Genomic DNA, 54403 nt, shown 5'->3' on the forward strand with positions numbered 1-54403 from the left:
TGGGGGGCTGCTGCTGGCCCCTTCCGCCCTTACGGCGGGTCACTTTTTTCCAAGAAAAAAGTGACCCGCCGTTGGGGCGGAAGGGGCCATAAGCGCCACCACAGGAAACGGATAAGCCCCAAAAAGCCCAGCGCATCTACACCGAACACACGCAAAAAACCCGGCCGAAGCCGGGTTTTTTCTACAAGGCAGGCTGAATCAATCAGGCCTTGAAGGTATTGCCTTCGAACTGCTCGGCAACGAACTTCCAGTTGACCAGGTTCCAGAACGCCTCGACATACTTCGGACGTACGTTGCGGTAGTCGATGTAGTAGGCGTGTTCCCAGACGTCGCAGGTCAGCAGCGGGGTGTCGCCGCTGGTCAGCGGGCAGCCGGCGCCGATGGTGCTGGCCAGGGCCAGGGAACCGTCAGCCTTCTTCACCAGCCAGCCCCAGCCGGAGCCGAAGGTGCCGACCGAAGTCTTGGTGAACTCTTCCTTGAACTTGTCGAACGAGCCGAAGGCCGCGTTGATCGCGTCAGCCAGGGCGCCGGTCGGCTGGCCACCGGCGTTAGGTGCCAGGCAGTTCCAGTAGAAGGTGTGGTTCCAGACTTGAGCCGCGTTGTTGAAGATGCCGCCCGAAGAGGTCTTGACGATCTCTTCCAGGGTCTTGCCTTCGAACTCGGTGCCTGGGACCAGGTTGTTCAGGTTCACGACGTAGGTGTTGTGGTGCTTGTCGTGGTGATACTCCAGGGTTTCCTTGGAGATGTGCGGCTGCAGGGCATCGTGGGCGTACGGCAGCGGCGGCAATTCAAAAGCCATGGTGGATCTCCTGATTCAGGTCTAGTTCGCGGTTTGCGCAAGGCCGATCACGGGCGGCCCGGTACACGTCGGCGAGTTTGTACTCTTTGCGACGCAAGCCCTGGATCATATCACCAGCCCCCGCGCATAACCACGCAACAACTATAGGGTCAAAGAAGTTCCAAGCTTGAAGCTGCAAGCCTCAAGCTGAAGCGGATCGCGCTGGATTCACGTGTTGCTTGAAACGTGCCGCTTGCAGCTCACCCAAGGATCAACTGCGCGGCCACCGCGAACATCATCACCGCCACCATCAGGTCGAGCAGGCGCCACGTGGTCGGTCGCGCCAGCCACGGCGCCAGCCAGGCCGCGCCGAGGGCAAGGGTGAAGAACCACACCAGCGAGGCACTCGCGGCGCCGGCCACGTAGGCGCCGGGCACGCTTTGCTGGGCCCCCAGCGAGCCGATCAGCAACACCGTGTCGAGGTACACATGCGGGTTGAGCAGGGTCACCGCCAGGGCGCTGAGCAGCACCGCACGGCGCGACCGCACGCCCTGGCCGTCCTGCTGCTGCAGGCTCTGCCGCGAGCAGGCGCGTTGCAGTGCCTTGGCCCCGTACCAGATGAGGAACGCCGCGCCACCCCAGCGGGCGGCAGCCAGCAGCATCGGGTTGTGCGCCAGCACCGTGGCCAGGCCGAACACCCCCGCCGCCACCAGCAGTGCGTCACACACCACGCAGAGGATGGCCACGGGCACGTGGTGCTCGCGGCGCAGGCTTTGCGCCAGGACAAAGGCGTTTTGCGTGCCGATGGCCATGATCAGGCCAAAGGCGACCAGCAGGCCGTTCAGGTAACTCTGCCACATAGCGGGGACACTCCAAGGGCGCCGACGAGCGCGTCGACGCAGATTGCTGCATTGAATGCTGGCCATTGTGGCGAAACCCGCTGTATAAGAAAAACCAATAAAGCTGATCAGGCATTAGAGAAATCGATGTTCGACTACAAGCTCCTCGCCGCCCTCGCCGCGGTGATCGAACAAGGCGGTTTCGAGCGCGCCGCGCAGGTCCTCGGCCTGTCGCAGTCGGCCATCTCCCAGCGCATCAAGCTGCTCGAGGCGCGGGTCGGCCAGCCGGTGCTGGTGCGTGCCACGCCGCCCAGCCCGACCGAGGTCGGCCGCCAGTTGCTCAACCATGTGCAGCAGGTGCGCCTGCTCGAGCGCGACCTCCATCGCCAGGTCCCGGCACTTGACGAAGAGGGCCTGCCGGAGCGCCTGCGCATTGCCCTCAACGCCGACAGCCTGGCGACCTGGTGGGCCGGCGCCGTCAGCACGTTCTGCGCCGAGCAGCAGGTGCTGCTGGACCTGGTGGTCGAGGACCAGGACGTCGGCCTCAAGCGCATGCGCGCCGGCGAAGTGGCGGCCTGCCTGTGTGGCAGCGAGCGGCCGGTGGCGGGGGCGCGCAGCCTGGCACTGGGCGCGATGCGCTACCGTGCGCTGGCCAGCCCGGCGTTCATGGCGCGCTACTTTCCCCACGGGTTCGAGCCCAGGCGCCTGGCGCGCACGCCGGCGATCGTGTTCGGTCCGGACGACTTCCTGCAGCACCGCTACCTGGCTTCGCTGGGGATCGAAGACGGTTTCCTGCACCACCTGTGCCCGTCTTCCGAGGGCTTCTTGCGCTTGGCCGAGGCCGGGGTGGGCTGGGGCCTGGTGCCCGAGCGCCAGGCCAGCGCGCAGCTGCAGCGCGGTGATCTGGTGGAAATCTGTGCCGATACCCCCATCGATGTGCCGCTGTACTGGCATCATTGGCGCAATGGCGGGCAACTGCTCGCCCAACTGACCGAGCACCTGCGCCAGATGGCGCCGGGCTGGCTGGTGCCGTTGTAGGCGCGAGCGACGTCAACTGCATCTGAAATCTGGCAAGGCGGAGTGTTACATGCGAATTCTGGTCACCGGCGCGAGCGGCTTCATCGGCGGGCGCTTTGCGCGCTTTGCCCTGGAGCAGGGCCTCGACGTCCGGGTCAACGGCCGGCGCGCCGAAGGCGTCGAGCACCTGGTCAAGCGCGGCGCTCAGTTCATCCCCGGTGATCTCGGCGATGCCGAGCTGGCCCGACGCCTGTGCCAGGGGATCGACGCCGTGGTCCATTGCGCCGGCGCGGTGGGCACCTGGGGACGTTACCAGGACTTCCACCAGGGCAATGTGGTGGTCACCGAAAACGTCGTCGAGGGCTGCATCAAGGAGCATGTGCGGCGGCTCGTGCACCTGTCTTCCCCGTCGCTGTACTTCAACGGCCGCTCGCGCCTGGATATCCGTGAAGACCAGATGCCGCGCCGGTTTCATGACCACTACGCGACCACCAAGTACCTCGCCGAGCAGAAAGTCTTCGGCGCCCAGGAATTCGGCCTCGAGGTGCTGGCCCTGCGCCCGCGCTTCGTTACCGGTGCCGGGGATGCGAGCATCTTCCCGCGGTTGCTGCAGATGCAGCGCAAGCGCCGCCTGGCGATCATCGGCAATGGCCTCAACATGGTCGACTTCACCAGCGTGCACAACCTCAACGAGGCCTTGCTCAGCGCGCTGTTCGCCGACGACCAGGCGCTCGGCCAGGCCTACAACATCAGCAACGGCCAGCCGTTGCCGCTGTGGGACGTGGTCAACTACGTGATGCGCCAGATGCACCTGCCGCAGGTAACCCGCTACCGCTCGCCGGCCCTGGCCTACAGCCTGGCGGCGCTCAACGAAGCGGCGTGCATGCTCTGGCCGGGCCGCCCGCAACCGACCTTGTCGCGCCTCGGCGTGCAGGTCATGAGCAAGGACTTCACCCTCGACATCAGCCGCGCCCGGCAGTACCTCGACTACCGCCCGCAGGTCAGCCTGTGGACTGCGCTGGATGAATTCTGCGGCTGGTGGAAGAACGCCCCGGGCAATCACTGAACCTGCCGCCCGGATGATGGTCATCAGTGCGCCGCGCAAGCGGTTTATACTCATGTCTCTTTGCTATTACTGTGGTTGAAAGCACCCATGCGTAACGATCTTCGCGACGATATCGACGACGTGCCCACCTTGCGTGCCGGCACCCGTGACGACGATGAACTGCTCCCCGAACACGTGGCGCGCAGCCGCCAGAAAGCCGCCCGCCCGGCCAGCACCGCGCCGCTGTGGGCGCTGCTGTGTGCCTCGTTCATTGCCTTGGCCGGTCTGGGCTGGTGGAGTTTCCAGCAGATGTCGCTGATGGAGCAGCAGTTGGTGGCCACCCAGGAAGCCTTCGCCCGCATCAGTGAGGAGGCGGCTGGGCGCTTGCAGGCGATCAGCGGCAAGGTCGAGGCCAGTGATGCCAGCGTCAACACCGGCAGTGAGGCGTTGAAGCTGCAGATCCGCCAGTTGCAGGCGAGCCTGGCCGAGCAGGGCAAGCAGCAGCAGGGCGTGGCCGGTCAGGCCGGTGACCTGGGCAAGCGCCTGGAGCAGGTACTGGCCGATACCCGTGAGCAGCAGAAGGCGGTGAGCGAGTTGCAGAGCCAGCTGCAGGCGCAGCTGAAGGCGGTCAACGCTGAGTTGGCAGCGCTCAAGTCCGGGCAACTGGATGGCGGCAAGCTGGACAGCGAGCTGAAGACCCTGAGCAACGAAATCGCCGCGCTGAAGAAGCAGGGCAACCCGAGCGCGGCGATCGAAAGCCTGGAGCAGGACGTACTGGTGCTCAAGAGCCAGGTCGACAACCGCCCGGCGGCTGCGGCGTCGAGTGGTGCTTCGGTACAGGAGTTCGATGCGTTCCGCGGGCAGACCACGCGTAACCTGACCACCTTGCAGAACCAGGTGCAGAACCTGCAGCAGCAGATCAACGCCCGGCCCTGAGCCGTTTGGGGCCGCAACGCGGCCCCAGGCTGTCGGTTACAACCGCGGATAATCGATGTAGCCCACCGGCCCTCGGCCGTAGAACGTCTCTGGTCGGGCTTCGTTCAACGGCGCATCGGCTGCCAGTCGCGCTGGCAAGTCAGGGTTGGCGATAAAGGGCACGCCAAACGCCACCGCATCCGCCTTGCCGCTGGCCAGCGCCGCATTGGCACTGGCTTTGTCGAAGCGCTCGTTGACGATGTACGGCCCGCCGAACGCCGCTCTGATCTGCGCGCCGATGCTGTCTTCGGCCTGCTTCTCGCGGGCGCAGATAAACGCGATACCGCGCTTGCCCAGCTCCCGCGCCACGTAGGTAAAGGTCACGACGCGGTCGCCATCACCCATGTCATGGGCGTCTGCGCGCGGCGCCAGGTGCACGCCGACGCGGCCCGCGCCCCACACCTCGATCACTGCATCGGTGACTTCCAGCAACAGCCTTGCGCGGTTTTCCAGCGAGCCACCGTAGTGGTCGCTGCGCTGGTTGGTGCTGCTCTGCAGGAACTGGTCGAGCAGATAACCGTTGGCGCCATGAATCTCCACGCCGTCGAAACCGGCCGCCTTGGCGTTCTCCGCGCCGACGCGGTAGGCATCGACGATGTCGGCGATCTCTTCGCTCTCCAGGGCCCGTGGCGTCGGGTAGTCGGCCAGTGGCCGGACCAGGCTGACATGGCCCTTGGCAGCGATGGCGCTGGGCGCCACCGGCAGCTCGCCATTCAGGTAGCTGGGGTGGGAAATGCGCCCGACGTGCCACAGCTGCAGGAAGATCCGCCCACCCGCGGCATGCACCGCTTTGGTCAGGTTGTTCCAGCCGCGGACCTGGTCGTTCGACCAGATGCCTGGGGTGTCCGGGTAGCCGACGCCCATCGGCGTCACCGAGGTCGCTTCGCTGAGGATCAGCCCGGCGCTGGCGCGCTGCACGTAGTACTCGGCCATCAGCGCGTTGGGCACGCGGCCTTCGTCGGCGCGGCAGCGGGTCAGCGGCGCCATGATGATGCGGTTGGGCAGTTGCAGGTCGCCCAGGGTCAGCGGATCGAATAGCGTGGTCATCGGGTAAGCCTCGCGAGGATCAGTGGGAAGCAGGCGCCAGTGCGGCGTCGCCGCCGCGCGGGTTGAAAGCGATCAGGGTGACGATCAGCGCCAGCACCGCCAGCGCGGCGGCGGCCAGCGGCACGCGGGTCAGGCCCAGGCCATGGGCGATGACGCTGCCGCCGACCCAGGCGCCGAGGGCGTTGCCCAGGTTGAAGGCGCCGATGTTCAGGGTCGACACCAGGTTTGGCGCGGCCTTGCCGTAGGTGACCACGTTGACCTGCAGGGCCGGCACGGCGGCAAATGCGGCGGTGGCCCAGAGGAACAGGGTGATCTCTGCCGGGATCAGCGCGCGGCTGGTCCAGCTCAGGGCAGTGGAGACCACGGCCATGGCGACGAACACGCCGATCAGGGTAGCGCCCAGGCGGCGGTCGGCGAGCTTGCCGCCGATGATGTTGCCCAGGGTCAGGCCCAGTCCGATCAGCAGCAGGGTCCAGGTCACGCCGCGGGGCGACACGCCGGTGACATCGCCGAGCAGCGGCGCGACGTAGGTGAACAGGGCGAACATGGAGGCAGAGAACAGCACGGTCATGCCCAGCGACAGCCAGATGCCGACGCCCTTCAGCGCGGCCAGCTCGGCACGCATGTCGACGGCTTGTTCATCACGCTGCAGCGGCAGGAAGCGCACCAGACCGATCAGTGCGATCACGCCGATCGCGGTCACCGCCCAGAAGGTTGAACGCCAGCCGGCGACCTGGCCCAGCGCGGTGCCCAAAGGGACGCCGAGGACGTTGGCCAGGGTCAGGCCGGTGAACATCAGGGCCACCGCCGAGGCGCGGCGGTTGGCCGGTACCAGGCTGGCCGCGACCACCGAGCCGATGCCGAAGAAGGCGCCGTGGCACAGCGCGGTCACCACCCGGGCGAACATCAGCAGGTCGTAGTCGCTGGCCACCGCGCACAGCAGGTTGCCGATGATGAACACGCCCATCAGCGTCACCAGTGCTGCCTTGCGCGGCAGCCGCGCCGTGGCCAGGGCCATGAACGGCGCACCGATCGCCACGCCCAGGGCGTAGCCGGTGACCAGCCAGCCGGCACCGGGGATCGACACGCCGAGGTCCAGCGCCACTTCGGGCAGCAGGCCCATGATGACGAACTCGGTGGTGCCGATGGCAAAGGCGCTGAGCGCCAGGATCAATAACGGAAGGGGCATGGCAGGGTCCTGTTCAGAGCGCTTGGCTCAGTTGCGCGAGAAACGCCTGGATGGTGTCCTCGTTGCGTTTGAAAAAGTGCCACTGGCCGATCTTCTGGCTGCTGATCAGGCCCGCGCGCTGCAGGGTCGCCAGGTGGGCAGAGACGGTCGACTGCGACAAGCCGCAGCGTTGATCGATCTGCCCGGCACAGACACCGTGCTCGATGCTGTGGTGCTGGTCGGGAAACTGCGTCGCCGGGTCTTTCAGCCAGCTGAGGATTTCGCGCCGGACCGGGTGGGACAGGGCTTTGATGATGTCGTCGAGATCGAGAGGCATGAGTAGGCTCGTGATGTGTTGCGCTATATCGCGATGGAGCGAAATATAAATCGGTATTTCGCGATATACAAATATGAAGAGGTTCTTAGCTGAGTGCGAATCGCTATATCGCGTTATAACGATATGGGTAGCGGCAGTGCTAGACTGGCGCCATGAACTACCTCGCACACCTGCACCTGGGCGGCCAGCAGCCGCAGCAACTGCTCGGCAGCCTGTATGGCGATTTCGTCAAAGGCTCGCTGGAGGGGCGCTTTGCGCCGACCCTGGAAGCGGCCATCCGCCTGCACCGTCATATCGACAGCTTTACCGACAGCCACCCGCTGGTGCTGACCGCGCTGGGGCGGTTTCCGCCGGCGCGGCGGCGCTATGCCGGGATCGTCCTGGATGTGTTTTTCGATCATTGCCTGGCGCGGCACTGGCACGACTATGCCGACCAGCCGTTGGCCGAGTTCACCCGCGATTTCTATCGGGTGCTGCTGGCCGAGCCTGAGTTGCCGGGGCGCCTGGCGCACATAGCGCCGTTCATGGCCGCGGACGACTGGCTCGGCGCCTATGGCGATTTCGCCACGCTGGAACAGGTGTTCAAGGGCATCGCCCGACGCCTGTCGCGGCCCGAAGGGATGGCCGGGGTGATGGCTGAGCTGGAGGTGCTGTACGAGCCGTTGCTGGCCGACTTCAGGGCGTTTTATCCGCAGTTGCAGGCGTTTGCCGCTAGTCGCTAAGCAGTACCGGCCTCTTCGCGGGGCAAGCCCGCTCCCACAGGGACCGTGCAAATCTGCAGAACAGCGCCATCCCTGTGGGAGCGGGCTTGCCCCGCGAAGAGGCCGGTACTGCCGCTGAAGATGTCAGGCCGCGCGCGCCTGCCGACGCGGCGCGAACTCGGCTTCTTCGACCCCGAACAAGGCCAGGTGAATCGCCTGTTGCGCCTGCAACGCCAGCGCCGCACGCTCCTTGCCCTGGCTGCTGATCGGCGCCAGCAGGTGAATCCTCACCTCTGCACGTGGCTGGCCAAACAAGCGCAGCAGGTGCGACACCAGGTCATCGTCGCCGATGAACGGCGCCAGCAGATCCGCCTCACCGTCACGTCGATACTCGATGGCCACCGGTTGCACGGGCGTGCCCTGGTCGATCGCACCCGCCAACAGACGGCCATGGAAGGTGCGCACGCTGCGCCCATCGGTGGTCGTGCCCTCGGGGAAAATCAGCAACGGCTGCCCTGCACCCAGCTGATCACTGATCTGCTCGCGCAAGCGCTGCGCATCCCCACCGCCGCGGCGGATGAACAAGGTGCCGGCTTTCTCTGCCAGCCAACCGGCCAGCGGCCACTGGCGCACCTCGGCCTTGGACAGGAACGACAGCGGCGTGAGCATGCCGAGCAGGGGAATGTCGGTCCACGACACATGGTTGCCGACCCACAGCATGGGCCGCTGCGGCAGTGCTCCAATGACTTGCACAGCAAACGGCAGGGCGCCGACCAGGCGCTGCATGAACCAGCGGCTCCAGCGTTGGCGCAGTTCGATCGACGCGTTCAGCCGCAACCGTTCACCCACGGCGATCACGCAGGCCATGGCCGCGCCGAGCAGCAGTACCAGCAGCAGTCGCGACAGGCGGGCGATGACCCGCAGGCGCGGCATCAGACCGCCGCCTTGAAGTGACGGGCATAGCGCGGGCAAAGGTCGTCGCGCTTGAGCAGGATGAACACGTCGGCCACCTGGAAGTCTTCGTCCCAGCACGGCTCGCCACAGATCTTCGCCCCGAGGCGCATGTATGCCTTGAGCAGCGGCGGCATCTCGGCGATGACATTGCCCGCCAGCGGCAGGCTCGGCAGGGGCTTCTTCGGCTCGGCGCGCAGGTGCTCCGTGCACAGGTAGCGCTCGCGCAGGCGCTGCATGATCGCGTGGGCCTGCACCCCGCCGTCCTGCATGGGGATGCTCGCGCAGCCCATCAGGTAGCTGTAGCCGCCTTCGTTGAGCACTTCGGCCAACTCGCCCCAGAGCACGGCGATGGTGCCGCCGTTGCGATAGGCCGGGTCGACGCAGGTGCGGCCCAGCTCGAGGATCGGCCCCTGCAACTGCAGCAGGCCGTGCAGGCGAAACTCTTCTTCGCTGTAGAACCGCCCCAGGCTGCTCGCGGCCTGGTGGTCGAGCAGGCGGGTGGTGGCCACCAGCCGGCCGGTGCTCAGGTCGCGCACGCCGATATGCCGGCAGTGAATGTCGTAGTCGTCCATGTCCAGGCCGTGTTCGGCGCCTTTCAGCTTGGCCTTGAACTCGCCGCTGAACACCTTGAAGCGCAGGGCCTGAGCCTCCTGCAGGGCCGCGGCGCCGACCAGGCGTTCGGCGTGCAGACGGCGTTCAGTGCTGTTGTCGCCAGAGCGAGCGATCCGAGTCATTCCGAGTCTCCATAAGCCAGCCATTGGGGGGTGCGGCCGGTCGGCTTGGTTGTGCAAAATCAGACTAGGTACGGCCGGTGTCACCTCGGTGAATCTTTGGTGATGCTTGCGTGACACCCGCCAACGCGGGGTCGCCAGCCCTGCGCCGCCGCCGGATTGTCATGCGCGTGTGGCAGGCTCGGCCGATCACTGACGAGAGGGCGGTGCATGGGCGCATCGAGGGGATGGCTGGTGCTGTTGTGGATGTTCTGCGTGTGCGCAGGGGCCGAGGACTGGCCCACGCCTGACTGGCAAACCGCGTCCACGCCGATCGACTGGCAGGCTGTCGACGACTATGGCTTCCCCGCTCGCGATGACGCCGGGCGCAGTGGCGTGCGCACCGATGCGCTGTTGATCATTCGCGACGGGCGCATCGTGCATGAGCGCTACAGCCCACCGACCCACGCCAACACTGCCCACCTGACCTGGTCGGTGAGCAAGAGTGTGCTGGCGACCCTGCTCGGCGTGGCCTATGGCGAACGACGCTTTGCCCTGACGGACCCGGCAGCGCGCTTCTACCCGGCATTGAGCGCGCACCCCGAACTGCGCCTGGTCGATCTGCTGCACTGGGCCAGCGGCCTGGCCTGGCAGGAAGACTACGAATACGCGCCGGTGAAATCCTCGGTGGTGGCCATGCTCTATACCCGCGGCCGTCACGACATGGCGGGCTATACCGCGGCGATGAAGGCCGCCCAGCCACCGGGTCGGCACTTCGTCTATTCCAGCGGCGACAGCAACCTGCTCGCGGCCGCGCTGCGTGGGATGCTCGAGCCGGCGCACTACCAAGGTTATCCGTGGCAAGCACTGTTCACCCCGCTGGGGATCGACAGTGCGGTGTGGGAGCAGGACGGCGCCGGCACCTACGTCGGTTCGTCCTACCTCTACCTGAGTGCCCGCGACCTCGCCCGCATCGGCCTGCTGATGCTCAGAGAAGGCCGCTGGCAGGACCGCCAGCTGCTCCCTATCGACTGGGTGGCCTTCAATCGCGCGCCGTTCGAAGCTGCCGAGGCCATCCCTGGTGAGGCCAACCCGGGTGGCCACTGGTGGCTCAACCACCCATTGCCCGGCAAGCCGCCGCCGTGGCCGGATGCGCCGACCGACACCTACGCCGCGCTCGGCCACTGGGGGCAGGCGCTTTATGTGGTGCCGGGGCACAAGCTGGTGGTGGTGCGCTACGCCGATGACCGCGACGCCAGCTTCAGCCATGACCAGTTGCTCAAACGCATCCTGGCCGCGATGGGGGAGGGCTCATGAAGCGCGGGTTGCTGCTGATGGTCGCGGTGCTGCTGGCCTGGGTGTGGCATGAGCGGCAAGCGCTGGGGGACTTTCCCGGGGTCCTCTCGGCCTACTCGGCCAAGGAGTACTGCTCGTGCCGGTTCGTCATGGGCTTCGACGAGGGCTATTGCCGGGGCTACGTCAGGCAATACCTGCCGCTGAGCCGCCTGGACGAGGACAGCGGTCGCCGCCTGGTGTTTGCCGACGGCCTTGGGCGCAGCGCCCAGGCCGCCTGGCAGGGGCCGCGTGTGGGCTGCCGCTTGCTGCCGTGAGGACGGGCGGGTAAGGTTGATGGCTTTGTTTCACGGAATTTCCCATGTTCAATTTTGCCCGCCTGATCCCTGCCTTGTTGCTGGCTTTTTGCCTGCCCGCGCACGCCAACTGGCACCTTGATGGCGAGTCTTCGCGCCTGTCGTTCGTCACCGGCAAGAACGGCGACACCATCGAGGTCCACCGCTTCCTGGTGTTGCATGGCAGCGTCGATCGCAAGGGCGTGGCCGGGCTGAGCATCGAGATGGATTCGGTCAGCAGCGGCATCCCGCTGCGTGACGAGCGCATGCGTGACGCGCTGTTCGAGGTCGGCCAGTTTCCCGATGCGACGATCAAGGCGCAGATCGACCTGCAGCCGATCAACAACCTGGCCAATGGCGCGCAGATCGAACTGCGCCTGCCGCTCACCGTTACCCTGCACGGCCAGTCGCACAGCTACAACGCCTTGCTGATGGCGACCCGCCTCGATGAGCGGCGCTTTCAGGTGGTCACCCTCGAGCCGCTGATCCTGCGCGCCAGCGACTACGGCTTGCTGCCGGGTGTGGAGAGCTTGCGCACGTTCGCCAAGCTCAAGTCGATCAACCCTTCGGTACCGGTCAACGCGGTACTGATCTTCACCGCCCGCTGACATGCCGGGGCCGGTCTTCCCCTGGCGGGATGGCAACCAGTTCGAGCTGCTGATCGACGGCCCCGAATTCTTCCCGCAGATGCTCCTGGCGATCATGCGCGCCGAGCGCCAGGTCGACCTCGAGCTGTACCTGGTCGAGGCAGGTGCCTGCGCCGAAGCGGTGGTCGAGGCGTTGGAGCTGGCGGCGCGGCGCGGCGTGCGGGTGCGCTGTCTGTTCGACGACTACGGCTCGCTGGCCTTCACCGCCGCCCTGCGCGAGCGCCTGCTCAGTGCCGGCGTGTACCTGCGCTGGTACAACCGCCTGGTCTGGCGCCGCGGCGTGCGCAACCTGTACCGCGACCACCGCAAGCTGTTGCTGGTCGACGAGCGCTGGGCGGTGGTCGGCGGCACCGGGGTCACCGACGAGTTCTGGACGCCGCACGCCGAGACCAGCGAGTGGCATGAAGTGATGGTGCGCATGCAAGGGCCGATCGTCAGCGACTGGCAACTGTTGTTCGACCGCCAATGGCACGCCAACAACCGCCGGACCGCCTGGCGTCCACCTGAAGGGTTCGGCCTGCCGCGCCTGCCGAAAGTGCCGGTGCAAGGCCAGGGCATGGGCCGGGTGGCCTATGCCGACGCCCGCCAGCACCGCGATATCCTCCATTCGCTGGTGCGTGCGCTGAACAGCGGCCAGCGCCGGATCTGGCTGGCGACGCCGTACTTCCTGCCGACCTGGAGCGTGCGCCGCTCGCTGCGCCGCGCCGCGGCACGGGGCATCGACGTACGCCTGTTGCTGACCGGCCCGCGCACCGATCACCCGTCGGTGCGCTACGCCGGCCATCGCTACTACCCGCGATTGCTGCGGGCCGGGGTGCGGATCTTCGAGTTCCAGCCGTGCTTCCTGCACCTGAAGATGGTCCTGGTCGATGACTGGGTCAGTGTCGGCTCGTGCAACTTCGACCACTGGAACCTGCGCTTCAACCTCGAGGCCAACATCGAGGCGCTCGACCCGCCGTTGACCGCAGCCGTGGCGGCCAGCTTCGAGCGCGATTTCGGCCTCAGCCAGGAGGTCGATCTCGACCACTGGAACGCCCGTCCGTTGTGGCGTCGGGTCAAGCAGCGGGTGTGGGGCTGGCTGGACCGGCTGGTGGTCAACCTGCTCGACCGACGTGACTGAGGCCCGCGCAGGATTTCACTAATCGCCGAAGCGGACTATCGTGCTGTGACCGTTACGGGACTGACTCAGGAGTGGATGCGATGACGGCGAAGAAGATTCTCATGCTGGTCGGCGACTACGTCGAGGATTACGAGGCGATGGTGCCGTTCCAGGCGCTGAGCATGGTCGGCCATACGGTGCATGCGGTGTGCCCGGAAAAGATCGCCGGGCAGACCGTGCGCACGGCGATTCATGACTTCGAGGGCGAGCAGACCTACAGCGAGAAGCCGGGGCACAACTTTGCCCTGAACTTCGATTTCGTCCAGGTGCGGCCTGAGAGCTATGACGCCTTGCTGATCCCTGGCGGTCGGGCACCGGAGTACCTGCGCCTGAACGAGCAGGTGCTGGCGCTGGTCCAGGCGTTCGACCAGGCCGGCAAGCCGATTGCCGCGGTGTGCCATGGGGCGCAGCTGCTGGCAGCCGCCGGGGTGCTCGAAGGGCGTGAGTGCAGCGCCTACCCGGCGTGTGCGCCTGAGGTGCGGCTGGCGGGTGGGACCTTTATCGACATCGCGGTGGATCAGGCGCATGTCGACGGCAACCTGGTGACGGCGCCCGCGTGGCCGGCGCACCCGGCCTGGCTGGCGGCGTTTCTCAAGGTGCTCGGCACGCGGATCATCTGACCGCGCCAGCCTCATCGCGGGGCAAGTCGCATCGCGATGAGGTCTGCACAATCAGCCAATTTCTACAGGATATGTGCTTTTATTGCCGCCAAGTCCCCGCAACTCGCGACCGCTGGCGTATCATTAGCGCCCTAACGGCAATCCCTTCAGGACCGCTCGCGCATGCTCGCCCTCCTTATCCAGACGCTGAACATCACCGCGCCGGTGTTCGCCATGCTGTTCATGGGCGTATTTCTCAAACGCGTCCGCCTGATCGACGACAACTTCAGCAAGGTCGCCTCGTCGCTGGTGTTCAACGTCTGCATGCCAGCGCTGTTGTTCCTCGGCATCTATCACGCTGACCTCGATTCCGCCATCAAGCCCGGGGTGATTCTGTACTTCGTCGCCATCACCCTGGTCGGCTTCGCCATGGCCTGGGGCCTGGCGATCTGGCGGGCACCGCCGGCAGAGCGGGGCATCTACACCCAGGGCGCGTTCCGCGGCAACAACGGGGTGATCGGCCTGGCCCTGGCGGCCAGCCTTTACGGCGACTACGGCATCTCCCTCGGTGCGGTCCTCGCCGGCCTGGTGATCCTGCTCTACAACTCGCTATCGGCGGTGGTCCTGGCGGTGTACAGCCCAGACCTCAAGTCCGACCCGTGGAGCATCTGCAAGAGCATCTTCAGCAACCCACTGATCATCAGTGTGCTGCTGGCCACGCCGATGGCCTACGCCCAGGTGCCGCTGCCCAACTGGTTGCTGACCTCCGGCGACTACCTGGCGCAGATGACCCTGCCGCTGGCGCTGATCTGCATCGGCGGCACGCTGTCGCTGGCAGCCCTGCGCGACAGCGGCAAGCTGGCGGTGGACGCCAGCCTGGTGAAGATGGTCTGGCTGCCGCTGGTCGGCACCCTCGGCGCCTGGCTGTGCGGCTTCCGGGGCGCCGAACTGGGCATCCTGTTCCTCTACATCGGCAGCCCGACCGCCGCGGCCAGCTACGTCATGGCCCGCGCCGCCAACGGTAATCACCAACTGGCGGCGTCGATCATCGTCATCACCACCCTGATGGCGGCGATCACCACCAACGTCGGAATCTTCATCTTGCAGTGGGGCGGATGGATCTAGATCCTGACTGCAACAACTCCAATAACACTGCCTCCTGAGCAAAGGACATTTCATGCAAGACCAGAATTCGCCCGAGCGGTTACAGCGCGGGCTGAAAAATCGCCATATCCAGTTGATCGCGCTGGGCGGGGCCATCGGCACCGGCCTGTTCCTGGGCATCGCCCAGACTATCCAGATGGCCGGCCCGTCGGTGTTGTTGGGCTATGCCATCGCCGGCCTGATGGCCTTTTTCATCATGCGCCAGCTGGGCGAGATGGTGGTCGACGAGCCGGTCGCCGGCAGCTTCAGCCACTTCGCGCACAAGTACTGGAGCGAGTTTTCCGGCTTTGTCTCGGGCTGGAACTACTGGGTGGTGTACGTGCTGGTGGGCATGGCCGAGCTGACGGCCGTGGGCATCTATGTGCAGTACTGGTGGCCGGACTTCCCCACCTGGGCGACGGCGGCGATCTTCTTCGTCGCGATCAACGCGATCAACCTGACCCAGGTCAAGGTCTACGGTGAGCTGGAGTTCTGGTTCGCCCTGGTCAAGGTGGTGGCCATCGTCAGCATGATCGGCTTCGGTGCCTGGCTGTTGACCAGCGGCCATGGCGGCCCGGATGCCAGCGTCGCCAACCTGTGGCAGTACGGTGGCTTCTTCCCCAATGGGGTGACCGGCCTGATCATGGCGCTGGCGGTGATCATGTTCTCGTTCGGTGGCCTGGAGCTGGTCGGCATTACCGCCGCCGAGGCCGACAACCCGCGGGTGAGCATCCCCAAGGCCACCAACCAGGTGGTCTACCGCATCCTGATCTTCTACATCGGCGCGCTGGCGATCCTGCTGTCGCTGTACCCGTGGCAGAAAGTGGTGCAGGGCGGCAGCCCGTTCGTGATGATCTTCCACGAGCTGGACAGCGACCTGGTGGCGACGATTCTCAACGTCGTGGTGCTGACGGCGGCGCTGTCGGTGTACAACAGCTGCGTGTACGCCAACAGCCGCATGCTGTTCGGCCTGGCCAGCCAGGGTGATGCTCCGCGTCAGTTGCTCAAGGTCAGCCGCCGGGGTGTACCGCTGACGGCGCTGGGTGTGTCGGCCGCGGCGACCGGCCTGTGCGTGCTGATCAACTACCTGATGCCGGGCGAGGCCTTCGGCCTGCTGATGGCGCTGGCGGTGTCGGCCCTGGTGATCAACTGGGCGAGCATCAGCATCACTCACCTGAAGTTCCGCAAGGCCAAGATCGCCGCCGGCGAGACGCCGTTCTACCGCAGCTGGGGGCATCCGTTCACCAACTACCTGTGCCTGGCGTTTATCGTGCTGATCCTGGTGGTGATGTACCTGACCCCGCCGATTCGCATCTCGGTGATGTTGATTCCGGTGTGGATCGGCGTGCTGGGCGTGGCTTTCCGCTTGAAGAAGCAGCGTCAGGCCAAGGGCTGAAACGGGCGCGGCCTGTTCAGTGCTGACGCCGCCAGGCCCGCAGGGTGGTGTACAGCAGGATCAGGCCGAGCACCGGCAGCACGTAGAACAGCATGAGTTTTTCCAGGCGTCCGGCCAGCGGCATGCCGGTGGTGAAGGTCACCACGTGCAGGCCGTACGCCAGGTACAGGCAGAGAAACACCAAGCCTTCGGCGCGCGTCACCCGGTAGCCTGAGTAGAACACCGGCAGGCTCAGGCAGGCGACGCCGAGCATCACCGGCAGGTCGAAGCCCAGCGCATTCGGCGAGATCGACAGCGGCACCGGGGTCACCAGCGCCGTTGCGCCGAGCACCGCCAGCAGGTTGAACAGGTTGCTGCCGATCACCGTGCCCACCGCCACTTCACGCTCCCCGCGCAGGGCCGCGATCAGCGCCGCGGCCAGCTCCGGCAGCGAGGTGCACACAGCCACCACCGTCAGGCCAATCACCCGCTCGGACAAACCCAGGTCAGTGGCCACCTCGACCGCGGCCTCGAGCAACAGGTGCCCGGCCAGGCTCAGCAGCCCCAGGCCGAGCGCAATCTGCAGGATAACCCCGCTCCAGAAACGCCCGCGGCGGATCGGCAGCGGGCTGGGCGCCGGGTAGGTGCGGGCGTAATGGCGTGACTGATGCCAGAGCATGACCAGGTAGCCCAGCAGGCCGAGCAACAGCAGCAGGCCCTCCAGGCGGCCCAGCTGACCATTGGCGGCGAGCAGGTAGACCAGGGCGCTGGCGGCGACCATCAGCGGGATGTCCAGGCGCACCAGTTGCCGCGAGACGCGCAAGGGAATGATCAGTGCCGCCAGGCCGAGTATCACCAGCACGTTGAAGATGTTGCTGCCGATCACGCTGCCGACCGCGACGTCCGGCGCGCCCTGGTAAGCGGCCTGCAGGCTGACGGTCAGTTGCGGTGCGGTACTGCCGAACGCCACCAGGCTCAAGCCGATGATCAGCGGCCGCACGTGCAGCCGGCTGGCCAGGCGCAGGGCGGCGCGCACCAGCAGCTCGGCGCCGATCACCAGCAACACGAGGCCGAAGGCCAGTTGCAGGAGGCTGAAGGTGGGAAGGGTGGCGAGGTCGAAAATGGTCGGAGCTCCGGTTGGATCGGCGGGATCAGTCGCTCAGACCTTGTACCCGGACTCGCGCGGTTCCGCTACGGATCATGCCGATTTTTTCCGCGGCGGCGCGTGACAGGTCGATCAGCCGGCCGCGCGTGTGCGGGCCACGGTCGTTGATGCGCACGACGACGCTGCGTTGGTTGGCCAGGTTGGTGACCAGCACGCGGCTGCCGAACGGCAGGCTGCGGTGGGCGGCGGTGAGGCCGTGCTGGTTGAAGGGTTCGCCGCTGGCGGTGCGTTTGCCGTGATGGCGTGCGCCATAGTAGGACGCGGTGCCGCTGGTGTCATAACCGCGCGAATCGATATCGTGGCTGGCACAGCCGGCCAACAGGGAAAAAAGCGCAAGGGCGCTGAGGGTACGCCGCATTCTGGGTGTTGCTCCTGAGTGAGTCATCGCGGGACACGTCGGATCACCGACCCGGCGTGCCCCGTGATTGGGCTTACCCTTCGAGCTTGGCCTTGAGCAATTGGTTCACTTGCCCCGGGTTGGCCTTGCCTTTGGAGGCCTTCATGGCCTGGCCGACAAAGAAGCCGAACATCTTGCCGCGCTTGGCCTCGTCGGCGGCGCGGTACTGTTCGACCTGGTCGGCGTTGGCCGCCAGCATCTCGTCGAGCATCTTCTCGATCGCGCCGCTGTCGGTGACCTGCTTGAGGCCCTTGCTGTCGATGATGCTGTCAGCGTCGCCTTCACCGGCGGCCATGGCCTCGAACACGGTCTTGGCGATCTTGCCGCTGATGGTGTTGTCGCGGATACGCAACAGCATGCCACCCAGCTGCTCGGCGCTGACCGGCGCCTGGTCGATCTCGACACCCAGCTTGTTGAGCAGGCTACCCAGTTCGACCATGACCCAGTTGGCGGCCAGCTTGGCATCACCACCGATACGCGTCACGGCTTCGAAGTAGTCGGCCTGTTCGCGGCTGGCGGCCAGCACGTTGGCGTCGTAGGCCGACAGACCGTACTGGCTCTGGAAGCGTTCGACCTTCTGCGGCGGCAGCTCCGGCAGGCTGGCGCGGATGGTGTCGAGCAGGCTGCGCTCGATGACCACCGGCAGCAGGTCCGGGTCGGGGAAGTAACGGTAGTCGTTGGCTTCTTCCTTGCTGCGCATGGAGCGCGTTTCGTCCTTGTTCGGGTCGTACAGGCGGGTTTCCTGGACCACCCGGCCGCCGTCTTCGATCAGGTCGATCTGGCGCTGGATCTCGCTGTTGATCGCGCGCTCGATGAAGCGGAACGAGTTGACGTTCTTGATCTCGCAGCGGGTACCGAACTCGACCTGGCCCTTCGGCCGGATCGACACGTTGCAGTCGCAACGCAGCGAACCTTCGGCCATGTTGCCGTCGCAGATGCCCAGGTAGCGCACCAGTGCGTGGATCGCCTTGACGTAGGCCACGGCTTCCTTGGCGCTGCGCATGTCTGGCTCGGAGACGATCTCCAGCAGCGGCGTGCCCGCACGGTTCAGGTCGATGCCGGTGGCACCGTTGAAGTCTTCGTGCAGGCTCTTGCCGGCGTCTTCTTCAAGGTGCGCGCGGGTAATGCCGACGCGCTTGATGGTGCCGTCTTCGAGGGCGATGTCCAGGTGGCCCTTGCCGACGATCGGCAGGTCCATCTGGCTGATCTGGTAACCCTTGGGCAGGTCGGGGTAGAAGTAGTTCTTGCGCGCGAACACGTTGCGCTCGCCGATTTCGGCGTCGATCGCCAGGCCGAACATGCAGGCCATGCGCACGGCTTCCTGGTTGAGCACCGGCAGTACGCCCGGCATGCCCAGGTCAACCAGGCTGGCCTGGGTGTTCGGCTCGGAGCCAAAGGTGGTGGCGCTGCCGGAGAAGATCTTCGACTGGGTGGCGAGCTGGGTATGAATCTCCAGCCCGATAACAACTTCCCATTGCATGTGTGAACTCCTCAGAAGCCGTTAGGGGCGCGGGTGTGCCAGTCGGTCACTTGCTGGTAGCGGTGCGCGACGTTGAGCAGGCGGCCTTCCTGGAAGTACGGCGCCAGCAGTTGCACGCCCACCGGCAGGCCTTCGACGAAGCCGGCCGGCATCGACAGGCCGGGCAGGCCGGCCAGGTTGGCGGTGATGGTGTAGACGTCTTCAAGGTAGGCGGCGACCGGGTCGCTGCTCTTGGCGCCGAGCTTCCAGGCCGGGTTCGGCGTGGTTGGGCCGAGGATCACATCGACCTGCTCGAAGGCAGCCATGAAGTCGTTCTTGATCAGCCGACGGATCTTTTGCGCCTTGAGGTAGTAGGCATCGTAGTAACCGGCCGACAGCGCGTAGGTGCCGACCATGATACGCCGCTGCACCTCGGTGCCGAAGCCTTCACCGCGCGAACGCTTGTACAGGTCGGTGAGGTCTTTCGGGTTTTCGCAGCGATGGCCGAAGCGCACGCCGTCGAAACGCGACAGGTTGGAAGACGCCTCGGCCGGGGCGATCACGTAGTACGCCGGGATCGCGTGCTGCATGTTCGGCAGGCTGATTTCCTTGATCACCGCGCCGAGCTGTTGCAGCTCCTTGACGCTGGCCTGGACCAGGTCGGCGATGCGCGGGTCGAGGCCGGCGCCGAAGTACTCCTTCGGCAGGCCGATGCGCAGGCCTTGCAGCGGCGCATTGAGGTTGGCGCTGTAGTCAGGCACCGGCTCGTCGATGCTGGTCGAGTCTTTGTTGTCGAAGCCGGCCATGCCTTGCAGGAGCAGGGCGCAGTCTTCAGCGGTGCGCGCCATCGGCCCGCCCTGGTCGAGGCTCGAGGCGTAGGCGATCATGCCCCAGCGCGAGACGCGGCCGTACGTCGGCTTGAGGCCGGTGAGGTTGGTCAGCGCCGCCGGCTGGCGGATCGAGCCACCGGTGTCGGTGCCCGTGGCGGCCGGCAGCAGGCGCGCGGCCACGGCCGCGGCAGAACCCCCGGAGGAGCCGCCTGGGACGTGCTCGAGGTTCCACGGGTTCTTCACCGCGCCATAGTGGCTGGATTCGTTGGCCGAACCCATGGCGAACTCGTCCATGTTGGTCTTGCCCAGGGTGACCATGCCGGCGTCGGCCAGCTTGGCGACCACGGTGGCGTCATACGGCGCCTTGAAGCTGTCGAGCATCTTCGAGCCGCAGCTGGTGCGTACGCCGTTGGTGCAGAACAGGTCCTTGTGGGCGATCGGCGCACCGAGCAGCGCACCGGCCTCGCCAGCGGCGCGACGGGCGTCGGCGGCACGGGCCTGGCCCAGGGCCAGATCCTCGGTGACGCTGATGAAGCTGTTCAGTTGCGGGTCGAGTTGCTTGATCCGCGCCAGCAGGGCGCCGGTCAGCTCTTCGGAGGAAAACGACTTGTCGGCGAGTCCGCGGGCGATCTCGGCCAGGGTCAATTGATGCATGGCAGGTGCTATCCCTTACTCGATGACTTTCGGAACCAGGTACAGACCGTTTTCGGTCGACGGGGCGATGGCCTGATAGGTATCGCGCTGATTGCGCTCAGTGACCTGGTCGGGGCGCAGGCGTTGGCTGGCCTCCAGCGGGTGGGCCAGGGGTTCGATACCGTCGGTGTCGACGGCTTGCATCTGGTCGACCAGCCCGAGAATACTGTTCAAGGCGTCGGTGATGCGTGGCAGTTCGCCTTCATTGAGCCCCAGTCGGGCCAGATGGGCGATCTTTTCCACGTCGGAGCGTTGCAGCGCCATTGGGGATCTCCAGAGAAACGGAATCGGATTAGTTCCGTGATGAGGAACATGCCGGCATTTTGGCGGTCATACACCGCGATCATCTGCAGGCTTGCTCGGAAAAACTGCCAATTTAACATATTGGCTCCTTGCCCAAAATCCCTGCCATTGTTAGAGTTTGCCGCACTTTTTTACCCACGCTTTCCCCAGGGTCACTTTCCCATGTTCAAGAAACTGCGTGGCATGTTTTCCAGCGATCTCTCCATCGACCTGGGTACTGCCAACACCCTTATTTACGTGCGTGAGCGCGGTATCGTCCTGAATGAGCCCTCGGTTGTTGCCATCCGTACCCACGGCAACCAGAAAAGCGTCGTCGCCGTCGGTACCGAAGCCAAACGCATGCTGGGCCGTACGCCCGGCAACATTGCTGCCATTCGTCCGATGAAGGATGGCGTGATTGCCGACTTCAGCGTTTGTGAAAAAATGTTGCAGTACTTCATCAACAAGGTCCACGAAAACAGCTTCCTGCAGCCCAGCCCTCGCGTGCTGATCTGCGTGCCGTGCAAATCGACCCAGGTCGAGCGCCGTGCCATCCGTGAATCGGCCCTTGGCGCCGGTGCCCGTGAAGTGTTCCTGATCGAAGAGCCGATGGCCGCTGCGATCGGTGCCGGCCTGCCGGTCGAAGAAGCCCGTGGCTCGATGGTCGTCGATATCGGTGGTGGTACCACTGAAATCGCGCTGATCTCGCTCAACGGTGTGGTCTACGCCGAATCCGTGCGTGTGGGCGGCGACCGCTTCGACGAAGCGATCGTGACCTACGTACGCCGTAACTACGGCAGCCTGATCGGCGAGTCCACCGCCGAGCGCATCAAGCAGGAAATCGGCACCGCCTACCCAGGTGGCGAAGTCCGTGAAGTCGACGTGCGCGGCCGTAACCTGGCCGAGGGCGTGCCACGTGCCTTCACCCTCAACTCCAACGAAGTGCTCGAAGCCCTGCAGGAATCCCTGGCGACCATCGTCCAGGCGGTCAAGAGCGCGCTGGAGCAGTCGCCGCCGGAGCTGGCCTCGGACATCGCCGAGCGTGGCCTGGTACTGACCGGTGGTGGCGCCTTGCTGCGCGACCTCGACAAGCTGCTGGCCCAGGAAACCGGCCTGCCGGTGATCGTCGCCGAAGACCCGCTGACCTGTGTCGCCCGTGGCGGCGGTCGCGCCCTGGAGATGATGGACAAACACGCCATGGACTTGCTTTCCAGCGAGTGATCCATGGCGCTGTCCCGCGTCCGGTAATGATCGCCCGGTTTACAGGTGGCACGCGCAGTGCTACCTGTATGCGCTGGGCTGGCGTCCGTTGGGCGCTGTTTCCGTCAACCCGCAGCAGGCTGGTCGATCGCTCCATGTCCCATGACCACCTGAATCGTCGTCCACGAGGAACGGCCCATTAAACCGCTTTTCTCCAAGGGCCCTTCGCTGGGCGTTCGTCTGCTCGTGCTGGTGGTCCTGTCGGTCGCGCTGATGGTGGTCGACTCGCGCTTTGCCTTGCTCAAGCCGGTGCGCAGCCAGATGGGCCTGGTGCTGATGGAGTCGTATTGGCTCACTGACCTGCCGCAGCGCCTGTGGCAAGGGGTCGCCAGCCAGTTTGGCAGCCGCACCGAGCTTGCCGCCGAGAACGAAAAACTCAAGACCGAGACCCTGTTGCTGCAGGGGCGCCTGCAGAAGCTGGCGGCCCTGACCGAGCAGAACGTGCGCCTGCGCGAGCTGCTCAACTCGTCGGCGCTGGTCAACGAGAAGGTCGAGGTGGCCGAGCTGATCGGCGTCGATCCCAACCCGTTCACCCACCGTATCCTGATCAACAAGGGTGAGCGTGATGGCGTGTTCCTCGGCCAGCCGGTGCTCGATGCCCGTGGCCTGATGGGCCAGGTGGTCGAGCTGATGCCGTACACCTCGCGGGTCCTGCTGCTGACCGACACCACCCACAGCATTCCGGTGCAGGTCAACCGCAACGGCCTGCGCGCGATTGCCAGTGGTACCGGCAACCCGGAGCGCCTCGAGCTGCGTCATGTGGCCGACACCGCCGACGTCAAGGAAGGCGACCTGCTGGTGAGCTCGGGCATGGGCCAGCGCTTCCCGGCTGGTTACCCGGTGGCGACGGTCAACGAAGTGATCCATGACTCGGGCCAGCCGTTCGCGATTGTCCGGGCGATCCCGACGGCCGCGCTCAACCGCAGCCGCTACATGCTGTTGGTGTTCAGTGACCGGCGGACCCCGGAGCAGCGCGCCACCGAGGCCGCGATCGCCCAGGAAGAAGCCGACCGCAAAGGCACCAGCGTCCTGCCGAGCGGGGCCGAGCAGGCCGCGCCCGTTGTCGCGCCGGCGGGTACTGCCACCCCGGCCGCTGCCGCACCTGCAGCAACGCCCGCCGCACCGCCCGCTCCCCAGGGCGCGGCCCCCGTCAACCCGGCAGCGGCGCCCGCGGCGCCGAGCCAACCCCGGAGGCAATGATGGCCAGTTCGCGCAGCAAGAACGGTTGGGTCATCTGGCTGACGTTCGTCATCGGCCTGTTGCTCAGCGTGTCGCCGATGCCGCAGTTCATGGAAGTGTTCCGGCCGATGTGGCTGGCCATGCTGGTGTCGTTCTGGGCGCTGGCAGTGCCGAACAAGGTCGGCATGACCACCGCGTTCGTCCTCGGCCTGGCCGAAGACGTGTTGTATGGCACCCTGCTTGGGCAGAACGCGCTGATCCTGACCCTGATTACCTTCCTGGTGCTGTCGCTGCAGCAGCGCCTGCGGATGTTCCCCTTGTGGCAGCAGAGCCTGGTGATCCTGGTGATCTTCGGCATTGCCCAGTTGATCCAGCTGTGGCTCAGCGCCCTTACCGGCAATCGCCTGCCGACCCTGGCGCTGGTCTGGTCGGCGGTGATCAGTGCCTTGCTCTGGCCGTGGATCAGCTTCGCCCTGCGCGACCTGCGCCGACGCCTGCACATCAACTGACCGGCACCGCCGCGACTGACAGGGAAATGTCCACATGAACCTGCTGTACCTTGCCTCAGGCTCGCCGCGCCGGCGTGAATTGCTCACCCAGATCGGCGTGCCGTTCACCCCGCTCAGTGCCCCCATCGATGAAACCCCGCTGCCTGGCGAACCCGCCGAGGCGTACGTGCTGCGTCTGGCCGAAGCCAAGGCGGCGGCTGGCCGTGGCCAGCTGTCGGGCTCGGGCGTGGTGCTGGGTGCCGACACCGCCGTGGTGCTCGATGGCCAGATCCTCGGCAAGCCCGAGAGCCGCGAACATGCCTTGGCGATGCTTGCCGCGCTGTCCGGTCGCGAGCACCAGGTACTCACTGCGGTTGCCTTGAACGACGGCCAGCGCTGGCAAAGCCTGTGCGTGGCCAGCAACGTGCGCTTTCGCGCCATCGGTGCCGATGAAGCCGCCCGCTACTGGGCCAGCGGCGAACCGCTGGACAAAGCCGGCGGTTATGCCATCCAGGGCCTGGGCGCGGTGTTCGTCAGCGCGCTGGCCGGCAGTTACTCGGCCGTGGTCGGTTTGCCACTGAGCGAAACGGCCGAACTGCTCGGCCAGTTCGGCATTGCCTGCTGGCAGCCGCCAGCGGCCCAGGCAGAGGATTGAACACCGCGCTAGCCAGAGATCGGTCAGCGATCCATGATTACCCCAGACCTTTGATGAGAGCCTGCCATGAGTGAAGAGATCCTGATCAACATCACCCCGATGGAATCGCGCGTGGCAGTGGTGGAAAACGGTGTCCTGCAGGAGGTGCACGTCGAGCGCACCTTGCGCCGCGGCATCGTCGGCAACATCTACAAAGGCAAGGTGGTGCGGGTACTGCCCGGCATGCAGGCGGCGTTCGTCGACATCGGCCTGGAGCGCGCCGCGTTCATCCATGCGTCGGAGATTTCCCAGCGCGAAGGTTCGGCGGTAGAAACCATCACAGCCCTGGTGCACGAAGGCCAGGCGCTGGTGGTGCAGGTGACCAAGGACCCGATCGGTACCAAGGGCGCGCGCCTGACCACCCAGCTGTCGATTCCGTCGCGCTACCTGGTGTACATGCCGCGCAGCCGCCATGTCGGGATTTCCCTGAAGATCGAGGACGAAGCCGAGCGCGAGCGCCTCAAGCAGGTCGTCAGCAACTGCGTCGAGCAGGAGAACATCAAGGACGTCGGTGGTTTCATCCTGCGCACGGCCGCCGAGGGCGCCCGCCAGGAAGACATCCTCCAGGACATTCGCTACCTGCGCCGGCTGTGGGAGCAGATTGCCAGCCAGATCCAGACCTGCGGTGCGCCAACGGTGATCTACGAGGACCTCGGCCTGGCCCTTCGCACCCTGCGCGACCTGGTCAACCACAAGATCGAGAAGATCCGCATCGACTCGCGGGAGACCTTCCAGAAAACCACGCAGTTCGTCGGCGAGCTGATGCCGGAAATCGCCGATCGCCTGGAGCATTACCCGGGCGAGCGGCCGATCTTCGACCTGTACGGCGTCGAGGACGAGATCCAGCGCGCGCTCGAGCGCAAGGTACCGCTCAAGTCCGGCGGCTACCTGGTGGTCGACCCGGCCGAGGCGATGACCACCATCGACGTCAACACCGGCGCCTTCGTCGGCCATCGCAACCTCGAAGAGACCATCTTCAAGACCAACCTCGAGGCGGCCACCGCGATCGCTCGCCAGCTGCGCCTGCGCAACATCGGCGGGATCATCATCATCGACTTCATCGACATGGAAGACGAAGAGCACCAGCGCCAGGTCCTGCGCACGCTGGAAAAACAGCTGGAGCGTGATCACGCCAAGACCAACATCATCGGCATCACCGAGCTGGGCCTGGTGCAGATGACCCGCAAGCGCACCCGCGAGAGCCTCGAACAGGTGCTCTGCGAGCCGTGCGCCGGCTGCCAGGGTCGAGGCAAGCTGAAAACCCCGGAAACCATCTGCTACGAGATTTTCCGCGAGATCCTCCGCGAGGCACGTGCCTACCAGGCCGAGGGCTATCGGGTGCTGGCCAACCAGAAGGTGGTCGACCGCCTGCTGGATGAAGAGTCCGGCAATGTCGCCGAGCTGGAAACCTTCATCGGTCGAACCATTCGCTTCCAGGTCGAGTCCATGTACTCCCAGGAACAATACGATGTGGTGCTGCTCTGACGCGTTCTGAACCCCGTCGCCGGCTGGCGAAACCCTCGCTTCGGGCCATAGTTAAGGCACGACTTGGAGGGCCATGGCCATGGGACGTCTGACCCGCGTTCTGAGTGCCTTGACCCGCTGGGGCCTGGGCCTCTGCGCGCTGCTGGCCGTGCTGGTGGCGCTGTATGTCAGCCTCGGTCGGCAACTGGTGCCGCTGGTGGCCGAATACCGTGCCGAGGTGCAGAGCAAGGCCGAGCAGGCCTTGGGCCTGCCCGTGCATGTCGGCGCCCTCGAAGGCCGCTGGAGCGGCCTGGCGCCTGTGTTGCGGGTGCGCGACCTGCAGGTGGGCGAGGGCGCTGATGCCCTGCGCCTGGACGACGTCAAGGTGGTGCCAGACCTGTGGGCGAGCCTGAAGGCCCGCGAGGTGCGCCTGGCACGGATCCAGCTGGGCGGCCTGCAACTGATCGCACGTGAAGATGAACACGGCGCCTGGGCGCTCGAAGGGTTGCCGCACAAGGATGACAGCCCGCTGGACCCGGCCCAGGCGCTGCAACGCCTGCAGCAGCTGGGCCGGATCGATGTGTTCGACAGCCAGGTCACCCTTCAGCCCTGGCAGCGCGACCCGCTTACCCTGACCTACGTCAGCCTTGGCCTGCAGGCGGGTGCCTCACGCCAGGCCATCGACCTGCGCGCGACCCTCCCGGACGGCCAGCCGCTGGCGGTCAACCTGCGCAGCCGGGCCACGGCCGATGCCTGGCGCGAGGCCTCGCTGCAGGGTTACCTGAGTTTGCCGCAAAGCGACTGGGCGCGCTGGTTGCCGCCGCGCCTGCTGGGGCGGTGGCAGGCCGAATCGCTGCGCGCCGGGGGTGAATTCTGGGTCGACTGGCGCAAGGGCCAGTTGCAGCAGGCGGTGGTCCGCCTGAATGCCCCGCAGCTGCGCGGCGCCTACGCCGAGCGCAAGGCGGTCAGCCTGGACAACCTGGCGCTGTCGGCCTGGGTGCAGCGCGGCAAGGACGGCTATGCGGTGGTGCTCGACTCGCTGGCGGCGAGCATCGGCAAGGTCCGCTGGGAAACCCACCTGCAGGCGCGACAGCACCTCGGCCAGACACCCGCCGAGGAGACCTGGCAGGTCCAGGCCGACCGCCTCGACCTGACCCCGTTGACGCCACTGATCCAGGCCCTGGCGCCGCTGCCGGACAAACTCATGGCGGTGGTCGACGGCCTCAACGTCACTGGCGCGCTGCGCAATATCAGCCTCGACGTCCGGCCCAAGGCCGAAGGTGACCAGCGCCTGAAGTTTGCCGCCAACCTCGAGCGGGTCGGCTTTGACGCCTACCATGGCGCACCTGCCGCCGGAAATGTCAGCGGCAGCATCGGCGGCGATCTGGGCCACGGTGAACTGCGCCTGGACACCGACGCGTTCATGCTCCACCTGTACCCGATCTTCGCCAAACCCTGGCACTACCAGAAAGCCAACGCGACCTTGACCTGGCGGCTCGACAAGCAAGGGTTCACCCTGATCGCGCCGTACCTCAAGGTGCTGGGCGAGGAAGGCAAGATCGCCGGCGACTTCCTTATCCGCCTGCTGTTCGAGCCTGGCAGCGAGAGCTACATGGACCTGCGCGTCGGCCTCACCGAAGGCGACGGCCGCTACACCGCCAAGTACCTGCCGGAAGTGCTCAGCCCGGGGCTCGACGAATGGCTGCGCACGGCCATCGTCAAGGGCACCGTCGATGAGGGCTACTTCCAGTACCAGGGTTCGCTGAACCACGGTGCAAGCCCCGAGTCGCGCAGCATCAGCCTGTTCTTCAAGGTGCGCGATGCGGCGCTCGACTTCCAGCCGGGCTGGCCCCAGGTGCAACAGGTGGCCGGTGATGTGCTGATCGAAGACAGTGGCGTGCGCATCAAGGCCCAGCGTGGGCTGCTGCTCGACACCCGGGTCAGCGATGTCAGCGTCGACATTCCGCATGTCGACGCCGGCCAGCACAGCCACCTGTACCTGCGAGGCGACTTCGAGGGTGGCCTGGAGGACGGCTTGAAGATCCTCCAGCAGGCGCCGATCGGCACTGGCGAGATCTTTGCCGGCTGGGAGGGCGAGGGCCCACTCAAGGGCAAGGTCGACCTGGATGTCCCCCTCGCCCAAGGCGAACGTCCCAAGGTGCGGGTGGATTTCGCCACCGCCGACGCGCGCCTGAAAGTGGCACCGCCGACCCTGGAGCTGAACAAGCTCAAGGGCGATTTCAGCTTCGACCTGGACAAAGGCCTGAGCGCCAAGGGCATCACCCTGCAGGCGTTCGGCAAGCCGGTCAGCGCGCAGATCTTCGCCGAAGGCCAGTCAGGGCAGATGCAGACGCGGATCAATGCCTCGGGGCGCGTCGCGCTCAGCGCCCTGACCGATTGGTTGCAGTTCAAGCAGACGCTGCCCGCCAGCGGCGAGCTGCCTTACCAACTGCAGTTGAGCCTTGGCAGCCGCGACAACCGGCTGACGGTCGACTCGTCGCTCAAAGGCCTGGCGATCGACTTGCCGGCACCGTTTGGCAAGGCGGCCCAAGAGACCCGCGACAGCCGCTTCGGCATGACCCTCAAGGGCACCGAGCGGCGCTTCGATGCCGCCTACACCGACCTTGCCCGGTTCGCCTACGCCGCGCCCGCCGACAAGCTGACCCAGGGTCGCGGCGAGTTGCTGCTGGGCAGTGGTGAAGCACAGGTGCCCGGTGGCCAGGGCCTGCGCGTGCGCGGCCGACTGGACACGCTGGACCTCGAACCCTGGCAGCAGCAGGCACAACGGTTTGCCGGGCAAGACCCAGGCGGCAGCGCTCGGCAGAACCTGCAAGGGGTCGACCTGAGCATTGGCCAGCTCAAGGCCTACGGCATGGACCTGAACCAGGCGGTGGTACGTCTGGCCCGCAGCGCAAGTGCCTGGGATCTGCGCCTGGACAGCCGTGAAGTCATCGGCAACGCACGCATCCCCGACGCCAAGGCGCAGGCCATGGTGGTGAAGTTGCAGGCGCTGCGCCTGCCGCCGGCGGATCCTGCCCAGGCCCAGAATGAAAACGCCCCCGACCCGTTGGCCACGTTCGACCCGCGCAAGGCGCCCGCGCTGGATCTGACCATCGACAAGCTGTACCGCGGGGACGACCTGTTCGGCAGCCTGGCGCTGAAGCTGCGGCCGACCCCTCGCGGGGTGTCGTTCGACGACATCGACCTGGATATCAAGGGCCTGCACATCGACGGCAGTGGGGGCTGGGAAGGCGAGCCGGGCACCACCGCCAGTTGGTACAAAGGCCGGCTGGAGGGCAAGAACCTGGCGGACGTGCTCAAGTCGTTCGGCTTTGCGCCGACGGTCACCAGCCGCGACTTCCGCCTCGACGTCGATGGCCGGTGGCCAGGTTCGCCGGCCGCGGTCGGCGTCCAGCGCTTCTCCGGCAGCCTCGATGCCGCCCTGCGCACTGGCCAGTTCGTCGAGGTCGAAGGCAGCGCCCAGGCCCTGCGGGTATTCGGCCTGCTCAACTTCAACTCGATCGGCCGGCGCCTGCGCCTGGACTTTTCCGACCTGTTCGACAAAGGCTTGGCCTATGATCGAGTCAAGGGCCTGCTGGTCGGCAGTGAAGGGGTGTATGTCACCCGTGAGCCGATCACCGTCACCGGCCCGTCGAGCAACTTCGAGCTCGACGGAACCCTGGACATGGTTCGCGACCGGGTCGCTGCCAACCTGCAGGTGAGCCTGCCGGTGACCAACAACCTGCCCTTGGCGGCACTCATCGTCGGTGCCCCGGCCATTGGTGGCGCGCTGTTCCTGGTCGATCGGTTGATCGGCGACCGGGTCTCGCGCTTCGCCAGCGTGCATTATCGGGTCGAAGGCCCATGGAAAGAGCCTAAGATCACCTTTGTGAAACCTTTCGAAAAATCTCGCTAGGAGCAGTGATGAAGTCAGCGGTGATTCAGATGGTCAGCCAGGACGATGTGCTGGCCAACCTGCAGCGCGCTGGCGCGCTGCTTGAGCAAGCCGCCGCGGGCGGCGCACGGCTGGCGGTGCTGCCAGAAAACTTCGCGGCCATGGGCCGCCGGGACGCGGCCGCCATCGGTCGCGCCGAGGCACGGGGCGAAGGGCCGATCCTGCCCTGGTTGAAACGCACTGCCCGCGACCTCAGATTATGGATAGTCGCCGGCACCTTGCCCCTGCCGCCGGTCGACCAGCCCGAGGCCAAGGCCCATGCCTGCTCGCTGCTGATCGACGCGGATGGCCAGGTGGCGGCGCGGTACGACAAGCTGCACCTGTTCGACGTCGACGTGGCGGACACTCGCGGGCGTTACCGTGAGTCCGATGACTTTGCCCACGGCGGCCAGGTGGTGGTGGCGGATACCCCGGTGGGCCGCCTGGGGTTGTCGGTGTGCTATGACCTGCGCTTCCCCGAGCTGTACAGCGCCCTGCGCGCGGCCGGGGCCGAGCTGATCAGTGCACCGGCGGCGTTTACCGCCGTGACCGGCGCGGCGCACTGGGAAGTATTGGTTCGCGCGCGGGCCATCGAAACCCAGTGCTACCTGCTCGCCGCGGCGCAGGGCGGTACCCATCCGGGCCCGCGGGAAACCCACGGCCATGCGGCGATCGTCGACCCCTGGGGGCGAATCATCGCTGAACAGGCAAGTGGCGAAGCGGTCCTGCTGGCCGAGCGTGACACGGCTGAACAAGCGTCCATACGGGCGCGGATGCCGGTGATAGAGCACCGGCGCTTTTTCTCGCAGGACGCCTTGCGGCCTGCGCACACCTCGGAGTGACTATGAGCCAGATGTTATCCACCGTCAGTGAACAGCTCCTGGCCCCGGGCGGACTGACCCTGGACAGCCTGCAGGCTGTGCTGGGCGAGTTGGCGGGCCCCGGCATCGATGCCGCCGACCTGTATTTCCAGGGCCAGATCTCGGAAACCTGGGCGCTGGAGGACGGCATCGTCAAGGAAGGCAGCTTCAACCTCGACCAGGGCGTGGGCGTCCGCGCGCTGTCCGGCGAGAAGACCGGCTTTGCCTACAGCAACGCAATCAACCTCGAGGCCCTGACCTCGGCAGCGCGCGCCGCCCGCTCGATTTCCCGCGCTGGCCAGAACGGCACCGTGCAGGCCTTCCGCAGCCAGGACGTGACGGCCTTGTATGCGCCGGACAACCCCCTGGACGTGCTCAGCCGCGCCGAAAAAGTCGAGCTGCTCAAGCGTGTCGATGTCGCCACCCGCGCCCTCGATCCACGCATCCAGCAGGTCAGCGTGAGCATGGCCGGGGTCTGGGAGCGCATCCTGATCGCCGCCGCCGATGGCAGCCTGGCCGCCGACGTGCGCCCGCTGGTGCGCTTCAACGTCAGTGTCATCGTCGAGAAGGACGGCCGCCGCGAGCGTGGCGGGCAAGGCGGTGGCGGGCGTACCGACTACCGCTTCTTCAGCGAAGAGCGGGTGATGGGCTATGCCCGTGAAGCCTTGCGCCAGGCGCTGGTCAACCTCGACGCTAAGCCGGCGCCGGCCGGTACCCTGCCGGTGGTCCTCGGCCCGGGCTGGTCCGGGGTGCTGCTGCACGAAGCGGTCGGCCACGGCCTGGAAGGCGACTTCAACCGCAAGGGCAGCTCGGCCTACAGCGGCCAGATCGGCCAGAAGGTCGCCTCGAGCCTGTGCACCATCGTCGATGACGGCACCCTCGAAGGCCGCCGGGGCTCGCTCAGCGTCGACGACGAAGGCACCCCGACCGAATGCACCACGCTGATCGAGAACGGCATCCTCAAGGGCTACATGCAGGACAAGCTCAACGCACGCCTGATGGGCATGGCGGTGACCGGCAATGGCCGTCGCGAGTCCTACGCGCACCTGCCGATGCCGCGCATGACCAACACCTACATGCGTGCCGGTGAAAGCGACCCGGCCGAGATCATCGCGTCGGTGAAAAAGGGCATTTATTGCGCCAACCTGGGCGGTGGTCAGGTCGACATCACCAGCGGCAAGTTCGTCTTCTCCACCAGCGAGGCGTACCTGATCGAAGACGGCAAGATCACCGCACCGGTCAAGGGCGCAACGTTGATCGGCAATGGGCCGGAGGCGATGAGCCGGGTGTCGATGGTCGGCAACGACCTGGCGCTGGACAGTGGCGTGGGGACGTGTGGCAAGGACGGTCAGTCAGTGCCGGTCGGCGTTGGGCAGCCGACGCTGAAACTCGATGCGATTACCGTGGGCGGTACCGGCGGGTGATTTCTGGGGCTGCGGGGCAGCCCCAAAGGGCGCAACTCAGCGCAAGCCGCGCTGGGTTTCGTCCAGGTCACGAATGTACTTGAAGATCTTGCGCGAGGCGGCTGGCGGTTTGTCCCGGGCCTTCTCGTGCTGGGCATGACGGATCAGCGAGCGCAGGTGCTGACGGTCGGTCTCAGGGTATTCCTGGACAAACCGCTCGAGGTCCTCGTCATTGCCGTCGACCAAACGGTCGCGCCAGCGCTCGAGGCCGTGGAAGCGCTCGTTGTACTGACGGGTGGAGCTGTCGAGTTGCTCGATCACCGCGTTGATGGCGTCAACGTCCTGATCGCGCATCAGCTTGCCGACAAACGACATGTGGCGTTTGCGGGCGATGTGCGCCGTGTGCTTGCTGGCATCGGCCAGCGCCTTGCGCAGGGGGTCGGTCAAGGGCAGTCGGGCCAGGGTATCGGCCTTGAGCGTCGTCAGGCGCTCGCCGAGTTCGACCAGGGCCAGAAGCTCGCGCTTGATCTGGGTTTTGCTTTTTTCGCCGTCGAAGGCGTCGTCGTATGAATCAACCATGGTGGCAGTCCGCTGGAAAACGCCGCCATGATAACCAGTCGGGGGCCGCTTGTCCGGCCCGGTCGTAGAATGACCCTCGCCGTAAGCAGAATTTGAGTGGAGAAAACCATGAGTGCAGTCCAGAGCATTGGCCCCAAGGACCTGCCGGTATTGCAGGAGCAAGTCGAAGCGATCGTCGCCGAGGCGCGCCGCCAAGGCGCCAGCGCTTGCGAGGTGGCGGTGTCGCTGGAGCAGGGGTTGTCCACCACGGTGCGCCAGCGTGAGGTCGAGACGGTCGAATTCAACCGCGACCAAGGCTTCGGTATCACCCTTTATGTCGGCCAGCGCAAGGGCTCGGCGAGCACCTCGGCGAGCGGCGCAGACGCCATTCGCGAGACCGTTGCCGCCGCCCTGGCGATCGCCAAGCACACCTCCGAAGATGAATGCGCCGGCCTGGCCGACGCGGCGCTGATGGCCCGCGACCTGCCTGAGCTGGACCTGTATCACGACTGGAACATCGACCCCGAGCGGGCGATCGAGATGGCCCTGACCTGCGAAGAGGCGGCCTTCGCCGCTGACGCGCGGATCAAGAACGCCGACGGCACCACCCTCAACACCCACCAGGGTTGCCGCGTATACGGCAACAGCCACGGCTTCATCGGTGGCTATGCATCGACCCGGCACAGCCTGAGCTGCGTGATGATCGCCGAGGGTGACGGGCAGATGCAGCGTGACTACTGGTACGACGTCAATCGCCAGGGCGAACTGCTGGCCGACCCACGCAGCATCGGCCTGCGCGCCGCGCAGCGCGCCGCCAGTCGCCTGGGCGCGCGCCCGGTTCCGACCTGCGAGGTGCCGGTGCTGTTCTCCGCAGAGCTGGCGGGCGGGCTGTTCGGCAGCTTCCTGGGGGCGATCTCCGGTGGCAACCTGTACCGCAAGTCGTCGTTCCTCGATGGCGCCATTGGCCAGCAGCTGTTCCCGTCCTGGCTGACCCTGGACGAGCGTCCGCACCTGGCGCGTGCACTGGGCAGTGCCTCGTTCGACGGTGATGGCCTGGCGACCTACGCCAAGCCGTTCGTCGACAAAGGTCAGCTGGTGTCCTACCTGCTGGGTACCTACTCCGGGCGCAAGCTGGGCCTGCCGAGCACGGCCAACTCCGGTGGCGTGCACAACCTGTTCGTCACCCATGGCGACGAAGACCAGGCGGCGCTGATCAAGCAGATGGGCCGCGGCCTGCTGGTGACCGAGCTGATGGGGCATGGCTTGAACATGGTGACCGGGGATTACTCGCGCGGCGCGGCGGGCTTCTGGGTCGAGAATGGCGAGATCCAGTTCCCGGTTCAAGAGGTGACGATCGCCGGCAATATGAAAGACATGTTCCAGCAGATCGTAGCGATCGGCAGCGATATCGAGACCCGCAGCAATATCCACAGCGGCTCGGTGCTGATCGAGCGGATGACCGTAGCAGGGAGCTGAACTCAGCCCAGGATGCTGCATGAACCAGAAGACCCGGCCATCGCGCCGGGTTTTTGTTTGTCCTTTTTTCTTGAAGTGATTCTATTTATCACTTAATAATGAATATCATTATCCAGTCACCAGCGATGATGTTCATGAAACCCGTCCTCCATGAGTTGCCCTACCTGGAAAACTGGCGCTGGCTCAGCCGGCGCATCCGCTGCGCCCTCGAGCCCGACGAGCCGCGCCTGATCGAGCACTACCTGGCCGAAGGGCGCTACCTGGTGTGCTGCACCGAGAGCTCGCCCTGGACAGTGGCCCTGACCTCGTTCCGCCTGCTGCTGGATACCGCCTGCGACCGCATGCTGCCGTGGCACTGGCGCTGCCAGTGCCTGGACCAGGCCTGGCGGCCGTTGCTCGACCTGCGCAACCTCGACCGCCGCGAGAACAACCAGCGCTGGCAGCCATATGCCCTGCAGCTCGCCAATTGCGTGCTGCTGCCTTCGATTTCTCCCGATGAACTGATGCAAGGAATTGATCATGAGTAATACCCGTATCGAGCGTGACAGCATGGGTGAACTGCAGGTGCCGGCCCAGGCCCTGTACGGCGCTCAGACCCAACGCGCGGTCGACAACTTTCCGATCAGCGGCCAGCGCATGCCGGCCCAGTTCATCCGCGCACTGCTGCTGGCCAAGGCGGCGGCGGCCAAGGCCAACGTCGAGCTCGAGCAGATCACCGCCGACCAGGGCCAGGCCATCGTCAAGGCCGTGGAGCAACTGCTGGCCGAGGACTTCATCCAGCACTTCCCGGTGGATGTCTACCAGACCGGCTCCGGCACCAGTTCGAACATGAACGCCAACGAGGTGATCGCCACCCTGGCCAGCCGCGTGCTCGGCGAACCGGTCAATGCCAACGACCACGTCAATTGCGGCCAGAGCAGCAACGACATCATCCCGACCACCATCCACGTCAGCGCCGCGTTGGCCGTGCACGAGCAATTGCTGCCAGCGCTGGGCCACCTGATCCAGGTGATCGACACCAAGGCCGTTGAAGTCCATCAGTACGTCAAGACCGGCCGCACCCACCTGATGGACGCCATGCCTGTGCGCATGAGCCAGGTCCTCGGTGGCTGGGCGGCGCAGGTCAAGGCTGCCCGTGCGCACATCGAAGCAACCCTGCCGAGCCTGCAGGCTCTGGCCCAGGGCGGCACCGCGGTAGGCACCGGGATCAACGCCCACCCGCAGTTCGCTGCCGGTTTTGCCCGCCAGCTCAGCGGGCTGACCCAGCTCGCGTTCACCCCGGGTGACAACCTGTTCGCCCTGATCGGCTCGCAGGACACCGCCGTGGCGCTGTCTGGCCAGCTCAAGACCACCGCAGTGGCCCTGACCAAGATCGCCAACGATCTGCGCTGGATGAACTCCGGCCCGCTGGCCGGCCTGGGTGAGATCGAGCTGGAGGCGCTGCAGCCGGGCTCCTCGATCATGCCGGGCAAGGTCAACCCGGTGATCCCGGAAGCCACCGCCATGGTTGCTGCCCAGGTGATCGGCAACGACGCCACCATCGCCATTGCCGGCCAGTCGGGCAACTTCGAGCTGAACGTGATGCTGCCGGTAATCGCCCGCAACCTGCTGGAAAGCATCGAGCTGATGGCCAATGTCAGCCGCCTGCTCGCCGACAAGGCCATCGCCAGCTTCAAGGTCAATGACGCCAAGCTCAAGGAAGCCCTGTCGCGCAACCCGATCCTGGTCACCGCGCTGAACCCGATCATCGGTTACCTGAAAGCCGCCGAGATCGCCAAGACCGCCTACAAGCAAGGCCGGCCGATCATCGACGTGGCGCTGGAGCACACCGACCTGTCGCGCGATCAGCTGGAAGCGCTGCTCGACCCGGAAAAACTCACCGCCGGCGGCATCTGATCCAGAGCCGCCCAGGAGGCACGTCATGCAGCACTGGAAACGCACCACGGATAACGCCAACCGCCTGTTCGAACAGGGCGAGCTGGTCGATGCCCGGGAACATTACCTGCAAGCCCTGGCCCTGGCCCAGGTGCTGTTCGAGCGCTGGCATGACGTCGACGAAGCGGTCGCCGCTTTTGTCATCGCCCACCACAACCTGGCCGACCTGCACCTGCGCCTGAACCAGCCGCACGAAAGCGCCGACTACCTGTGCGCCGCTCACCAGCGGTTACTCCAGGCCAGCCAGGAGCCACGCCTGGCGCAGCCGCTGCGTGAAGCGGCGCTGCGCCACAGTGCGCGCACCTATACCGAGCTGTTGAGTTTCATCGCCGAGTACGGCCAGTACCCGCGTACCGAACGCCTGCTCAACCGCAATGCCCCTGAGACGAGCGAACTGGCCACCCAGCCGGACGCCGCTGCTCGCCCACACGCCTACGGAATCCACTGACATGCCTCATACCTTGCCTGCACTGCCTTACGCCTACGATGCGCTGGAACCGCACATCGATGCCCAGACCATGGAAATCCACCACAGCAAGCACCACCAGACCTACATCAACAACCTCAATGCCGCCATCGAAGGCACCGAATGGGCCGACTGGTCGGTGGAAAAACTGGTGGGTGCGGTCAAGCAACTGCCGGAGAAACTGCAAGGCGCGGTGATCAACCAGGGCGGCGGTCACGCCAACCACACGCTGTTCTGGACCGTCATGGCGCCCAAGGGCGGCGGTCTGCCACACGGCGATGTAGCCAAGGCCATCGACGCCGAGCTGGGTGGTTTCGACGCGTTCAAGGATGCCTTCACCAAGGCGGCGCTGACCCGCTTCGGCAGTGGCTGGGCCTGGCTCAGCGTTACCCCCGAGGGCAAGCTGGTGGTCGAGAGCAGCGGTAACCAGGACAGCCCCTTGATGCACGGAAACACGCCGATCCTGGGCCTGGACGTGTGGGAGCACGCCTACTACCTGAAGTACCAGAACCGTCGTCCGGAATACATCGGGGCGTTCTATAACGTGGTCGATTGGGCCGAAGTCGAACGTCGATACCATCAAGCCCTCAAGTGAGTCGACCCGGTATGCGCGCTGAGGTGATGTCGGTCGGCAGTGTGCGCCTGTTTCGGCTGGCGCTCGGGACTTTGCTGTTGCTGGTCGGTACCGCGCTGCTGGTGACGCGCGCGATCGACTGGCTGGACCTGGAGCCCCGCATGCTGCGCGCCCTCGAGGGCGGTGCATTGTGCGCATTGGGCACGGCGCTGGGCGCGGTACCGGTGTTGGTGATCCGCAACATGCCGGTCGCCCTGGCCGACACGTTGCTCGGCTTTGGTGCCGGCGTGATGCTGGCGGCCACGGCGTTTTCATTGATCATGCCGGGGCTGGATGCGGCCCAGGCCATCGGCTTCAGCCCTTGGGGCGCCGGTGGCGTGATCAGTTTCGGCCTGTTGTTCGGCGCCTTGTGCCTGTTCCTGGTGGACCTCAAGGTGTCGGGCGCGTCGCCAGAGGCCCTGGTCGGCTCCGATAATCAGCCGGTGATCGCCGCGCGGATCTGGCTGTTCGTGATTGCCATCATTGCCCACAACATTCCCGAAGGCATGGCCATTGGCGTGTCGGCGGGCGGCGGCATGCCGGACGCCGACAGCCTGGCCATGGGCATCGCCTTGCAGGACGTACCAGAAGGCCTGGTGATCGCGCTGGTGCTGGCAGGGGCGGGGATGTCACGCTTCAAGGCGTTTATGATCGGCGCCGCGTCGGGCCTGGTCGAGCCGCTAGCCGCCGTGGTGTGCGCCTGGCTGGTCAACGTCGCAGAGTTGCTGTTGCCGTTGGGCCTCGCCTGCGCAGCAGGGGCAATGCTGTTGGTGGTGACCCAGGAGATCATCCCGGAGTCACGCAGCAATGGCCATCATCGCTTGGCGAGCCTGGGGTTGTGTGTCGGCTTCTGCTTGATGATGGTGATGGATACAGCGATGTCCTGATGCGCCTGATGCGAAAGGCGAGCTTTACTCGCCTTCGTCGAAGTAGTTGTTGATCAGCGCCACCAACGCCTCCAGGGCGTCATGATCCTGCTCGCCCTCGGTGTGCAGGTGCACCTGGGTGCCCTTGCCGGCCGCGAGCATCATCACGGCCATGATGCTCTTGCCATCGACCAGTTTGTCCGGCGCGCGGCCGACCCTCACCTGGCAGGGGAAGCGCCCGGCCACGCCGACGAACTTGGCAGCCGCCCGGGCATGCAGACCCAGCTTGTTGATGATGGTGATTTCGCGGGCGGGCATCGTGGGGTGGATCCTGTGGGCTAGAGGTCGCGGTGGCGGACCTGGACGTTTTTCAGGGATTGCTGCAGCGACTGGCCAAGGCGTTCGGTCAGGTACACCGAGCGGTGGTGGCCGCCAGTACAACCAATGGCGATAGTGACATAGGCGCGGTTGCTGGCGGCAAAACGCGGCAGCCACTTGAGCAGGTAACTCGAGATGTCCTGGTACATCTCCTCGACGTCCGGCTGGGCCGCCAGGTAGTCGATCACCGGCTGCTCGAGGCCGGAGTGCTCGCGCAGCTCGGGCTTCCAGTAGGGGTTGGGCAGGCAGCGCACATCGAACACCAGGTCGGCATCGACCGGCATGCCACGCTTGAAGCCAAACGACTCGACCAGGAACGCGGTGCCCGGCTCAGGCTGGTTGAGCAGGCGCAGCTTGATCGAGTCCCGCAACTGATAGAGGTTGAGGTTGGTGGTATCGATCTTCAGGTCGGCGAGGTCGGCGATCGGACCCAGCAGGTCACTTTCGACGCGGATCGCTTCGGCGAGCGAGCGATTGGCGTTGGTCAGCGGGTGGCGCCGGCGCGTTTCGGAAAAACGCTTGAGCAGGGTGTCTTCGTCAGCATCCAGGTACAGCACGTCGCACTGGATATGCCGCGAGCGCGCGTCTTCCAGCAGCTCCGGGAAGCGCGACAGATGGCTGGGCAGGTTGCGCGCGTCGATCGACACGGCAACCTTGGGTTGCATCAGCTCGGTATTGATCAGCGCATTTTCAGCCAGCTGCGGCAGCAGCCCGGCCGGCAGGTTGTCGATGCAGTAGTAGCCGTTGTCTTCCAGTACGGCAAGGGCGGTGCTCTTGCCGGAGCCGGAGCGGCCGCTGACGATGATCAGGCGCATGTTCAGCTCCCGTTCTGTACGTCCAGGACGACTTGGTACAAGGCTTCGCTGCTGCTCGCTGCGCGCAGACGATCACGGACTTCCTTGCGATCGAGCATGCTGGCGATCTGGCGGAGCAGTTCAAGGTGGGCATCGGTGGCGGCTTCTGGCACCAGCAGGACGAACAGCAAGTCCACGGGCGCGCCGTCGATGGCGTCGAAATCGATGGGGGCAGCGAGGTGGAGCAGGGCGCTGACCGGATTCTCGCAGCCCTTGAGGCGGCAATGCGGAATCGCGATGCCATTGCCAAACCCGGTGGAGCCCAGTTTTTCGCGGGCGATCAGCTTCTCGAAGAGGTCTTGCTCATCGAGCTCGGGGACTTCGCGGTGGACCGCTGCGGCAATGGTTTCCAAAGCGCGTTTTTTACTGCTGACGCCCGGCACGTTCACCAGGGAACGGCCGGGGGTCAGGATGGTTTCAAGTCGGATCATGGATGAGGGGGTTCAGCGGGCAGCCGCACCTTGCAGCAGGCTTTGCTGTTTTTCCTTGTGTTTTTTCAGTTGGCGGTCGAGCTTGTCGGCCAGGGCATCGATCGCTGCATACATGTCTTGGTCTTCGGCATTGGCAACCACTTCGCCGCCGGGAATCTGCACGGTCGCTTCGACCTTCTGCTGCAACTTCTCGACTTTCAGGATGACCTGCACGTTGGTGATCTTGTCGAAGTGTCCTGCGACCCTGTCGAGCTTTTCAAGCACATAGGTACGCAGAGGGTCGGTGACTTCTACATGGTGTCCACTGATGTTGACTTGCATACAGCTTCTCCTTTGTTGCCCGTGCATAAAGAGGCAGGTGTTGCACCTGCCACAAAAACGCTGTGGCACATCCTGGGGCTACATCAGTCGCTTGCGTTCACTCGACGGTGCGATGCCGAGCGACTCGCGGTACTTGGCGACGGTGCGACGGGCTACCTGGATGCCTTGTGCCTCCAGTAAACCAGCGATCTTGCTGTCACTCAATGGCTTTTTCTGATTTTCCGCACCAACCAGTTTCTTGATGATCGCGCGGATCGCCGTGGACGAGCATTCGCCGCCTTCCGCGGTGCTCACATGGCTCGAGAAAAAGTATTTCAGTTCGTAGATGCCGCGAGGCGTGTGCATGTATTTCTGGGTGGTCACCCGCGAAATGGTCGACTCGTGCATGCCTACCGCTTCGGCGATGTCATGCAGGACCAGCGGCTTCATCGCCTCGTCACCGTGGTCGAGGAAGCCCCGCTGGTGCTCGACGATCTGCGTGGCGACCTTCATCAGCGTCTCGTTGCGGCTTTGCAGGCTCTTGATGAACCAGCGCGCCTCCTGCAACTGGTTGCGCATGAAGGTGTTGTCGGCACTGGTGTCGGCGCGACGGACGAACCCGGCGTACTGCGGGTTGACCCGCAACCGCGGGATCGCCTCCTGGTTGAGCTCGACCAGCCAGCGCTCGCTGTCCTTGCGCACGATGACGTCGGGCACCACGTACTCGGGCTCGCTCGACTCGATCTGTGAGCCTGGACGCGGGTTGAGGCTCTGCACCAGCTCGATGATCTGGCGCAGGTCATCTTCCTTGAGCTTCATGCGGCGCATCAGCTGGCTGTAGTCACGGCTGCCGAGCAGGTCGATGTAGTCGGTGACCAGGCGCTGGGCTTCGGCCATCCACGGCGTGCTGGCGGGCAGCTGGCGCAGTTGCAGGAGCAGGCACTCGCCCAGGTTGCGCGCGCCGACACCGGCCGGTTCGAACTGCTGGATGCGGTGCAGGACGGCTTCGACCTCGTCCAGCTCGATGTCCAGCTCCGGGTCGAAACCGGCGCAGATCTCTTCGAGGGTGTCTTCCAGATAGCCCTGCTGGTTGATGCTGTCGATCAGGGTCACGGCGATCAGCCGATCGGTGTCGGACATCGGCGCCAGGTTCAGTTGCCACAGCAGATGGCTCTGCAGGCTCTCGCCGACGGAGGTGCGGGTGGTGAAGTCCCACTCGTCATCGTCATTGCTGGGCAGGCTGCTGGCGCTGGTCTGGTAGATGTCTTCCCAGGCCGTGTCGACCGGCAGTTCATTAGGGATGCGCTCGTTCCATTCGCCTTCCTCGAGGTTCTCGGCAGAGGCGCTGCTCTCCTGGAAACTGGTGTCCTGGAAGTTGCTGTCGAGGGCTTCGGCGGCCGGCTTGCTGTCGGCGTTGTCCGCCATCGGGTCGCTGTTGTCGAAGTCTTCGCCGTCTTCCTGGCGTTCGAGCATCGGATTGGATTCCAGCGCTTCCTGGATTTCCTGCTGGAGGTCCAGGGTCGAGAGCTGAAGCAGACGAATGGCCTGTTGCAACTGCGGGGTCATCGTCAGTTGCTGGCCCATTTTTAGGACGAGCGATGGTTTCATGGCTGGGGCTTAATACCTTATTCGCCGGCGCGCATGCGCCATCCACTACACGAAGGGCGCCGGAGCGCCAATTCCAAGCAAGTTATATGCCTTAATTTGTAGCGTTTGCCTAGAGCACTGTAACACTTAAGCCGTAAAGAGGCCGATTTGCCAGTGCTCAGGCAAGCCTGGGTGTCAGAGTCGGAACTCGTGACCCAGGTAGACTTCCTTGACCAGGTCATTGGCCAGGATGGTCTCGGCATCGCCTTCGGCGATCAGTTGACCATCGTTGACGATGTAGGCGGTTTCACAGATATCCAGGGTCTCGCGGACGTTGTGGTCGGTGATCAGCACACCGATGCCCTTGGCCTTGAGGTGATGGATGATCTGCTTGATGTCGCCCACGGAAATCGGGTCGACACCGGCAAACGGTTCGTCCAGCAGGATGAACTTCGGCGCGGTGGCCAGGGCGCGGGCGATCTCGACACGGCGGCGTTCACCACCCGAGAGGCTCATGCCGAGGTTGTCGCGGATGTGGCTGATGTGGAACTCCTGCAGCAGGCTTTCGAGTTCCTTGCGCCGGCCGTCACGGTCGAGCTCCTTGCGGGTCTCGAGGATCGCCATGATGTTGTCGGCCACCGACAGCTTGCGGAAGATCGAGGCTTCCTGGGGCAGGTAGCCGATGCCGGCGCGCGCGCGGCCATGCATGGGCTGGTGGCTGACATCGGTGCTGTCGATCAGCACGCGCCCCTGATCGGCCTGGACCAGGCCGACGATCATGTAGAAACAGGTGGTCTTGCCGGCCCCGTTGGGGCCGAGCAAACCGACGATCTGGCCGCTGTCGATCGACAGGCTGACGTCGCGAACCACCTGGCGGCCCTTGTAGCTCTTGGCCAGGTGCTGGGCTTTGAGGGTTGCCATTTACTCGGCCTTCTTCTTCGGCTGGATCACCATGTCGATGCGCGGACGCTTGGTCGCAGCAGCGCCACCGGCGTTACCCGCAGTCGCCACCTGGGACTTGGTGTTGTAGATGATCTTCTCGCCTTCGGTGGTGTTGCCTTCATTCTCGACCTTGGCCTGGTCGGTGAGGATGACCGTGTCTTTTTGCGCCTGGTACTGGATGGTGACCGCCCAGCCCTTCATCTTGTCGGGCTTTTCAGCGCTCTGCTGCTGCTCGAAATAGGCCAGCTTGCCCACCGAGGTCACCACGTCGATGTCGCCGTTGGCGGCACGGGTCATGGTCACCTTGTTGCCGGTGATCTTCATCGAGCCTTGGGTGATGACCACATCACCGGTGTAGATAGCTACGCCTTGCTTGTCATCCAGGTGAGCGTCGTCGGCCTGGATACGGATTGGCTGGTCACGATCGTTCGGCAGGGCCAAGGCGCTCGCGCTTCCCAGTGCTGCGCTCAGGCTGAGCAAAAAGGGGAGGGTTTTAACGAGCCTCATACTGTCCTCTTACGTTGGACAGCAGGTCCATCCTGCCGTCTTTCAAATACGCTTTCATACCAACACCCGTAGTCGTGCCACCGGCGCCGTCGATTCTAACGGCTTGCTCGGTCTGCGCATATTGCTTCTGCGGGAACACGGTCATGCGGGTGCTGGTAATGATGGTTTCGCGCTGCTTTTCGTCGGTGCGGGCAACCCGCACCTTGTCGATCAGTTCGACCTCGCTGCCGTCCGGGTTGACCTCGGCGCGTACGCTCTGCACGTGCCACGGGAACTCGGTGCCGCGGTACATGTGCAGGTCCGGCGTGGTCACCAGGGTAACCTCGCTGGCCTTGAGGTGCTCGACCTTGTCGGCGGTCATTTCATATTGCATCTTGCCGTCGGGCAAGAACTGCACGCTGTGGGCGTTGATGGCGTAGTAGTCGATGGCGCTTTCATCGACATCGGCGACCGGCTTGTCGAGGAAGCTTTCCGGGCTGACGTTCCAGTAGCCGACCGCCACCAGCAGGGCGGCGATCACGCTGAACAGCGCGATGTTTTTGGCTTTCTTGCTGAACATGGGCGGCCTTAGAGGTAGTGGGCGTTGGCAGCGTCCAGGGTACCCTGGGCCTGCATGATCAGTTCACAGAACTCGCGCGCAGCACCTTCGCCGCCGCGCGCCCGGGTGATCCCGTGGGCGTGCTGGCGAACGAACGGCGCGGCACTGGCGACCGCCATGCCCAGGCCCACCCGGCGGATCACCGGCAGGTCGGGCAGGTCGTCGCCCAGGTAGGCGACCTGCTCATAGCTTAGGCCCAGTTCGGCGAGAAGGCCGTCGAGCACCACCAGTTTATCTTCGCGGCCCTGGAACAGGTGCGGGATCCCCAGGTTGCGCGCACGGCGTTCGACCACCGGGGTCTTGCGCCCGCTGATGATCGCCGTGGTCACGCCCGAGGCCATGAGCATCTTGATGCCCTGGCCGTCGAGGGTGTTGAAGGTCTTGAACTCGCTGCCGTCCTCGAGGAAGTACAGACGGCCGTCGGTGAGCACGCCGTCGACGTCGAACACCGCCAGTTTGATGGCTTTGCCGCGTTGCATGAGGTCTGGGTTGAGCGCGTCATCGTTCATTACATCACTCCCGCACGAAGCAGATCGTGCATGTTCAGGGCGCCGGTCGGGCGGTCCTGCTGATCGACCACCACCAGTGCGCCAATCTTGTGGTCTTCCATGATCTTCAAGGCTTCTGCCGCCAGCATTTCGGCACGGGCCGTCTTGCCGTGCACGGTCATCACCTCTTCGATCAGGGTGGTGTGCACATCGATGTTGCGGTCCAGGCTGCGGCGCAGGTCACCGTCGGTGAACACCCCGGCGAGCGTGCCATCGGCTTCGAGCACCACGGTCATGCCCAGGCCTTTGCGGGACATTTCAAGGAGGGCCTCCTTGAGCAACGTGCCGCGTTTTACCTGCGGCAGGTCGTCACCGGAGTGCATGACGTTTTCGACTTTCAGCAGCAGCCGTCGGCCCAGGGCGCCGCCTGGGTGCGAGAAGGCGAAGTCCTCGGCCGAGAAACCGCGGGCTTCGAGCAAAGCAATGGCCAGTGCGTCGCCGAACACCAGGGAAGCGGTGGTCGAGGAAGTCGGTGCCAGGTTCAGCGGGCAGGCTTCCTTGGCCACGCGCGCGTCAAGGTTGACCTCGGCGGCCTGGGCCAACGGCGAGTCGGGGTTGCCGGTCAGGCTGATCAACTGGATGCCCAGGCGCTTGATCAGCGGCAGCAGGGTGACGATCTCGGCGGTGCTTCCGGAATTCGACAGGGCCAGGATGACATCGTCGCGGGTAATCATGCCCATGTCGCCGTGGCTGGCCTCGGCCGGGTGCACGAAAAAGGCTGGGGTGCCGGTGCTGGCGAGGGTAGCGGCGATCTTGTTGCCGATGTGTCCGGACTTGCCCATGCCAACCACCACGACCCGGCCTTTGCTGGCCAGGATCAGCTCGCAGGCCTTGACGAAGTTGTCGTCAATGCGGGGCAAGAGGCCTTCAACGGCCTCGAGTTCCAGGCGCAAGGTGCGCTGGGCGGATTGGATCAGCTCGCTGGATTGGCTCATGTCGAAAAGCAATGCCTGATGAAAAGGCGCCGATTATAGCCGCAATGTGGCCAAGGCTCATCACTCGATTGCCATATGGGCGTCACGCCCGCCTGTCGTTGGCCTGAATGACTCAGGGTATGGCCTTGGGGCGGGCATGGCTGCGGTGCTATAGTTCGCCGCTATTCGGCCCGCGGGGGGCGCGTGTGCCTTCACGATGAGGGCCAGCGTCCATTGAGACGAGGCTGTATCGCAAGGAGTCTAGATGAGTGTGGATAGCGCTTACGCGGTCGAGTTGAAGGGAGTCACCTTCAAGCGCGGTTCGCGCAGCATTTTCAGCAATGTCGACATACGCATCCCGCGCGGCAAGGTCACCGGTATCATGGGGCCATCGGGGTGTGGCAAGACGACGTTGCTGCGCCTGATGGGCGCACAGTTGCGGCCGTCCAGCGGCGAAGTCTGGGTCGCCGGGCAGAACCTGCCGACCCTGTCGCGCGGCGATCTGTTCGATGCGCGCAAGCAGATGGGCGTGCTGTTCCAGAGCGGCGCGCTGTTCACCGACCTCGACGTGTTCGAGAACGTCGCCTTCCCGCTGCGCGTGCATACCCAGCTGTCGGAAGAGATGATCCGCGACATCGTCCTGATGAAACTGCAGGCGGTCGGCCTGCGCGGTGCCATCGACCTGATGCCCGACGAGCTGTCTGGCGGCATGAAGCGCCGGGTGGCGCTCGCCCGGGCAATCGCCCTGGACCCGCAGATCCTCATGTATGACGAGCCGTTCGTCGGCCAGGACCCGATCGCCATGGGCGTTCTGGTGCGCCTGATCCGCCTGCTCAACGACGCGCTGGGCATCACCAGTATCGTCGTCTCGCATGACCTGGCCGAAACCGCCAGCATCGCCGACTACCTCTATGTGGTCGGCGACGGGCAGGTACTGGGGCAGGGCACCCCCGCCGAACTGATGGGCTCGGACAACCCGCGCATCCGTCAATTCATGAAGGGCGACCCGGACGGCCCGGTGCCATTCCATTTTCCTGCGCCTGACTACCGCGCCGATCTGCTGGGGACGCGTTGATGCGCAGAAGATCCTTACTCGAACGTGTCCGCCTGCTCGGCCGCTCGGCCATCGACGTGGTGGCGGTGCTCGGCCGCTCCTGCCTGTTCCTGTTCCACGCCCTGGTCGGGCGTGGCGGCATCGGCGGCGGTTTCCAGTTGCTGGTCAAACAGCTCTATTCGGTCGGTGTGCTGTCGCTGGCGATCATCGTCGTCTCCGGCGTGTTCATCGGCATGGTGCTGGCCCTGCAGGGCTACAGCATCCTCACCAAGTACGGCTCGGAGCAGGCGGTGGGGCAGATGGTCGCCCTGACCCTGCTGCGTGAACTCGGCCCGGTGGTCACCGCCTTGCTGTTCGCCGGTCGTGCGGGCTCCGCGCTGACTGCCGAGATCGGCAACATGAAGTCCACCGAGCAGCTGTCGAGCCTCGAGATGATCGGCGTCGACCCGCTCAAGTACATCGTCGCGCCCCGCCTGTGGGCCGGCTTCATCTCGCTGCCGTTGCTGGCGCTGCTGTTCAGCGTGGTCGGCATCTGGGGTGGCTCGTGGGTGGCGGTCGACTGGCTGGGCGTCTACGAAGGCTCGTTCTGGGCCAACATGCAGAACAGTGTTTCCTTTACCGACGACGTGCTCAACGGCCTGGCCAAGAGCCTGGTGTTTGCCTTCGTCGTGACCTGGATTGCCGTATTCCAGGGGTATGACTGCGAGCCCACTTCAGAAGGGATCAGCCGTGCCACTACCAAGACCGTGGTCTACGCCTCGTTGGCAGTCCTGGGTCTGGACTTTATTCTGACCGCCTTGATGTTTGGAGATTTCTGATGCAAAACCGCACCCTGGAAATCGGTGTCGGCCTGTTCCTCCTGGCCGGGATCCTGGCGTTGCTGCTGCTGGCCCTGCGTGTCAGCGGGCTGTCCGCCAGCCCGAGCAGCGATACCTATAAAGTTTACGCCTACTTCGACAATATCGCCGGTTTGACGGTCAGAGCTAAAGTGACCATGGCCGGTGTGACCATCGGCAAGGTCACGGCCATCGATCTTGACCGTGATTCCTACACCGGTCGGGTGACCCTGCAGCTGGACAAGAAGGTCGACAACCTGCCCGTCGACTCCACTGCATCGATCCTGACCGCCGGGTTGCTCGGTGAGAAATACATTGGTATCAGCGTGGGTGGCGACGATCAGGTGCTCAAAGATGACAGCACCATTCACGACACCCAGTCTTCCCTGGTGCTGGAAGATCTGATTGGCAAGTTCCTGCTCAATACCGTTGGCAAAGAACCGAAACAAGCCGACCCAGCTAATTAAGGAGTTTCCATGATCTCGATCCTGCGACGCGGCCTGCTGGTCCTGCTGGCAGCCTTCCCCCTGCTGGCCCTGGCCGCCCCTGGGCAATCCGCCCATGAGGTGATCCAGACCACCACCACGCGGTTGCTCAGCGACCTGAAGAGCAACAAGGATCAGTACAAGGCCGATCCCCAGGCCTTCTACGATGCCCTCAACAGCAACCTCGGACCGGTGGTCGACGCCGACGGCATTTCCAAGAGCATCATGACCGTCAAGTACTCGCGCAACGCTTCGCCCGCGCAGATGCAGCGCTTCCAGGAGAACTTCAAGCGCAGCCTGATGCAGTTCTATGGCAATGCCTTGCTCGAGTACAACAACCAGGGCATCACCGTCGACCCGGCCAAGGCCGAGGCGGACGACCGCACCAGCGTCAACATGAAGGTCACCGGCAACAACGGCGCGGTCTATCCGGTGCAGTACACCATGGTCAAGCTGAACGGCGAGTGGAAGGTGCGTAACGTCATCGTCAACGGCATCAACATCGGCAAGCTGTTCCGCGACCAGTTCGCTGACGCCATGTCGCGCAACGGCAACAACCTGGACAAGACCATCGACGGCTGGGCCGGCGAAGTGGCCAAGGCCAAGCAGACCGCCGACACGTCGTCGGAGAAGACCGTCAAATGAGCGAAGCCGGCGTGAGCATGGCCGAGCCGGGCGTTCTGCGCCTGGCCGGCGTGCTGGACTTTCGCAGCGGCCCGGCCCTGCGCAAGGAAGGCAAGGCGCTGATCGGTGCCAGCGGCGAACAGCGGCTGGTGCTGGACTGCTCGGCGGTGGTCAAGTCGAGCAGTGTCGGCTTGTCCTTGCTGCTGGCGTTCATGCGTGATGCACAAGCGGCGGGCAAGTCCTGGGAGCTGCGTGGCATGCCCGAAGACATGCGTGAAATCGCCGAGGTCTATGACCTGGAAGAGGTACTGGCGGGCTGATTGCCCGACAAGGTGAAAGACCCCTCGGTCAGCGCGCCCGTTCATGGGCTTCGCAGGCGAGGGGCTTTTTTGTATGATGGCCGACCCGCGCGCACAGGGCGCCGATTGAGGTTGAGCATGCAGGCCGTAGAAGTTAAAAGCTTCCTTGAAGAAAAATTGCCGGGAACCCGGGTCGAAGTTGAAGGCGAAGGCTGCAACTTCCAGTTGAACGTGATCAGCGACGAGCTGGCCGGGCAGAGCCCCGTTAAGCGTCAACAGGCGATCTATGCTCACCTTAATCCGTGGATTGCCGATGGCAGTATCCACGCGGTAACCATGAAATTTTTCAGCAGCGCAGCCTGGGCTGAGCGCACCTGAGCCAACTTGGCGGCGAGAACCCTATGGACAAACTGATTATTACTGGCGGCCCTCGTCTCGATGGCGAGATCCGCATTTCCGGGGCGAAGAACGCCGCCCTGCCGATTCTTGCAGCGACCCTGTTGGCCGATGGCCCGGTCACCGTCGGCAACCTGCCGCACCTGCACGACATCACCACCATGATCGAGCTGTTCGGGCGCATGGGCATCGAGCCTGTGATCGACGAGAAGCTGTCGGTCGAGATCGACCCACGCACCATCAAGACCCTGGTCGCGCCGTACGAGCTGGTCAAGACCATGCGCGCCTCGATCCTCGTCCTGGGTCCGATGGTCGCCCGTTTCGGCGAGGCCGAAGTGGCCCTGCCTGGCGGTTGCGCGATCGGTTCGCGTCCGGTCGACCTGCACATCCGTGGCCTCGAAGCCATGGGCGCGAAGATCGAAGTCGAAGGCGGCTACATCAAGGCCAAGGCGCCTGAAGGTGGCCTGCGCGGTGCGCACTTCTTCTTCGACACCGTGAGCGTGACCGGTACCGAGAACATCATGATGGCCGCTGCCCTGGCCAAGGGCCGCAGCGTGCTGCAGAACGCCGCGCGCGAGCCGGAAGTGGTCGACCTGGCCAACTTCCTCATCGCCATGGGCGCCAAGGTCCAGGGCGCGGGCACCGACACCATCACCATCGATGGCGTCGAGCGTCTGCACTCGGCCACCTACCGGGTCATGCCGGACCGTATCGAGACCGGCACCTACCTGGTCGCCGCTGCCGTCACCGGTGGCCGCGTCAAGGTCAAGGACACCGATCCGACCATCCTTGAAGCGGTCCTCGAGAAGCTCAAGGAAGCCGGCGCAGACGTCACCACCGGTGAAGACTGGATCGAGCTGAACATGCACGGCAAGCGGCCCAAGGCCGTCAACCTGCGCACCGCACCGTACCCGGCGTTCCCGACCGACATGCAGGCGCAGTTCATCTCGCTCAACGCCATTGCCGAAGGCACTGGTGCGGTGATCGAGACGATCTTCGAAAACCGCTTCATGCACGTCTACGAGATGCACCGCATGGGCGCGCAGATCCAGGTCGAAGGCAACACCGCCATCGTCACCGGGGTCAAGTCGCTCAAGGGTGCTCCCGTGATGGCCACCGACCTGCGCGCTTCGGCGAGCCTGGTACTCTCGGCGCTGGTCGCTGAAGGCGATACCCTGATCGATCGCATCTACCACATCGACCGTGGTTACGAGTGCATCGAAGAAAAACTGCAGATGCTCGGCGCCAAGATCCGCCGCGTACCGGGCTAACCTGCCAGGCGCAAGGACGCGCCAACCGAATTCCATGCCGCTCGGGTCCATGACCCGGCCGGCTATAGCCGCTTAAGGACCGACGTTTCCCATGTTGACCATCGCGCTATCCAAAGGCCGAATCCTCGACGATACCCTGCCACTGCTGGCCGAGGCCGGTATCGTGCCGACCGAGAATCCGGACAAGAGCCGCAAGCTGATCATCCCCACGACCCAGGACGACGTGCGCCTGCTGATCGTGCGCGCCACCGACGTGCCGACCTATGTCGAGCATGGTGCCGCCGACCTCGGGGTGGCTGGCAAGGACGTGCTCATGGAGTACGGTGGCCAGGGCCTGTACGAGCCCCTGGACCTGCAGATTGCCTGCTGCAAGCTGATGACCGCCGGTGTGGTCGGTGCGCCAGAGCCCAAGGGCCGTCTGCGCGTTGCCACCAAGTTCGTCAACGTAGCCAAGCGCTACTATGCCGAGCAGGGCCGTCAGGTCGATATCATCAAGCTGTATGGCTCGATGGAACTGGCGCCACTGATCAACCTTGCCGACAAGATCATCGACGTGGTCGACACCGGTAATACCCTGCGTGCCAACGGCCTCGAGCCGCAAGACCTGATCGCCATGGTCAGCTCGCGCCTGGTGGTCAACAAGGCCTCCATGAAAATGCAGCACGCCCGCATCCAGAGCCTGATCGACACGCTGCGCCAAGCGGTCGAGTCTCGACACCGCGGTTGACTCCTGCGCGCGACCTCCGCTGTCGCGCCCGTCTATCCGCGTCATAGCCACTTTTCTCAGGTGCCCGCGCGGATCGACTGGTAGCCTAGGGCGCCTGAGCATTCGCTATTATTCGAGGCCCTCGCCATGACCGTGTCCACTGCAATTGCCCGTCTCAACGCCGCTGATCCGGATTTCGCCCTACGTCTGGACCATCTGCTGAGCTGGGAGAGTGTGTCCGATGACGCGGTCAACCAGCGCGTGCTCGACATCATCAAGGCCGTGCGTGAGCGCGGTGATGCGGCGCTGGTGGAGTTCACCCAGCGCTTCGACGGCGTCCAGGCGAGCTCCATCGAAGACCTGATCCTCAACCGCGAGCGCCTGGAGCTGGCCCTGACCCGGATCACCCCGGCCCAGCGCGAAGCCCTGGAGAAGGCCGCCGACCGTGTGCGCAGCTACCACGAGCGGCAGAAGCAGGACTCCTGGCAGTACACCGAAGCCGACGGCACCGTGCTCGGCCAGAAAGTCACCCCGCTGGACCGCGCCGGCCTGTACGTCCCCGGTGGCAAGGCTTCGTACCCGTCGTCGGTCCTGATGAACGCCATTCCGGCCAAGGTCGCCGGCGTTGGCGAAGTGGTCATGGTGGTGCCGACCCCGCGCGGTGAGCTCAACGAGCTGGTGCTGGCTGCAGCGTGCATTGCCGGTGTCGACCGGGTGTTCACCGTCGGTGGCGCGCAGGCCGTTGCCGCGCTCGCCTATGGCACCGAAAGCGTGCCGCAGGTGGACAAGATCGTCGGCCCGGGCAACATCTACGTGGCCACTGCCAAGCGTCACGTGTTCGGCCAGGTCGGCATCGACATGATCGCCGGCCCTTCGGAGATCCTCGTGGTCTGCGACGGCCAGACCGACCCGGACTGGATCGCCATGGACCTGTTCTCCCAGGCCGAGCACGACGAGGACGCCCAGGCCATCCTGGTCAGCCCGGATGCCGAGTTCCTCGACCGCGTGGCCGCCAGCATCGACAAGCTGATGCCGACCATGGAACGTGCCGAAATCATCGAGAAGTCGATCAATGGCCGTGGTGCCTTGATCCAGGTGCGCGACATGCAGCAGGCGATCGAAGTCGCCAACCGCATTGCCCCGGAGCACCTCGAGCTGTCGGTGGCCGACCCGCAGGCCTGGCTGCCGCAGATCCGCCACGCGGGCGCGATCTTCATGGGCCGCCACACCAGCGAAGCGCTGGGCGACTACTGCGCCGGCCCCAACCACGTGTTGCCGACCTCCGGCACCGCGCGTTTCTCGTCGCCGCTGGGGGTGTATGACTTCCAGAAGCGTTCGTCGATCATCTTCTGCTCCGAGCAGGGCGCCTCCGAGCTGGGTCACACCGCCTCGGTACTGGCCCGTGGCGAGTCGCTGACTGCCCATGCCCGTAGCGCCGAATACCGCATCCTCACCGAAACCAAGGGGAACTGAGCATGAGTCGATTCTGGAGCCCCTTCGTCAAGGACCTGGTGCCTTACGTGCCGGGTGAGCAGCCCAAGCTGACCAAGCTGGTCAAGCTCAACACCAACGAAAACCCCTATGGCCCATCGCCCAAGGCGCTGCAAGCCATGCGCGGTGAGCTGAACGACAACCTGCGCCTGTACCCGGACCCTAACGGCGACCGGCTCAAGCAGGCGGTCGCCGAGTACTACGGTGTCAGCGCCCAGCAGGTGTTCGTCGGCAACGGTTCGGACGAGGTGCTCGCGCACATCTTCCACGGCCTGTTCCAGCATGGCGCGCCGCTGTTGTTCCCGGACGTCAGCTACAGCTTCTACCCGGTGTACTGCGGCCTGTATGGCATCCCCTTCGAGCAGGTAGCGCTGGACGAGCAGTTCCAGATCCGCATCGAAGACTACGCCAAGCCGAATGCCGGGATCATCTTCCCCAACCCCAACGCACCGACCGGCTGCCTGATGCCGCTGGACGTGGTCGAGCAATTGCTGCAGGCCAACCGTGACTCGGTGGTGGTGGTGGATGAAGCCTACATCGACTTCGGCGGTGAGACGGCGATCAGCCTGGTCGACCGCTATGACAACCTGCTGGTGACCCAGACCCTGTCCAAGTCGCGCTCCCTGGCGGGGCTGCGGGTGGGCCTGGCGGTGGGCCATCCGGACCTGATCGACGCGCTGGAGCGGATCAAGAACAGCTTCAACTCGTATCCGCTGGATCGCATGGCGATCGTCGGTGCGGCGGTGGCGTTCGAGGACCGTGAGTACTTCGAGCAGACCTGCCGCACGGTGATCGACAGCCGCGAGGCGTTGGTCGCGCAGTTGCAGGCCAAGGGTTTCGAAGTGCTGCCCTCGGCGGCCAACTTCATCTTTGCCCGGCATCCGCAGCAGGATGCCGCCGCATTGGCGGCCCGGCTGCGCGAGCAAGGGGTGATCGTGCGGCACTTCAAGCAGGCGCGGATTGCCCAGTTCCTGCGGATCACCGTCGGCACGCCGGAAATGAACCAGGCGTTGATCGACGCATTGGGCTGAGGCCGGGCGGGTGCCGCAACGGTGCCGGCATCACCGCCGAACCACTCAGGGGCTGCCATGTGCGGCCCCTGTGCTGTCTAAAGGCTGGTGCCGATGGGCAGCGCCTTCGGTGCGCCTGACTCGCCGCTGGCCTCTGGGCTGACCAGGCCGAACGCCAGCATCACCAGCACGACGATGGCGATGACGATACCCAGGCCTATGTGTTCACGCATGGCGCTTCCCTGACGATGGCTCGGCTGTGAGCCTGGCAAACCCTGACCCCGCTCGCAACTGGCAGAATTGCCAGGTGCTTCCTACCCAGGGCGGTTTCCGGTACCCTCGCGCAATTCGTAGGATGATTGGGTGAGTGCGTGACAACTACGGCAAATCAGCTGGTCCGACGGTCCTTGGTAGAGCTTGCGGTCGAGCAACTGCGCCAGCGTATCCTCGACGGCGTGTGGACCGTCGGCCAACGGCTGCCGACCGAGCCGGAGCTGGCGAGCGAACTTGGCATCAGCCGCAACACCGTGCGCGAGGCGATGCGCGTGCTGGCCTTCAGTGGCCTGGTCGAAGTGCGCCAGGGCGATGGCAGTTACCTGCGCACCCGCGTCGACCCGCTGCATGCGGTGCTGGCGATGTCGCGCTGCTCGCCAGAGCAGGCCCGCGAGACCCGGCACATCCTCGAGGCGGAAGCGATCGGCCTGGCCGCCGAGCGCCGGACCGAGGCCGACCTGCAGGGCCTGCGCGAGGCGCTGGCGGGCAGTGCGGCGCACTTTCACAGTGACGTCGACGCCTATGTCAGCTGCGACCTGGTGTTTCACCAGCGCCTGGTCGACGCCGCCCACAACCCGGCACTGAGCGAGCTGTACCGCTACTTTTCCGGCGTGGTGGCCGCCGCGCTGCAGCACAACATGAGCAGCGTGCCGCGCTGCCAGACGGTTTTCGACCTGCATGGGCAGATCCTCGAGGCCATCGAACAACGTGATCCGCAGCGGGCCAAGCGCCTCAGCCGGACCCTCATCGAATCC

General features: G+C 65.0%; 60 protein-coding genes (1 of these 60 cut by a window edge). 36 read left to right on the forward strand and 24 right to left on the reverse strand.

Annotation, left to right across the window (positions count from 1 at the left end):
* Positions 1-202 precede the first annotated feature (202 nt).
* Entirely contained in the window at positions 203-799 is a 597-nt protein-coding gene (locus CCOS865_RS23625; protein ID WP_119145408.1) for a superoxide dismutase, read from the reverse strand.
* Positions 800-1038: 239 nt separating this feature from the next.
* The gene (locus CCOS865_RS23630; protein WP_119145410.1) at positions 1039-1638 is read right to left on the reverse strand and encodes a LysE/ArgO family amino acid transporter; all 600 of its coding nucleotides are present in this window, start codon (positions 1636-1638) and stop codon (positions 1039-1041) included.
* 126 nt (positions 1639-1764) lie between these two features.
* On the opposite strand from CCOS865_RS23630, the gene CCOS865_RS23635 reads away from it, so the two are divergent.
* The 3 genes from CCOS865_RS23635 (at position 1765) to CCOS865_RS23645 (ending at position 4615) form a co-directional block, all read left to right on the forward strand.
* Positions 1765-2655: a LysR family transcriptional regulator ArgP gene (locus CCOS865_RS23635; protein ID WP_119145412.1), complete on the forward strand. Its 891-nt coding sequence runs from the start codon at positions 1765-1767 to the stop codon at positions 2653-2655.
* A gap of 49 nt (positions 2656-2704) precedes the next feature.
* Positions 2705-3700 (forward strand): NAD-dependent epimerase/dehydratase family protein, encoded by a 996-nt coding sequence (locus CCOS865_RS23640; RefSeq protein WP_119145414.1) that lies wholly within the window; start codon positions 2705-2707, stop codon positions 3698-3700.
* 87 nt (positions 3701-3787) lie between these two features.
* A complete protein-coding gene (locus CCOS865_RS23645) occupies positions 3788-4615 on the forward strand; it encodes an ATPase (RefSeq protein WP_119145416.1) in 828 nt (275 codons plus the stop codon).
* A 36-nt stretch (positions 4616-4651) separates the two neighbouring features.
* On the opposite strand, the gene CCOS865_RS23650 is transcribed toward CCOS865_RS23645, so the two are convergent.
* From CCOS865_RS23650 to CCOS865_RS23660, 3 genes are read right to left on the reverse strand one after another with little or no spacing between them, the layout of a single operon-like run.
* Positions 4652-5701, reverse strand: a complete 1050-nt coding sequence (locus CCOS865_RS23650) for an alkene reductase (protein ID WP_119145418.1) — start codon at positions 5699-5701, stop codon at positions 4652-4654.
* A 19-nt stretch (positions 5702-5720) separates the two neighbouring features.
* Complete coding sequence (locus tag CCOS865_RS23655) at positions 5721-6890, reverse strand: MFS transporter (protein WP_119145420.1); 1170 nt, start codon at positions 6888-6890, stop codon at positions 5721-5723.
* A gap of 13 nt (positions 6891-6903) precedes the next feature.
* Positions 6904-7206, reverse strand: coding sequence for an ArsR/SmtB family transcription factor (locus tag CCOS865_RS23660; RefSeq protein ID WP_119145422.1), 303 nt, complete (start codon positions 7204-7206; stop codon positions 6904-6906).
* Positions 7207-7358: 152 nt separating this feature from the next.
* Between CCOS865_RS23660 and CCOS865_RS23665 the strand changes: the two genes are divergently transcribed.
* Positions 7359-7928: an acyl carrier protein phosphodiesterase gene (locus CCOS865_RS23665; RefSeq protein WP_119145424.1), complete on the forward strand. Its 570-nt coding sequence runs from the start codon at positions 7359-7361 to the stop codon at positions 7926-7928.
* Between the two features lie 123 nt (positions 7929-8051).
* Here CCOS865_RS23665 and CCOS865_RS23670 read toward each other — a convergent pair whose 3' ends face one another.
* Both CCOS865_RS23670 and olsB read right to left on the reverse strand, forming a co-directional pair.
* The gene (locus CCOS865_RS23670) at positions 8052-8840 is read right to left on the reverse strand and encodes a lysophospholipid acyltransferase family protein (protein WP_119145426.1); all 789 of its coding nucleotides are present in this window, start codon (positions 8838-8840) and stop codon (positions 8052-8054) included.
* Complete coding sequence (olsB, locus tag CCOS865_RS23675) at positions 8840-9595, reverse strand: L-ornithine N(alpha)-acyltransferase (RefSeq protein ID WP_119145428.1); 756 nt, start codon at positions 9593-9595, stop codon at positions 8840-8842. Before olsB ends, CCOS865_RS23670 begins: the two co-directional genes overlap by 1 nt.
* Before the next feature lie 207 nt (positions 9596-9802).
* Here olsB and CCOS865_RS23680 point away from each other — a divergent pair, with 207 nt between their 5' ends.
* From CCOS865_RS23680 to CCOS865_RS23710, 7 genes are all read left to right on the forward strand, one after another.
* A complete protein-coding gene (locus CCOS865_RS23680; protein WP_119145430.1) occupies positions 9803-10888 on the forward strand; it encodes a serine hydrolase domain-containing protein in 1086 nt (361 codons plus the stop codon).
* Positions 10885-11181, forward strand: a complete 297-nt coding sequence (locus tag CCOS865_RS23685) for an amidase (RefSeq protein ID WP_119145432.1) — start codon at positions 10885-10887, stop codon at positions 11179-11181. Before CCOS865_RS23680 ends, CCOS865_RS23685 begins: the two co-directional genes overlap by 4 nt.
* A gap of 44 nt (positions 11182-11225) precedes the next feature.
* Positions 11226-11807 carry a YceI family protein gene (locus tag CCOS865_RS23690; RefSeq protein WP_119145434.1) on the forward strand — a complete coding sequence of 194 codons (582 nt, stop codon included), beginning with the start codon at positions 11226-11228 and terminating at the stop codon, positions 11805-11807.
* A gap of 1 nt (position 11808) precedes the next feature.
* Complete coding sequence (locus CCOS865_RS23695; RefSeq protein WP_119145436.1) at positions 11809-12966, forward strand: phospholipase D-like domain-containing protein; 1158 nt, start codon at positions 11809-11811, stop codon at positions 12964-12966.
* A gap of 80 nt (positions 12967-13046) precedes the next feature.
* The gene (locus CCOS865_RS23700) at positions 13047-13625 is read left to right on the forward strand and encodes a DJ-1/PfpI family protein (RefSeq protein ID WP_119145438.1); all 579 of its coding nucleotides are present in this window, start codon (positions 13047-13049) and stop codon (positions 13623-13625) included.
* A gap of 162 nt (positions 13626-13787) precedes the next feature.
* Positions 13788-14729, forward strand: coding sequence for an AEC family transporter (locus CCOS865_RS23705; protein ID WP_119145440.1), 942 nt, complete (start codon positions 13788-13790; stop codon positions 14727-14729).
* Between the two features lie 52 nt (positions 14730-14781).
* The gene (locus CCOS865_RS23710) at positions 14782-16143 is read left to right on the forward strand and encodes an amino acid permease (protein WP_119145442.1); all 1362 of its coding nucleotides are present in this window, start codon (positions 14782-14784) and stop codon (positions 16141-16143) included.
* A 16-nt stretch (positions 16144-16159) separates the two neighbouring features.
* Here the strand turns inward: CCOS865_RS23710 and CCOS865_RS23715 are convergent, their stop codons facing one another.
* The 5 genes from CCOS865_RS23715 to gatC form a co-directional block, all read right to left on the reverse strand.
* Positions 16160-17185, reverse strand: coding sequence for a calcium/sodium antiporter (locus CCOS865_RS23715; RefSeq protein ID WP_415842645.1), 1026 nt, complete (start codon positions 17183-17185; stop codon positions 16160-16162).
* 88 nt (positions 17186-17273) lie between these two features.
* Positions 17274-17645 (reverse strand): septal ring lytic transglycosylase RlpA family protein, encoded by a 372-nt coding sequence (locus CCOS865_RS23720; RefSeq protein ID WP_119145445.1) that lies wholly within the window; start codon positions 17643-17645, stop codon positions 17274-17276.
* A gap of 73 nt (positions 17646-17718) precedes the next feature.
* Positions 17719-19164, reverse strand: a complete 1446-nt coding sequence (gatB, locus tag CCOS865_RS23725; protein ID WP_119145447.1) for an Asp-tRNA(Asn)/Glu-tRNA(Gln) amidotransferase subunit GatB — start codon at positions 19162-19164, stop codon at positions 17719-17721.
* An 11-nt stretch (positions 19165-19175) separates the two neighbouring features.
* A complete protein-coding gene (gene gatA / locus CCOS865_RS23730) occupies positions 19176-20627 on the reverse strand; it encodes an Asp-tRNA(Asn)/Glu-tRNA(Gln) amidotransferase subunit GatA (RefSeq protein WP_119145449.1) in 1452 nt (483 codons plus the stop codon).
* Positions 20628-20642: 15 nt separating this feature from the next.
* Positions 20643-20930, reverse strand: coding sequence for an Asp-tRNA(Asn)/Glu-tRNA(Gln) amidotransferase subunit GatC (gene gatC, locus CCOS865_RS23735; protein WP_119145451.1), 288 nt, complete (start codon positions 20928-20930; stop codon positions 20643-20645).
* A 201-nt stretch (positions 20931-21131) separates the two neighbouring features.
* Between gatC and mreB the strand changes: the two genes are divergently transcribed.
* From mreB to tldD, 8 genes are all read left to right on the forward strand, one after another.
* The gene (gene mreB / locus CCOS865_RS23740; protein ID WP_003255163.1) at positions 21132-22169 is read left to right on the forward strand and encodes a rod shape-determining protein MreB; all 1038 of its coding nucleotides are present in this window, start codon (positions 21132-21134) and stop codon (positions 22167-22169) included.
* Positions 22170-22376: 207 nt separating this feature from the next.
* The gene (gene mreC / locus CCOS865_RS23745; RefSeq protein ID WP_244216173.1) at positions 22377-23408 is read left to right on the forward strand and encodes a rod shape-determining protein MreC; all 1032 of its coding nucleotides are present in this window, start codon (positions 22377-22379) and stop codon (positions 23406-23408) included.
* Positions 23408-23896: a rod shape-determining protein MreD gene (mreD, locus tag CCOS865_RS23750; protein WP_119145455.1), complete on the forward strand. Its 489-nt coding sequence runs from the start codon at positions 23408-23410 to the stop codon at positions 23894-23896. The genes mreC and mreD overlap by 1 nt, the downstream gene beginning before the upstream one ends.
* 34 nt (positions 23897-23930) lie before the next feature.
* Entirely contained in the window at positions 23931-24530 is a 600-nt protein-coding gene (locus tag CCOS865_RS23755; RefSeq protein WP_119145457.1) for a Maf family protein, read from the forward strand.
* Between the two features lie 66 nt (positions 24531-24596).
* Positions 24597-26054 carry a ribonuclease G gene (gene rng, locus CCOS865_RS23760; protein WP_119145459.1) on the forward strand — a complete coding sequence of 486 codons (1458 nt, stop codon included), beginning with the start codon at positions 24597-24599 and terminating at the stop codon, positions 26052-26054.
* A gap of 73 nt (positions 26055-26127) precedes the next feature.
* On the forward strand, positions 26128-29949 hold the full coding sequence (locus tag CCOS865_RS23765) for a YhdP family protein (protein WP_119145461.1): 3822 nt from the start codon (positions 26128-26130) through the stop codon (positions 29947-29949).
* An 8-nt stretch (positions 29950-29957) separates the two neighbouring features.
* Positions 29958-30809: a carbon-nitrogen hydrolase family protein gene (locus CCOS865_RS23770; RefSeq protein WP_119145463.1), complete on the forward strand. Its 852-nt coding sequence runs from the start codon at positions 29958-29960 to the stop codon at positions 30807-30809.
* A gap of 2 nt (positions 30810-30811) precedes the next feature.
* Positions 30812-32251: a metalloprotease TldD gene (gene tldD, locus CCOS865_RS23775; protein WP_119145465.1), complete on the forward strand. Its 1440-nt coding sequence runs from the start codon at positions 30812-30814 to the stop codon at positions 32249-32251.
* A gap of 36 nt (positions 32252-32287) precedes the next feature.
* Here tldD and yjgA read toward each other — a convergent pair whose 3' ends face one another.
* Positions 32288-32809: a ribosome biogenesis factor YjgA gene (yjgA, locus tag CCOS865_RS23780; protein ID WP_119145467.1), complete on the reverse strand. Its 522-nt coding sequence runs from the start codon at positions 32807-32809 to the stop codon at positions 32288-32290.
* Positions 32810-32917: 108 nt separating this feature from the next.
* Here yjgA and pmbA point away from each other — a divergent pair, with 108 nt between their 5' ends.
* The 6 genes from pmbA to CCOS865_RS23810 all read left to right on the forward strand — a co-directional run bounded on the left by pmbA (position 32918) and on the right by CCOS865_RS23810 (position 38165).
* Complete coding sequence (gene pmbA, locus CCOS865_RS23785; RefSeq protein WP_119145469.1) at positions 32918-34264, forward strand: metalloprotease PmbA; 1347 nt, start codon at positions 32918-32920, stop codon at positions 34262-34264.
* Between the two features lie 125 nt (positions 34265-34389).
* Entirely contained in the window at positions 34390-34791 is a 402-nt protein-coding gene (locus CCOS865_RS23790) for a FagA protein (RefSeq protein ID WP_119145471.1), read from the forward strand.
* Positions 34784-36160: a class II fumarate hydratase FumC gene (gene fumC, locus CCOS865_RS23795; protein WP_119145473.1), complete on the forward strand. Its 1377-nt coding sequence runs from the start codon at positions 34784-34786 to the stop codon at positions 36158-36160. The genes CCOS865_RS23790 and fumC overlap by 8 nt, the downstream gene beginning before the upstream one ends.
* Positions 36161-36185: 25 nt before the next feature.
* Positions 36186-36647, forward strand: a complete 462-nt coding sequence (locus CCOS865_RS23800) for a hypothetical protein (RefSeq protein ID WP_119145475.1) — start codon at positions 36186-36188, stop codon at positions 36645-36647.
* A gap of 1 nt (position 36648) precedes the next feature.
* Entirely contained in the window at positions 36649-37260 is a 612-nt protein-coding gene (locus CCOS865_RS23805; RefSeq protein ID WP_119145477.1) for a superoxide dismutase, read from the forward strand.
* An 11-nt stretch (positions 37261-37271) separates the two neighbouring features.
* The gene (locus tag CCOS865_RS23810) at positions 37272-38165 is read left to right on the forward strand and encodes a ZIP family metal transporter (protein ID WP_119145479.1); all 894 of its coding nucleotides are present in this window, start codon (positions 37272-37274) and stop codon (positions 38163-38165) included.
* A 24-nt stretch (positions 38166-38189) separates the two neighbouring features.
* Here the strand turns inward: CCOS865_RS23810 and CCOS865_RS23815 are convergent, their stop codons facing one another.
* The 10 genes from CCOS865_RS23815 to CCOS865_RS23860 all read right to left on the reverse strand — a co-directional run bounded on the left by CCOS865_RS23815 (position 38190) and on the right by CCOS865_RS23860 (position 45224).
* A complete protein-coding gene (locus CCOS865_RS23815; RefSeq protein WP_119145481.1) occupies positions 38190-38462 on the reverse strand; it encodes an HPr family phosphocarrier protein in 273 nt (90 codons plus the stop codon).
* A 20-nt stretch (positions 38463-38482) separates the two neighbouring features.
* A complete protein-coding gene (gene rapZ / locus CCOS865_RS23820; RefSeq protein ID WP_119145483.1) occupies positions 38483-39337 on the reverse strand; it encodes an RNase adapter RapZ in 855 nt (284 codons plus the stop codon).
* A gap of 2 nt (positions 39338-39339) precedes the next feature.
* Positions 39340-39807 (reverse strand): PTS IIA-like nitrogen regulatory protein PtsN, encoded by a 468-nt coding sequence (gene ptsN / locus CCOS865_RS23825; protein ID WP_119145485.1) that lies wholly within the window; start codon positions 39805-39807, stop codon positions 39340-39342.
* A gap of 12 nt (positions 39808-39819) precedes the next feature.
* Positions 39820-40128: a ribosome hibernation-promoting factor, HPF/YfiA family gene (hpf, locus tag CCOS865_RS23830; protein ID WP_119145487.1), complete on the reverse strand. Its 309-nt coding sequence runs from the start codon at positions 40126-40128 to the stop codon at positions 39820-39822.
* 78 nt (positions 40129-40206) lie between these two features.
* Positions 40207-41715 carry an RNA polymerase factor sigma-54 gene (locus CCOS865_RS23835; RefSeq protein WP_119145489.1) on the reverse strand — a complete coding sequence of 503 codons (1509 nt, stop codon included), beginning with the start codon at positions 41713-41715 and terminating at the stop codon, positions 40207-40209.
* A gap of 174 nt (positions 41716-41889) precedes the next feature.
* A complete protein-coding gene (lptB, locus tag CCOS865_RS23840) occupies positions 41890-42615 on the reverse strand; it encodes an LPS export ABC transporter ATP-binding protein (protein ID WP_119145491.1) in 726 nt (241 codons plus the stop codon).
* The gene (lptA, locus tag CCOS865_RS23845; RefSeq protein ID WP_119145493.1) at positions 42616-43143 is read right to left on the reverse strand and encodes a lipopolysaccharide transport periplasmic protein LptA; all 528 of its coding nucleotides are present in this window, start codon (positions 43141-43143) and stop codon (positions 42616-42618) included.
* On the reverse strand, positions 43130-43702 hold the full coding sequence (lptC, locus tag CCOS865_RS23850) for an LPS export ABC transporter periplasmic protein LptC (protein WP_119145495.1): 573 nt from the start codon (positions 43700-43702) through the stop codon (positions 43130-43132). The genes lptA and lptC overlap by 14 nt, the downstream gene beginning before the upstream one ends.
* 8 nt (positions 43703-43710) lie before the next feature.
* Positions 43711-44250, reverse strand: a complete 540-nt coding sequence (locus CCOS865_RS23855; protein WP_119145497.1) for a KdsC family phosphatase — start codon at positions 44248-44250, stop codon at positions 43711-43713.
* Positions 44250-45224 carry a KpsF/GutQ family sugar-phosphate isomerase gene (locus tag CCOS865_RS23860; protein ID WP_119145499.1) on the reverse strand — a complete coding sequence of 325 codons (975 nt, stop codon included), beginning with the start codon at positions 45222-45224 and terminating at the stop codon, positions 44250-44252. Before CCOS865_RS23860 ends, CCOS865_RS23855 begins: the two co-directional genes overlap by 1 nt.
* A gap of 244 nt (positions 45225-45468) precedes the next feature.
* On the opposite strand from CCOS865_RS23860, the gene CCOS865_RS23865 reads away from it, so the two are divergent.
* From CCOS865_RS23865 to hisC, 10 genes are all read left to right on the forward strand, one after another.
* The gene (locus CCOS865_RS23865) at positions 45469-46278 is read left to right on the forward strand and encodes an ATP-binding cassette domain-containing protein (protein WP_119145501.1); all 810 of its coding nucleotides are present in this window, start codon (positions 45469-45471) and stop codon (positions 46276-46278) included.
* Positions 46278-47075, forward strand: coding sequence for a lipid asymmetry maintenance ABC transporter permease subunit MlaE (gene mlaE / locus CCOS865_RS23870; protein ID WP_119145503.1), 798 nt, complete (start codon positions 46278-46280; stop codon positions 47073-47075). The genes CCOS865_RS23865 and mlaE overlap by 1 nt, the downstream gene beginning before the upstream one ends.
* The gene (mlaD, locus tag CCOS865_RS23875) at positions 47075-47560 is read left to right on the forward strand and encodes an outer membrane lipid asymmetry maintenance protein MlaD (protein ID WP_119145505.1); all 486 of its coding nucleotides are present in this window, start codon (positions 47075-47077) and stop codon (positions 47558-47560) included. Before mlaE ends, mlaD begins: the two co-directional genes overlap by 1 nt.
* Positions 47561-47569: 9 nt before the next feature.
* Positions 47570-48223, forward strand: coding sequence for an MlaC/ttg2D family ABC transporter substrate-binding protein (locus CCOS865_RS23880; RefSeq protein ID WP_119145506.1), 654 nt, complete (start codon positions 47570-47572; stop codon positions 48221-48223).
* Complete coding sequence (locus CCOS865_RS23885; protein ID WP_119145508.1) at positions 48220-48522, forward strand: STAS domain-containing protein; 303 nt, start codon at positions 48220-48222, stop codon at positions 48520-48522. The genes CCOS865_RS23880 and CCOS865_RS23885 overlap by 4 nt, the downstream gene beginning before the upstream one ends.
* A gap of 117 nt (positions 48523-48639) precedes the next feature.
* Positions 48640-48879, forward strand: coding sequence for a BolA family protein (locus tag CCOS865_RS23890; protein WP_029613593.1), 240 nt, complete (start codon positions 48640-48642; stop codon positions 48877-48879).
* A 23-nt stretch (positions 48880-48902) separates the two neighbouring features.
* A complete protein-coding gene (murA, locus tag CCOS865_RS23895; protein ID WP_119145509.1) occupies positions 48903-50168 on the forward strand; it encodes a UDP-N-acetylglucosamine 1-carboxyvinyltransferase in 1266 nt (421 codons plus the stop codon).
* A gap of 91 nt (positions 50169-50259) precedes the next feature.
* Positions 50260-50895, forward strand: coding sequence for an ATP phosphoribosyltransferase (gene hisG / locus CCOS865_RS23900; protein ID WP_119145512.1), 636 nt, complete (start codon positions 50260-50262; stop codon positions 50893-50895).
* A 126-nt stretch (positions 50896-51021) separates the two neighbouring features.
* Positions 51022-52347, forward strand: coding sequence for a histidinol dehydrogenase (gene hisD, locus CCOS865_RS23905; protein ID WP_119145514.1), 1326 nt, complete (start codon positions 51022-51024; stop codon positions 52345-52347).
* Positions 52348-52349: 2 nt separating this feature from the next.
* The gene (gene hisC, locus CCOS865_RS23910; protein WP_119145516.1) at positions 52350-53396 is read left to right on the forward strand and encodes a histidinol-phosphate transaminase; all 1047 of its coding nucleotides are present in this window, start codon (positions 52350-52352) and stop codon (positions 53394-53396) included.
* A 77-nt stretch (positions 53397-53473) separates the two neighbouring features.
* On the opposite strand, the gene CCOS865_RS28590 is transcribed toward hisC, so the two are convergent.
* Positions 53474-53608 (reverse strand): hypothetical protein, encoded by a 135-nt coding sequence (locus CCOS865_RS28590; protein ID WP_279630144.1) that lies wholly within the window; start codon positions 53606-53608, stop codon positions 53474-53476.
* Positions 53609-53746: 138 nt separating this feature from the next.
* On the opposite strand from CCOS865_RS28590, the gene CCOS865_RS23915 reads away from it, so the two are divergent.
* Positions 53747-54403, forward strand: partial view of a FadR/GntR family transcriptional regulator gene (locus tag CCOS865_RS23915; protein WP_119145518.1) — the 5' portion only. 3 nt of this gene lie beyond the right edge of the window; the window shows 657 of its 660 coding nt (coding positions 1-657); it begins with the start codon at positions 53747-53749; its stop codon lies off the right edge, out of view.

The sequence above is a fragment of the Pseudomonas reidholzensis genome, from assembly GCF_900536025.1.
Taxonomy (GTDB): Bacteria; Pseudomonadota; Gammaproteobacteria; order Pseudomonadales; family Pseudomonadaceae; genus Aquipseudomonas; species Aquipseudomonas reidholzensis.

Bases quoted from the DNA above. Each gene is read 5' to 3' on its own strand.
- CCOS865_RS23625 (WP_119145408.1), bottom strand. From the start codon at position 799: ATGGCTTTTGAATTGCCGCCGCTGCCGTACGCCCACGATGCCCTGCAG.
- CCOS865_RS23630 (WP_119145410.1), bottom strand. From the start codon at position 1,638: ATGTGGCAGAGTTACCTGAACGGCCTGCTGGTCGCCTTTGGCCTGATC.
- CCOS865_RS23635 (WP_119145412.1), top strand. From the start codon at position 1,765: ATGTTCGACTACAAGCTCCTCGCCGCCCTCGCCGCGGTGATCGAACAA.
- CCOS865_RS23640 (WP_119145414.1), top strand. From the start codon at position 2,705: ATGCGAATTCTGGTCACCGGCGCGAGCGGCTTCATCGGCGGGCGCTTT.
- CCOS865_RS23645 (WP_119145416.1), top strand. From the start codon at position 3,788: ATGCGTAACGATCTTCGCGACGATATCGACGACGTGCCCACCTTGCGT.
- CCOS865_RS23650 (WP_119145418.1), bottom strand. From the start codon at position 5,701: ATGACCACGCTATTCGATCCGCTGACCCTGGGCGACCTGCAACTGCCC.
- CCOS865_RS23655 (WP_119145420.1), bottom strand. From the start codon at position 6,890: ATGCCCCTTCCGTTATTGATCCTGGCGCTCAGCGCCTTTGCCATCGGC.
- CCOS865_RS23660 (WP_119145422.1), bottom strand. From the start codon at position 7,206: ATGCCTCTCGATCTCGACGACATCATCAAAGCCCTGTCCCACCCGGTC.
- CCOS865_RS23665 (WP_119145424.1), top strand. From the start codon at position 7,359: ATGAACTACCTCGCACACCTGCACCTGGGCGGCCAGCAGCCGCAGCAA.
- CCOS865_RS23670 (WP_119145426.1), bottom strand. From the start codon at position 8,840: ATGCCGCGCCTGCGGGTCATCGCCCGCCTGTCGCGACTGCTGCTGGTA.
- olsB (WP_119145428.1), bottom strand. From the start codon at position 9,595: ATGACTCGGATCGCTCGCTCTGGCGACAACAGCACTGAACGCCGTCTG.
- CCOS865_RS23680 (WP_119145430.1), top strand. From the start codon at position 9,803: ATGGGCGCATCGAGGGGATGGCTGGTGCTGTTGTGGATGTTCTGCGTG.
- CCOS865_RS23685 (WP_119145432.1), top strand. From the start codon at position 10,885: ATGAAGCGCGGGTTGCTGCTGATGGTCGCGGTGCTGCTGGCCTGGGTG.
- CCOS865_RS23690 (WP_119145434.1), top strand. From the start codon at position 11,226: ATGTTCAATTTTGCCCGCCTGATCCCTGCCTTGTTGCTGGCTTTTTGC.
- CCOS865_RS23695 (WP_119145436.1), top strand. From the start codon at position 11,809: ATGCCGGGGCCGGTCTTCCCCTGGCGGGATGGCAACCAGTTCGAGCTG.
- CCOS865_RS23700 (WP_119145438.1), top strand. From the start codon at position 13,047: ATGACGGCGAAGAAGATTCTCATGCTGGTCGGCGACTACGTCGAGGAT.
- CCOS865_RS23705 (WP_119145440.1), top strand. From the start codon at position 13,788: ATGCTCGCCCTCCTTATCCAGACGCTGAACATCACCGCGCCGGTGTTC.
- CCOS865_RS23710 (WP_119145442.1), top strand. From the start codon at position 14,782: ATGCAAGACCAGAATTCGCCCGAGCGGTTACAGCGCGGGCTGAAAAAT.
- CCOS865_RS23720 (WP_119145445.1), bottom strand. From the start codon at position 17,645: ATGCGGCGTACCCTCAGCGCCCTTGCGCTTTTTTCCCTGTTGGCCGGC.
- gatB (WP_119145447.1), bottom strand. From the start codon at position 19,164: ATGCAATGGGAAGTTGTTATCGGGCTGGAGATTCATACCCAGCTCGCC.
- gatA (WP_119145449.1), bottom strand. From the start codon at position 20,627: ATGCATCAATTGACCCTGGCCGAGATCGCCCGCGGACTCGCCGACAAG.
- gatC (WP_119145451.1), bottom strand. From the start codon at position 20,930: ATGGCGCTGCAACGCTCCGACGTGGAAAAGATCGCCCATCTGGCCCGA.
- mreB (WP_003255163.1), top strand. From the start codon at position 21,132: ATGTTCAAGAAACTGCGTGGCATGTTTTCCAGCGATCTCTCCATCGAC.
- mreD (WP_119145455.1), top strand. From the start codon at position 23,408: ATGGCCAGTTCGCGCAGCAAGAACGGTTGGGTCATCTGGCTGACGTTC.
- CCOS865_RS23755 (WP_119145457.1), top strand. From the start codon at position 23,931: ATGAACCTGCTGTACCTTGCCTCAGGCTCGCCGCGCCGGCGTGAATTG.
- rng (WP_119145459.1), top strand. From the start codon at position 24,597: ATGAGTGAAGAGATCCTGATCAACATCACCCCGATGGAATCGCGCGTG.
- CCOS865_RS23765 (WP_119145461.1), top strand. From the start codon at position 26,128: ATGGCCATGGGACGTCTGACCCGCGTTCTGAGTGCCTTGACCCGCTGG.
- CCOS865_RS23770 (WP_119145463.1), top strand. From the start codon at position 29,958: ATGAAGTCAGCGGTGATTCAGATGGTCAGCCAGGACGATGTGCTGGCC.
- tldD (WP_119145465.1), top strand. From the start codon at position 30,812: ATGAGCCAGATGTTATCCACCGTCAGTGAACAGCTCCTGGCCCCGGGC.
- yjgA (WP_119145467.1), bottom strand. From the start codon at position 32,809: ATGGTTGATTCATACGACGACGCCTTCGACGGCGAAAAAAGCAAAACC.
- pmbA (WP_119145469.1), top strand. From the start codon at position 32,918: ATGAGTGCAGTCCAGAGCATTGGCCCCAAGGACCTGCCGGTATTGCAG.
- CCOS865_RS23790 (WP_119145471.1), top strand. From the start codon at position 34,390: ATGATGTTCATGAAACCCGTCCTCCATGAGTTGCCCTACCTGGAAAAC.
- fumC (WP_119145473.1), top strand. From the start codon at position 34,784: ATGAGTAATACCCGTATCGAGCGTGACAGCATGGGTGAACTGCAGGTG.
- CCOS865_RS23800 (WP_119145475.1), top strand. From the start codon at position 36,186: ATGCAGCACTGGAAACGCACCACGGATAACGCCAACCGCCTGTTCGAA.
- CCOS865_RS23805 (WP_119145477.1), top strand. From the start codon at position 36,649: ATGCCTCATACCTTGCCTGCACTGCCTTACGCCTACGATGCGCTGGAA.
- CCOS865_RS23810 (WP_119145479.1), top strand. From the start codon at position 37,272: ATGCGCGCTGAGGTGATGTCGGTCGGCAGTGTGCGCCTGTTTCGGCTG.
- CCOS865_RS23815 (WP_119145481.1), bottom strand. From the start codon at position 38,462: ATGCCCGCCCGCGAAATCACCATCATCAACAAGCTGGGTCTGCATGCC.
- rapZ (WP_119145483.1), bottom strand. From the start codon at position 39,337: ATGCGCCTGATCATCGTCAGCGGCCGCTCCGGCTCCGGCAAGAGCACC.
- ptsN (WP_119145485.1), bottom strand. From the start codon at position 39,807: ATGATCCGACTTGAAACCATCCTGACCCCCGGCCGTTCCCTGGTGAAC.
- hpf (WP_119145487.1), bottom strand. From the start codon at position 40,128: ATGCAAGTCAACATCAGTGGACACCATGTAGAAGTCACCGACCCTCTG.
- CCOS865_RS23835 (WP_119145489.1), bottom strand. From the start codon at position 41,715: ATGAAACCATCGCTCGTCCTAAAAATGGGCCAGCAACTGACGATGACC.
- lptB (WP_119145491.1), bottom strand. From the start codon at position 42,615: ATGGCAACCCTCAAAGCCCAGCACCTGGCCAAGAGCTACAAGGGCCGC.
- lptA (WP_119145493.1), bottom strand. From the start codon at position 43,143: ATGAGGCTCGTTAAAACCCTCCCCTTTTTGCTCAGCCTGAGCGCAGCA.
- lptC (WP_119145495.1), bottom strand. From the start codon at position 43,702: ATGTTCAGCAAGAAAGCCAAAAACATCGCGCTGTTCAGCGTGATCGCC.
- CCOS865_RS23855 (WP_119145497.1), bottom strand. From the start codon at position 44,250: ATGAACGATGACGCGCTCAACCCAGACCTCATGCAACGCGGCAAAGCC.
- CCOS865_RS23860 (WP_119145499.1), bottom strand. From the start codon at position 45,224: ATGAGCCAATCCAGCGAGCTGATCCAATCCGCCCAGCGCACCTTGCGC.
- CCOS865_RS23865 (WP_119145501.1), top strand. From the start codon at position 45,469: ATGAGTGTGGATAGCGCTTACGCGGTCGAGTTGAAGGGAGTCACCTTC.
- mlaE (WP_119145503.1), top strand. From the start codon at position 46,278: ATGCGCAGAAGATCCTTACTCGAACGTGTCCGCCTGCTCGGCCGCTCG.
- mlaD (WP_119145505.1), top strand. From the start codon at position 47,075: ATGCAAAACCGCACCCTGGAAATCGGTGTCGGCCTGTTCCTCCTGGCC.
- CCOS865_RS23880 (WP_119145506.1), top strand. From the start codon at position 47,570: ATGATCTCGATCCTGCGACGCGGCCTGCTGGTCCTGCTGGCAGCCTTC.
- CCOS865_RS23885 (WP_119145508.1), top strand. From the start codon at position 48,220: ATGAGCGAAGCCGGCGTGAGCATGGCCGAGCCGGGCGTTCTGCGCCTG.
- CCOS865_RS23890 (WP_029613593.1), top strand. From the start codon at position 48,640: ATGCAGGCCGTAGAAGTTAAAAGCTTCCTTGAAGAAAAATTGCCGGGA.
- murA (WP_119145509.1), top strand. From the start codon at position 48,903: ATGGACAAACTGATTATTACTGGCGGCCCTCGTCTCGATGGCGAGATC.
- hisG (WP_119145512.1), top strand. From the start codon at position 50,260: ATGTTGACCATCGCGCTATCCAAAGGCCGAATCCTCGACGATACCCTG.
- hisD (WP_119145514.1), top strand. From the start codon at position 51,022: ATGACCGTGTCCACTGCAATTGCCCGTCTCAACGCCGCTGATCCGGAT.
- hisC (WP_119145516.1), top strand. From the start codon at position 52,350: ATGAGTCGATTCTGGAGCCCCTTCGTCAAGGACCTGGTGCCTTACGTG.
- CCOS865_RS28590 (WP_279630144.1), bottom strand. From the start codon at position 53,608: ATGCGTGAACACATAGGCCTGGGTATCGTCATCGCCATCGTCGTGCTG.